The following is a 53220-nucleotide window of genomic DNA, read 5'->3' on the forward strand; positions in this document are numbered from 1 at the left end:
ATCGCTGGTGCGGGCACTGCGCGCCGGTCGTCTCGACCTCGCCGTACTGTCCTCGCGTCCACCGCATCGCTCACCCGACGCCGACAAACCGGCCCTGCATGTCGAGCCGTTGCTGGAAGATGCTCTGGCCGTGGCGGTTTCGTCGACCGGTCGGTTCGCTGATCGCACGGGCCTCACCACCGAGGACCTCCTCGACGAAACCTGGATCGCCACTCCTACCACCGCCGACGAACCGCTACTCGGCGTCTGGCCGGGTCTGCCCGGACGGCCCCGCATTCATCACACCGCCCGCGACTGGCTCACCAAATTGCACCTCGTCGCCGCCGGAGCCGGAATCACCACCGTGCCAACGACACTGGCGTCCGCCATCCCGCCCGGCATTCGCCTGCTCGGCATCGACGACCTCCCCGAGGAACGCCGGCGCATCAGCGTGGTCCGCCTCCCGGGCCCCACCACGGAGCCGGTCCGGACGCTCGTCCAAGCCCTGCATCACCACGCCGCCGAGATCGCCGGATAACCTCACTGTCGACGGCGAACTCACACCCGCATCGGGAGGTCGCGCATGACCGAGGTCAGCACCTCGAAGGAAGCCGCCGGTCAGCCCACCGCGAGGGGTGACAGGATCGCCGTCGTCATCGGCAGCACCCGGCCGACGCGGATCTGTCCGGACATCGCGTCCTGGATTCGTGAGGTCGCCCAAGCGGGCAGCCCGCTGACCTACGAACTGCTCGACCTGGCCGAGGTCGAATTGCCGCTAGACGAACCCCTCAAAGCGGCGCTACAGCAGTATCACCACGAGCACACCCGCCGCTGGAGCCGCATCATCGATTCCTACGACGGATTCATTTTCGTTTTCCCGCAATACAACTGGGGCTACCCGGCAGCCCTGAAAAACGCCCTCGACTACCTCTACTACGAATGGCGCGACAAACCGGCCACCGTCGCCACCTATGGCACCCGCGGCGGCGGCAAGGCCGCCACCCAGCTACTCACCGTCCTGCAGGGCCTGCACATGCGCGCCCTCGACAACCACCTCGAACTTGCCATCGGCGACAACGACGTCGACGACACCTGGCAGATCATCGACGTCGAAGCCACCTTGCACTCATACCGAGAACAAGTCCGCACCATCGACGAGCAATTGATCGAAGCCCTCAAAGACGACCAGCAATAACCTCTATCCGGCATCAGCGAAAGATCTTGTGGGGCTGCCACTTTCAGTACTGATCGATAGCAGCGGCGAGATACGACTTGTATGCTCGGTAGGTCATTGCTGAGGTTGCATCCTGTCCCCGGGTACAGGCTTACCGTGGATTCATGACGATGAATGTTGGCCCCGGCGGATGGGTGCCGGATTCGTGCACTCTTCCGACCGCAGCCCAGCCGATGCGGGTCGCGGAGTTCGATCAGTTCTTCATCGATGCGGTGCGGCATATCGAACGGTCCGGCCGCACCCGCCTTGATCTGCTGATCGACTCTGGCGCCGAACCACTCGGCCGGGATCTGGCGGCGCGGGAAACGAGCTGCTGCTCGTTCTTCACCTTCACCTTCGAACCGTCGGACTCCGGCATGGTGATGATGCACATCGACGTGCCCGCCACGCACGTCGAGATACTCGACGCCCTGCAAATCCGCGCCGAATCGGCCTCACGATGAATAACGGTTCGCGCACCGGTTTTCGCCGCGATCCGAGCTCATCAATCTCAGCAGACGCCGCCCCCGCGGCCCGATGCTGTCGAGAATCCGCAGGCTGGGTGAGTCCCGGGTGATGAATCCGGAATGAAAATCATCCGTGTCGGTTTACGCGGCGGCGTTCTTTCCCGGGAACTATCGAGGTAGGTCAGGACTCAACGGAGAGGGAACGGATATGTCGCTGGACTACACGGACCGAACCGACTTCGAGGACGCCGAGCGCGGATTCATTGCCGCATTGTCACCGGCCGTCATCACCAAGGCGGACGGAAAAGTCATCTGGGACGGCGACGCGTACAGCTTCCTGGACGGTGACTGCCCGCCGACTGCGAACCCGAGTCTGTGGCGCATCGGCCAGCTGGCCAATAAGCAGGGCCTTTTCGAGGTGACCGACGGTATTTACCAGGTCCGCAACCTGGATCTGTCCAATATGACGATTATCGAGGGTGATACCGGCGTCATCGTCATCGATCCGCTGATCTCGGCCGAAACGGCAGCCGCCGCGCTGGCCCTGTACCGCGAACATCGCGGGGATCGCCCGGTGACCGGTCTGATCTACACCCACTCCCACGGCGACCATTTCGGTGGTGCGCGCGGGGTCGTCCCGCACGGGCACGCCGAGGTCCCGGTGATCGCGCCGTCGGGTTTCCTCGAGCACGCGGTGAGCGAGAACGTCTACGCCGGAACCGCCATGACCCGCCGCGCCGCGTATATGTACGGCGCGAATCTGCCGAAGGGTCCCGACGCCCAGATCGGCTGTGGTCTGGGCATGACCACCTCCACCGGCACCATCACCCTGATCCCGCCGACCGTTGACATCACGCGGACCGGTCAGGAGGAGACCGTCGACGGTGTGCGGATCGTATTCCAGCTCACCCCGGGCACCGAAGCGCCCTCGGAAATGAACTTCCTGTTCCCGGACAAACGCGCAATGTGTATGGCGGAGAACGTAACTCACAACATGCACAACATTCTGACGCTGCGCGGTGCGCTGGTGCGTGATTCGCGCATCTGGGCGCGCTACCTCGACGAAGCCATCGCCATGTTCGCCGACAAGATCGACGTCTCTTTCGCCTCGCACCACTGGCCGGTGTGGGGTAAGGACCGCTTCGTCGACCTGTTGGCCGGACAGCGTGACATGTACGCGTACCTGCATGATCAGACCCTGCGCATGCTCAACAACGGGCTCAGCGGGCCCGAGATCGCCGAGAACTTCGAACTGCCCGAGGCATTGGACAGCAAGTGGGCCAACCGTGGCTACTACGGCTCGATCAGCCATAACGTCAAAGCCATCTACCAGCGCTATATGGGCTGGTTCGACGGTAACCCCGCGCACCTATGGGAGCATCCGCCAGTCGAGCAGGCCAAACGCTACGTCGTGGACTACGGCGGCGTGGACGCGCTGATCAGCAAGGCGAAGGACTACTTCGAGAAGGGTGACTTGCGTTTCGCCGCAACACTTCTCAACCATGCCATCTTCGCCGAACCCGGCAATAGCCTGGCGAAGGAAACGCTCGCCGCGATCTACGACAAGCTGGGCCACGGCGCGGAGAACGGCCCCTGGCGCAACTTCTACCTCTCCGGCGCGCTGGAACTGCGAAAGGGCGTGGTGCACACCGCACTCGACACCGCCAACCCGGAGATGGCGATGGCATTGACCGTCGAGATGCTCATCGATTCCATGGCGGTGCGAGTGAACGGCCCGAAAGCGGCCAAGACCGGATTCATCATGGACTGGAAGGTCACCGACAACGCCGAAACCGTCCGCCTGACCCTGTCCAATGGCGCGCTGACCCACCGCACCGCGACCAAGGACGCACCCCATCACGGTCCCGCGGACCTCACCCTGACCCTCACCAAAGCGCAATTGCTGGGCGTGCTGGCGGGCCAGGGCCTCGACGGTGTCGGCGTCGAGGGCGATCCGAAGGTGTTCGCCACTCTCGCGGGTCTGCTCGATACCGCCGATGTGGACTTCGCCATCGTCACCCCGTAGGGAAACAAATCCGCCGAGGGCCGACCTGATACTTCGAATATCAGGTCAGCTCCAGCAGATTCACCAACTCCACTCCGTGCGCGGCCAGGTTGACGCGCCCGCTGCGACCCCGGTCGACCACGCACAGCGCATGGGTGACGATGGCACCCAGCCCGCGGAGATCAGCTGCGGACAGGGCTATCTGGCCGCCGGTGTTCACGACGGCGTCAACGATCATGACGTGCCTGTCGGAGATGTCGGCGCCTTCGGCGAGGCGGCACGTCCCGTGCACCTTGGCCTTCTTGCGAATGAAGCTCACCGGCAGCCCCGTGCGCAGGGAGAGCGCGGTTGCGATGGGCACGCCGCCGAGCTCCAGGCCGCCCAGGATCTCGGTGTCCGGGGGGATCAGCGGGACCATCGCGAGAGAGGCGGCGTCGAGCAGCGCGGGGTCGGCCGCGAAGCGGTATTCGTCCAGGAACTGGGTGGCGGTGTCACCGGACCGCAGCAGGAATTCACCGGTCAGGTGGGCCGCCTGACGGATACGGCTCGCCAGGTCGCCATGATCGGAGGGCGGGGCGGGGGAGGTGTAGAGGTCGCGCATCCTCAGAGAGTAGGGGGCGTTGTTTGCGAGCTTGTGTCGCCGAGATTCGCGTGGGCGATCTACGGCCCGCGCGGCCGGATACCCACCGCCCGTTCGACTTTCGAAGTGCGATGACCGCCTGACCCCTCACGCGTATCGGTCGACGTACCCGACGGTGGCGAATCCGAGTCGTTCGTAGATTCGTTCGCCGTCGGGCGAGGCGGTGAGTATCACGCGTTCGGTGCGGGATTCGAGGGCCAGCTCGAGGGCTCGCCTGGTGAGGGCGGTGCCGATGCCTTGCCCGCGGTGATCGGCTCGCGTGACGATGTGCTCGATCGATGCGCCCGCGGGACTGATTACCACGGCGGCGCAGCCGAGAATCTCCCCGCGATCGCGCCACAACAGGTAGCGAGTCGATGCGGGGCCCTGGCGCAGGCCCGCCACCAACGCATCCGTATCGGTGGTGTCCGACCAGAGGGCTGCCCACTGCGCCAGGCCGATGTCGTCGGTGACTTCCTCGATTCGCGCGAGCTTATGTTGCCCGAGGTCGTGAGGTGCTGATTCGCCCGTACCCGTGAACAGCATGAGCGGCTCGGTTTCGAACAGTGCGAGACCGGATTGCGTTAGCAGCTCAGGGATTTCGGGTGAGTCGATGTCTCGCCAGAAATGCCAGGATGCGGGAATGCCGTCGAACAGGTCCCGCAATCGTTCGATCTCGGCGGGAAGGTCGCCGCTCAGTCGCAGCACCGCGTTCAGTTCGTCGCTGGGAGCGCCCGTGCGAAACCAGCTGGATCCCTGGCCGCCACCGGATTCATGTGCTCGCACCAAATGTGTTGCGATGTAAGTGGTTAAAGCATCGACATGGAGTTGCCGGTTGCCCGGTGCGGTCATCGTTGTTCCTTACTTGGCGCGCGATACAGGAAGCCCGACTGACAACCATCCCATGCTCACCGCATCGCTCGAGATCGCCGTCATCGCCTTCCCTTCCGGCGAAGATCAAGCATACGATTTTCGCAGGTGGCAGTGCATGCCGCCGCAGTCGTCGAAGAACGGAAGATCGACATGGACGTCGTCATCCTGGTGATCTGCATCGTCCTGGCCGCCCTGTCGATCCAGCTGATCTGGATCCCCATCGTGATCCACTTCCGGCGCAAGAACGCTCTGTTGGACAAGGAACTGGCCGCGTGCATGGCCGCGGAATCCATCATTCGGCCCATGGAGCGCGGTATCTATCGAGGCTCCACCATCCCGGGCGTCTCCAACGTCAGCAACAACGGTCAGATCGGCCTCACCGCCCGGCGCCTGGTCTTCCGCACCGCGACCTCGAAACTGATCGAGATCCCTGTCAACGCCATCACCGGTGCCCACGAATCCAAAGTCTTCAAGGGCGCGGTCCGCGGTGGCAGCACACATCTCGTCGTCTCCACCCAGGCCGGCGACTACGGCTTCATTCTTCCCAATCCTTCGGAATGGATAGCGACTATCGGTGGTCTGGTTCAGCGCTCACACTGAGCTAGTCATCGGGGGAAGCACGGCGATTACGTTTGGTGATCCCGCGGCGCTTCTTCTCCGCGATGCGGCGTTCCTTCGCTCCGCGTGAGGGTTTGGTGGCGCGCCGCACCGGCGGCGGTGCGGCAGCAGCCTCCCGCAGCAGGGCGGCCAAGCGTTCGCGGGCGGCCTCACGGTTCTGCAGCTGGGCACGGTGCTCCGATGCCGCGATCTTGATCACACCGTTGACCAGGCGAGTGTCCAGGCGCTCAATCATCCTGGCGCGCAACGACTCCGGCACCGAGGGGGAATTGGCGAGGTCGAACGACAACTCCACCCGGCTGTCGGTGGTATTGACGTGCTGCCCTCCCGGACCGGACGACCGCGAGAATCGCTCACGCAACTCGGACGCGGGAATCACCAGCCTCCGAGTCACGGTTAGGTCCTCCGCCACGATCCGCCGCTCTCTCCACTCCGCGAGTCGCCTAGCGCGCGGGGTTCCATGCCTTGTGCACGAACTCTATGCGGTTGCCATCGAAGTCGGCGACATTGCCGGCGTAATAGCCCGAGGCGAAATACGTCCGATCCGCCGGGACACCCTCGTCGAGACCACCGGCGTCTATAGCGGCACGGTAGGCGGCATCAACGGCATCGTTGCTATCGCACACGATCCCGACGTACAGCCCGGTCTCGCCGGGTTGCCGTTGCCGCAACCAGATACTCGATCCGACCCCGGTGCCGGAGACGTAGATGTCATCGCCGACACCGAACAGATCCGGAACATTATCCGGCCCGGAGGCCGAATCGTACTTCCCGAATTCGCGCCAGCCCAACGGCTTCAGCGCCGCGATGTAGAAGGCCAGCGACTTCTCGATATCCGTGACCGAAACGTAGACATGATCGATCATCTCGACGCGTCCTTCCCGATTACATCGTTCCTAGGGCGACTCAATCGAACCTGCGTCACGGTACCGGTTCCTATCGATAGCAAGCGCCGACGGCAAGCCATTCGGCCTCGAACTCCCGAGGAGAGAGTGTTTCCACCATGCCGGGATGTTCGGCGATAGCCGCTACGGGAGTCGCCGAGAGTTGGGTACGCAGCGTCGACATGATGCCTCCGGCGAAACCCCTTCGGCCGTCAGCGAAGTACTCGACCTTTCGAACCTCGTATCCGTTGGCGTCGATCTCGACTACGACTTGTCTCGACTCGGTCCCGGTCGCAGTGTGCGCGTTGATCTTCCAGTACCGCATGCCAGGCTCACCGGGTACAAAACCGTATGTGTACTGCGCTTGGTCCGAAGGCCGACCCTCGTCTTCGGGCGTCCACGCGGGATCGAACAGCTGCCATAGCCCGGCGTACAGGCCATCGTCGGCGTCAGGTTCGTCGTTGTACTCGTCGGGCAGGTCCGCCTCGAAAGGGGTTCGGCACCACTGTATTCCGTCCCACCAGCGGACGAAGGTGACGACATCCTCGTGCAATCTGGGGTGAACGACTGACCGGTCAACGGCCGCTGCCCATGGCGGCGCGCTTGCCCACGGATCGAAGTCGGTGTCGACCAACGCGGTTGATTCATCACCCCCGAACAGCAGTGCCCGTTCGGCGTCCACGTTGACCAGGGCGTACCAGTTTCCGGTGCCGTCCTCGCTCACCAGTCGATTGCCCACCGCCCAGGTCGGTTCATCAGCGCGGAAAACCTTGATCGCCCTTGGGTTGCCATCCGCGAGGTTCAAGAACGCATATCCGTGATCAGCGATTGTGGTCCACAGAACGTCAGGTCGCGGCAACTCGAATTCCATGCAGAGCAACGTACTTGGCACCTGTGACATTCTCGGCTGCCCGTCGGAATCCGTGCGCATGCCGCCAGGTCTAAGGAATCGAGCCGCCGACGGTGATGCGCGGGCCCGGTCGAGATGCCGGATCCGCACATCACCGATCAACGGTCAGCCGGTCTTCTTGGATGTCTTCGATACGTCGACGTTCACCTTGTAGGTGGTCGATTTGTCACCCGAGCCCTGGGTGGCGGTGATGACGTACTCGCCGTTGCCGGGTGCTGCCCATTCGATGGAGGCGGTCAACTTGCCTTTGTCGCCGTCCTTTTCGGCGGCCGGCGTTGCGGTGCCGACCTTCTGGCCGTTGACCGAGAACGTCACCGGGGAATTGGCGTCGGCCCCGGAAACTTGGGCGGTGATCTGGCAGTGGAAGGCGCAGGGATACTTGGCTACGTCTTCCGGGGCCTTGACATTGTCGACTTTGGCGAACGCCTGTGGGGCCAGGATTGCGCTGGTGGCCAAGGCGAGAAGGGTCGCGGTCGCGAAACGGCGGGCGTCTGGGTTCGTAGAGGTCATGATTTCTCCTGGCGAGCGTTGCGGAGGCAGTGGAAAGGTGTGCGGTCACAGACCATTGAGGCTCAATCGCCCGGTGGGGTCGTTGCCGTAAAGCCAGTTGTTCCACACGCTCGTCATCGTCACCGTATGTTGCAACAGCCACGTTTTGATCGTCGGCGACGAGGCATCACCAAACTTCGATTTATACAGGGCCGCGGCGGCCGCGACGTATGGCGCCGAGAATGACGTGCCCGACTGCATGGTGTTGGTTCCGTCAGCAAGTTTGGTGTCGATCCATTGCCCGGGTGCGAAAATGTCGGCGCAACCGAAACCGGACGAGGTCCAAATGTTCTGTTTCGAATGTCCCGGTCCCGACGGGGTGATTTGCTGCCATACATGCTTGTCACTGGCATCGCTGGCGGCGGCGATCATGGGACCGCCGGCGTCGGCTGGGGGGTTGAAACATGCATTGATCGAGGAGGCTTGTAGCGGTGCGGGGATACCGTCGTCGTAATTTCCGGCTGAGACTGCGACGAACACGCTGTCCGCCGCGAGCGCGTTGACAGCGTCCCGCAGTTGATTATTCGGATCGCCTCCGAATCCGAAATTTCTACTCATATTGGAGGAGATTACCGCTACCGCCGGACCCTTGCCGACATGGTCCGACTTCACCCAATTGACGCCGTCGAGCAATCTTTGGTAGTCCACGCATTCACCGCTGCAATCCGCCCGGACCTGCACGGACTTGATCGTGGCCTGCTTCGCCAACCCCCACGTGGCACCCGCGGCGGCGACTGCGACCTCGGTCGCATGATCGTCGAGGTAGGTCCCGGTTGTATTGGGCGCGAAGTAATTCTTGGCGACTGACGCGCGACCGCCGAATTCCGCCAGATTGACATTCATCGGGCCATCGATGACATAGATCGTCACACCGGCGCCCGTGGATGTCACGCTGCCCGCGCTCATCAGGCTCTGCGCCCAGCCCGAACTCGGGTGGTAAAGCGCCAGGTCCGAAGCATTATCGGCGCTGCTGTTACCGGCCCCAGAAACAACCGACATAACCGTGGTCATTGCTACCAGGGGTGCTAGCAGTAGAGCTTTTCTTATTCTCACAGGTGTTCCCATCCGGGTAATTCGTATGTGCGCATGACGAATCGAGCGTTGGCGTCGAAGCCTCGCCGAATCGACGGCATCAGAAATTCCGCAATTCGCATTGCGGTTGGCGCAGAACAGTATTCGACATGGCTGTACCGCCAGGCCGACTCTGAAATGCGATGAGATTACCGAGCAGGGGCTTTCCCGTCGACCTCCGCCGAGTCGGGCAGCCGCCTCCGGTTCATCTACAGAAGCCCTATTTCCCCATCCTTCATAGTCCCCATCCCTTCTTCGTGTTGTCCACGCAGGCAGCACTGTATCGCGGCCCGCCTGAGCCCGTAGTGGAAATGAAACATCACTACTTCACACATATTCGGGGGATGAAGCGTGGCTACGCACCAGGCGTGCCGCCGCCGTGCTTCCCCGCTCATCGAGGACCGAGTGGATCCACCGGCTCGTTCAGGAGTGGGGCTTCGTGCGTGAGAGGGCTTTGTGCACAGCTGCTTCCGGGGTGTCGGCGGTCAGCGCGGCGTCGACTGGGTTGTCATCGGCATCGAGGATCTTCCAGCCGCCGAGGGTAATGATGGGAAGGTTGCCGCGGCGATTGGCGAGGGCGAGTTCGGAGAGGGTGCCCCAGCTGCCGCCGATGACTATTACCGCGTCGGCGGAGTTGATGAGGATGGCGTTACGGGCCTCGCCCATACCGGTGTAGATGACGGCGGAGAGTCCTTCGCAGGCGGTGGCCGGGTCGGTGTCGGGGCGGATGCCGATGACGAAACCGTCTGCGGCGGTAACGCCTTCGGCGACGGCGGCCATGACGCCTGGGCCGCCGCCGCAGAGGACGCACGCGCCGCGTTCGGCGAGCAGGCGGCCTACTTCGCGGGCGTGGGTTGCCTCTTGCGCGGTGCAGTCACGGGGGCCGCAGACGGCGACCTGGATGGGCGGCATCGTTCGGCTCCGATCGTGATCGGCAGTGTTGCAGGGGTATTGGCTGTTACCTGTCGATGGTCAAGCGGTGAGATCCGCGGTATCGGGGGAGTCGGAGCGCAGTTGGTGTACTGAGCGCCAGTCGATGTCGCGCGGGGCGGCTTGCAGCACGCTGGTGAGCAATCCCAGGCGTGCGGCGCGCAGGGCGGGTTCCTCGCTCATGACCAGGATGTCGTCGAAGAACCGTCGCAGGGCCTCACTCAGTGGCGCGGCGGAGGAGGCCCAGGCCGGGAGTGACTGGTCGCGACTGCCGGAGAGGGCGGTGGAGACGGTGATGAGGTGCTGTTCGGCAGGCTCGGTCAGCACTGCGGGGTCGAAGTCGGCCGGGGTATCGGGCGGCAGGATCCGCATGATGCGCTGGAGTCCTTCGACCAGCTCGGCGAATTGATGGCCTTGTTCGGTGCGGGCCTGCTCGATCTCGCGCTGCAGGTGATCCGCACGCCACGGGCGGGACGCGGCCGCGCGCGTCGCCTCGATCAGCGCGATCGCGATGCCCTCGTCGCGCAACCGTTGCTCGTATCGAGTGCTGAGCAATTCCGTTGCGGTGTCGAGGATTTCATCGTCGACGGTAATGCCCTGCTCGCGCAGGGTGCGCGCGGCGGCATCGAGGCCGACTCGGTAGGACACCGGCTCGAGCGCGGGGTGGGCGCGCAGGATTCGGACGATACCGAGGGCCGCGCGCCGCAGGCCGTAGGGATCGGAGGTGCCGGTGAGTTTGGCTCCGACCGCGAGCATCGCGACCAGCAGGTCGAATCGGTCGGCCAGCGCGAGCAGTGCGCCGGGGATCGTCTCGGGCAGGCGGTCGTTGTGGTGGCGGGGGAGTTCGGTCTCGAACAGCGCCTCGGCGACCGACTCGGGTTCGCCTGCCTTGCGGGCGTATTCGCGCGCGATGGTGCCCGCGAGCGAGGTCATCTCGACGACCATCTGCGTGGCCAGGTCGAACTTGACCAGCTCTCCGGCCCGTGCCAGGGTCTCGGAGTCATTGCGGGACAACGTGATCGCGGTGCCGAGCTCGCGCGCGACGGCGGCGATCCGGTCCGCGCGATCGGCCACGGAGCCGAGGCGTTGTTCGAAGGTCAATCCCGAGAGCCGAGTGCGGAATTCCTCGGGTGCGGTGTGCAGGTCGGTCTTCCAGAAGAACGCCGCATCTTCGAAGCGTGCGCGCAAGACCTTCTCATTGCCCGCGCGGACCACATCGAGATCGGAAGAGCCGTTGGCGAGAGTGACGAACATCGGCAGCAATCCGCCATCGGCGGCGCGGACGGGCAAGTAGCGCTGATGTTTACGCATGACGGTGGTCAGGATCTGTTCGGGCAGTTCGAGATACCGCGCCTCGAAATGACCCAGCACGCCAACGGGGGTCTCGACCAGGTTGGTGATCTCATCGATCAGATCGGATTCACCGTCGGTGTCGATCGTGCCCCCGTGCTCGGCGGCCAGCGTCTCGGCCGCGCCGACCACGGCGAGGCGGCGTTCGCTGTAGTCGATGAGGATGCCATCGGCGCGTAGCACCGCGCTGTAGTCATCCGCTGTGCCGACGCTGACCTCGGGATGAGCGGCATTGCGATGCACGCGAGTGATCCGGTCGGCGCGCAGCGCACCCGAAATCACCGGCAGCACAGCGTCATTCAACAGCGCCAGCAGCCACCGGATTGGCCGACTGAAGCTCAGGATCGGATCGTTCCAGCGCATATTCTTATCGGCACGCAACTCCGCCACGAGCTCCGACAGCACCGCGGTGAGCACCTGTGCGGCGCTATGCCCCGAGCGCACCGTCTCGACCGCGACATGTTCGACGCCGTTGACCTCGACCCGTGTCAGATCGGCCACGGTGACCCGCTGGGAGTTCAGGAACCCTTGCAGCGCGCGGGTGGGCTCGCCGTCGCCGGTATACGCGGCGGCGACCTTGGGCCCGCGCCGGACGTGGACGCTATCGGGTTCACGATCGGCAATCGCCTCCACTCGCACGGTGATTCGGCGCGGAGTGGCGTCCACCCGGATCGCCCCGTGGTCGAGTGCGGTTTCCGCGAGCCGGCGGCTCAGTTCGTCGTGCACCGCTGCCGCGGTGGCATCGACCACATGCGGGGGCAGCTCCTCGGTTCCGATCTCGAACACCAACAGTCCACCGTGCGAAGGCAATTCGACCTCCGCGGCAGTGGCGATCGGCAGCGGCTCATACAGTCCCCGCGGATGCCCCGCCTCGGCCCGCAACTCGGTCCACAGCTCAGCCACCGCGCGTGATTGCGTGCGCATCGTCTGAAACCATTTGGCCCGCTCGGTCGTCGAGATCGCCCCGCGCGCATCGAGCACATTGAACGCGTGCGAGCTCTTGAGCACGAAACTGTGCGCCGGAATCGGCAGCCGCCGCTCGATGAGCCGCCCGGCCTCGCGCGAGTAGATATCGAGCAGCGCGCGCGTGGCGGCGATATCGGCGTCATCGAGGTAGTAGCGCGACATCTCGTACTCGGACTGCCCTAGGAATTCGCCATAGGTGACACCGGGTGCGTAGAGCAGATCCTTGAAGTGATCGACCTTCTGCACCGCCATCAAAATGCGCTCGAGCCCGTAGGTGATCTCCACCGGGATCGGATCGAGCGTATGCCCGCCCACCTGCTGGAAGTAGGTGAACTGCGTGATCTCCATCCCGTCGAGCCAGACCTCCCACCCCAAACCCCAAGCGCCGATGGCGGGTTGAGCCCAGTTGTCCTCGACGAACCGGACATCGTGCGCATGCAGATCGATGCCGAGCGCCGCCAGCGATCCGAGATACAGCTCCTGCGGGTTCCCCGGTTCGGGCTTGAGAATGACCTGGAACTGGGTGTGGGTCTGCAGCCGGTTGGGGTTCTCGCCGTAGCGGCTGTCATCGGGTCGCACGGACGGTTCGACGTACGCGACGCGCCAGGGTTCGGGACCGAGCACGCTGAGCAGCGTCGCCGGATTCATCGTTCCCGCACCGACTTCGGTATTGAACGGCTGCGCGATCAGGCAACCGTGACCGGACCAGTAGTCCTGGAGACGAAGGATCGCTTCTTGCATGGACAGGATCTGCGACCCCGTACGGAAGGATTCGTCTGTCATCGCGCGATCCTACCCAGCCGCCCTCTCCGGTTCGCGATGCGGTGGCGAACCGAATCGGGTCCGGGGGTGCGTAATCGGGCCGCGCAGGATTCCGCGCCGGTGCCACACGGCCGCGGCGTAGCGTGGTCTGCAGCGCCTGTCATCGCGGGTGGAGCCGGAGGCGACCATGACCGATTCATCGAGACAATCCGACACCCTCGCTTGTAGCGCGCACCGCGAGGGTTGAATGGCCGGAGTGGTCGACCGAGTCGACCGTGTACAGCAGCGCCACCCGGGACTCGGTTTTCCGCTGGCGGTGGTCTACAAATTCGTCGGTGATCAGGGTGGCTATCTCGCGGCCCTGATCACGTACTACGCGTTCGTATCCCTATTTCCTTTGCTGCTCATCCTGACGACCGTGCTCGGGGTGATACTCGAGGCGCAGCCGCATCTGCAACAGCGCATTCTCGATTCGGCGGTGAGCCAATTCCCGGTGATCGGTGATCAACTCGGGCAGCCGGAGCGGCTCAGCGGCGGCACCGTGGGGCTGATCGTCGGTATCGGCGGTGCGGCGTTCGGTGGGCTGGGCGTGTCGGTGGCGGTGCAGAATGCGATGAATGTCGCGTGGGGGGTGCCGCTCAATCAGCGCCCGGATCCGTTCGCGGTGCGGGTACGGGGACTGATCGGGTTGGTCGTTCTCGGTCCGCTGATTCTCGGATTGATCGTGGTGTCGCGGATTGCCGCCTCGTGGCAGATCGGTTTCGGCTTCGCGTGGCTGCTGATCGCGGCATCGGTGGTGTTGAACGCGGGTGTCTTCGCGCTGGTGTTCAAGTCGGCGACCATGCGCCCGTTGAGCGTGCGGCAGGTCGCCCCAGGCGCGATCGCCGCCGCTCTCGCCTGGCAATTGCTGCAGCGGTTCGGCTCGGTCTATGTCGGGCGGGTGGTCAACCATTCCTCGAATACCAACGGGGTGTTCGCCGTGGTCTTGGGGCTGTTGGGCTTTCTCTACTTGGCCTCGTTCGTGGTCGTGCTGTGCGCGGAGATCAACGTGGTCAGGATCGATCGGCTCTATCCGCGTGCGTTGCTGACGCTGTTCACCGAGTCCGCCGTCCTCACCCCGGGAGACCGGCGCACGTACACCGATCAGGCTCAGGCGCAACGCAATAAGGACTTCGAGGAAATCGAAGTCACCTTCGATCAGCCGCCCGAGAAGTGAGTTCGGCGGGACAGATTACAGTGGCGAATCGGGCGGCAGGGGAGCGGTGGATACCCGACCCCGGCTTCGTGCGAATCGCACCTCGACCGGATAGCCGGATGCGCGCGGGTCGAACGGTTTCGCGCTCGTGGCCAGATCATCGGTCATCGCGCGCAGTACATGCCAGCCCAGATCCGCGATATCGAAAGGCGTCGCGCTCTCCGATATCGAGCTGAGCCTGATCCGCATGTTCTGTTCGTCGAAGACGAATTGGCAGGTGATGATGCTGCCGACCGTGTGGTGACGCATCAGAATGGTGGCGGCCTCATCCAGCGCGATGCGAATATCGGTGACGGTGCCGATGTCGAAATCAGCGGTGAGGCATACCGTTTCGGCGATCGACCGCAGCATGATCAGCTGGGTGGGGTCGGTCGGAATCTGAACGGTGATCGTACGGCTGGGTGTGAGGTGAGCCGAACGGCGCCTGGACACGGGAGCTTCGGCGGAAACCAGTCGAAGATGCGCTCCGGCAGCACGATTCGGCCTCTGGCTGTTCCCGCCGCGGCGGGTTGGTGGTCGTCCGGTCATTCGATTGCCCCCAGGAATCTGATGGACAGTGATATGTACCCGAAATCGATTTCCGCTGGCTCGAACGGACGGCCGCTTGATGACGACCACCCGCTCCAACCGGTGCGGACGGGCTGAATTACTTGCCGAAGGCGTCCTTGACCTTCTCGCCCGCGCCCTTGAGATCAGCCTTGGCCCGATCGATCTTGCCCTCGGACTCCTGGCTCTTGTCGCCGGTGGCTTCGCCGGTCTTTTCCTTTGCCCGGCCGGCGAGTTCGTCGGCCTTGTTCTTCGCCTTGTCCAGTGCGCTCATGTCACAAGTCCTTTCGTCGGGTGGCCCGGCCTGCGATATCCGGCCGGTCCTTTCAGCGGGTAGCCCGCATCGGCGATGTCAAACAATGCGGTGGCCGGGAGCGGATTCGGGCATCTGATGACGCGCCGCCATGCACGGTGTGGTTCGGGCTGATGCCAACGGGTATGCGCCGTGTGCAGACCTTTCGATCAGCGCGAAGAAGGAAATATGCCGGACACCAACCCCGCCCAGGCGCCCGCTACGCGTTCGCCGTCGGCGTCGTCGGACAACTCGTCCTCCACCCTCGGGCGCATTGCGCAGAACAGCGTCTTCGAACGGTTCGCCCGTACGGGATTCATCATGAGCGGCATCGTCCACCTGCTCATCGGCTACATCGCCATCCGCATAGCGTTCGGCGGCGGGGGCGGCGCGGCCGACCAATCCGGCGCCATGGCCGAGCTCGCCGCCAAACCCGGTGGCACCGTTGCACTGTGGATAGGTGTCGTCGCGTTCGTGTTGATGGCGCTGTGGCGAGTCGCCGAAGCCGTACTCGGCAGTGCGTCCAAGCCCGATGCCGACGGCACGATGCACCAGGTGATCGATCGGATCAAGGCGTTCTCGGTCGGCGTGGTCTATTTCGCATTCGCCTTGTCCGCGTTGGGATTCGCCCGCGGCCACGGCAAGTCCAGCGGTGGTCAGAACGCCGGGCTCACCGCCCGCGTCATGCAACACACCGCGGGAACCATCGCCTTGATCATCGGCGGACTGATCATCATCGCGATCGGCGGCTACCACGTCTACAAGGGCGCCAGCCGGAATTTCCTGGACGATCTCGAAGGCGCTACCAGCGCACTCGTGCGCAGACTGGGCATGATCGGCTACATCGCCAAGGGCCTGGCCGTTGCCGCGGTCGGAGCGCTGGTGATCCTCGCCGCGATCCAATCCAAGCCCGACAAAGCCACCGGTCTCGACGGAGCGTTCAAAACCCTTGGCGCACAACCGTATGGGGTGGTCCTGCTCGTGGTCGCCGGACTGGGAATCATCACCTACGGCCTGTACAGCTTCGCCATGGCGCGCTACGTCAAGATGTAGCCGCACGCGGCGGCCGATCTGTTCGATCAGCGCCCACGGGGGCGATCACCCTCGGTGGCAGCGGAACTCACCGTAGTGTCGCGTGGTGCAGGGCCCTGACTCTGGCTCGCGCGTTCGCCCCGCCCTCGGAATCCCAACGCTGTTGCGCGCCTGCCATATCGTTGTCCGCGGGCGCGGTGATGAGTTGCAAGGTCAGGCTCGCGCCGATGCTGACCCCGAGGATCTGCAGCGTGCGGGCGGGCAGCCGCCGGTAGCCGTCCAGGCGAACCCGGCGCCCACCGAAGTCGAGTTTGCGTGGCGCGGCGTCCCATTCGCCGAGGTGATAGATCACGCGATGGATCGGGCCGAGCCGAGGTGTGAGCATCGCGAGCAGCTCGGGGAGTTCGGCGGTGAGGTCTCGGCTGTTGGGCCACCAGAACCCGTCCGCGGCTGTGGTGCCGCCGCTGTTGAGCTCGAGTCGCAGCGGCTGGGTGGGCGATGTTCGCCCAGCTGTGCCGGTTTCGCTTGTCTGTGAGGTCATGATCGACACCCTTTCGTGTGGGAGTTAGGTTTGCCCGGCGGATTGCTGGGGCGGCCGGTCGGAGCCGAGGGGCGCGTTTCGGTCGTCGGAGGCCGGTACGGTGACGTTGCGGGGCTTGTCGAAGCTCGCGCGGGCGGGCGCCTCCGGGGCGAGCGGGGGCGGAGTGCCGGGAGCGGGTGTCTGGCGGCGAAGGGCGCTGAGTTCGCGGCGAGCGTCGGCTCCACGCCGATGCGTGCGACGTGAACCGGCGAGCAGCATGATCAACCCGGCGAATCCGATTGCGCCGACGACGATTCCGTAGAGGAAAAGCAGGCCGGTCGAGCCGGTTACGTGGTAGCCGAACACTGCGAAACTGTCGGTCAGCGCGTGTGTGCCACCGCCATTGGCCAGAACTCCGGCCAAGCCGATGACCGCGGCGGCCAATAGAATAACGAGCCCGATGATGACGATCATGGCGATCCTCTCTATCTGATTTCCGCTGAATCGATCAATCGAGATGGGCGGACAGCGCCCGGGTCTCGATCTCGAGATCGCCGCTCGCGGTGAGTACGGCGCCATAGGTGATGCGCTGCTCGGCCGGGTTGTCGCGGGAGTCGGTGTTGTGCACGGTCAAGCAGGTCACCGCGCCGAAATTGACCAGCAGATAACGGTTTTCGATCTCCACCGCGTCGTTGGTCAGAGTGACGGTGAAGATCTGCCCGCGCGCGATCCAAACTCGCGCTGCGGCGGCTACGGCGGGGGATTCCGCATCGCGGAAGTGCAGGCTGAATGGTAAGCCCGGGGAGTCCAAATATGTTGCCATGGTGAATATTCCAATCCTGGGGGTGCGATGGTCACTCGAGCCGGTCGCGCCAGCTCGGGTGGGTGCGGATATGCCGGGAGCCCCCGGCGTTCTCGTCGAGATCGCGGCCCGCGGGGGTGTCTTCCGGTCGTGCCCGGCTGAGCAGGTGCGAGGTGATCGGGCGCGGCGCGCCCGATCCGAGGCGGTCCAGTGCGGCCATTGCGATTGCGCCGATCATGATTCCGGCGAGCAGGGCAATGAAGATGACCATGGGAACTCCTAGTGTTCCCCCTCCAGTAGACGCCTGCCCCGCGCCTGTGTCAACAATGTAGCGCTACGTACGTAGGTCTACGGCGTTGACATCACCGTCGGAGTGGAATGTACTGGGAGCATCATTGGAAATACGCGGCGAAAACGGACCCCCTTGTGACCCCCGATGCCCCACACGCCGCACACCCCCTTCGGCATACCGTCGCCGCGATCGCTTGGACGCTCACCTTCGCGTACCTGGCCGCCGAGCTGACGGTCGCCATCGCCTGGAAAACGGGGTACAGCTTTCGCTACGACACCATCAGCGATCTCGGCGTAACCGCCTGCACTCCGAGCATGTGCTCGCCGCTGCATCTGCTGATGAACTCCACCTTCGTTGCGCTGGGCCTGATCACCATCGTCGGAGCGATCGGATTCCGGGACTACATTCCGCACGGGCCACGCCAGTGGTCGATCATCGCGCTGGCCATCGTCATCGGACTCAGCACCGCGGCCACCGGCGTATTCCCCTCCAACGACGGCATTCTCGTGCACGGTCTCGCGGTGATGCCGGCATTCGTATCCCGGCACGTGGTGCTGGTGCTGCTGTCGATCTGGCTGTGGCGGCGCCGACGCCTCGTAGCGATGTGGTCGGCGGTCTGCGCGTCGACCGGACTTACCGGCACGGTGCTGCTGACGATCGGCATCCAGGTCGGCATCACCGAGCGGCTGGTGTTCTACCCGCTGCCGACCTGGATGGCCGTCACCGGCGCGGTGACGGTGCTGGGACCGCTGCGACGGGCTCCTGTGGTGCTGTAATGCTGTGTGCGGCAAGCAATTCGCGCCGGTCGGCGCGCATGGTGACGACCATCAGCCGACCCAGTACGGCGAGCGCCACCCAGCACACGACCATTCCCCACAAGAGGAGCAGGCTGGCGGTCCCGGTGACGTGATAGTTCAGGACCGTGAAGTCTCCGATCAGGGCGTGCGGATCGCCGCCGGTGGAGAAGATCGCCGCGAGTCCGGCGATGATGACGACGATCAGGAGGAGTACACCGACAACGGTGATCATGGGGACCTTAATGATAAGTGGCTGTCCCCAGTACACGCCCTCCGTCACGTCATGTCAACGATGTAGATCTACGTTGTTCGCGGGACAGTAGTTCGCGGACCTCGGTGTCGGTGACCTCATCGAAATTCAGATACCACGGGCGGATCGCACCGAACAGTTGTGGCATCTCCAGGCAGACGGTGTGGTCGGCGACCGCGGACAGGGCGTGGATCGGCCGATGCGATCCCACGGGGGTGGCGAACACGACTCGATGCGCACCGCGAGCGCGGGCGATGAGGCAGGCCGCGTGAGCGGTGGCCCCGGTGGCGAGACCGTCGTCGACGATCAACGCTGTCGCGCCGGTCAACCGCAACCGAGGGTGCTGGTGTCGGTAGCGAACGATACTGCGGCGCAGTAGATCTCGCTGTTCGAATTCGACCCGCTGCTGTTCGGGTCCGGTGAGCAGCGCCGTGTCCGCCAACTGGGCGTCGATGACTCGGACCCCATCTTCGCCGAGGGCGCCGAACACCAGCCACGGCCGGCGCGGCACGGCGAGTTTGCGAACCAGCGCGATATCGAGCGGGACCCGCAGTGCGGTCGCGACCTCGAAAGCCACGGGAACACCCCCGCGTGGAAGACCGAGAACCACCACATCGGGGTCGCTGGTTGTCCGAAGTCGTTCGGCGAGACGGCGTCCGGCATCGCGACGATCGAGAAAAGGCATGTCCTGCTTCCGAATCGGTGGCACGGGATGGGCGAACCGTGCTTCGGGGTCTGGAAAGCAGCACTCGAACAGTACGCCGATATCGACGGAATCGGGTGTGATCCACGGAGTTGCTCCACAGGTGGGATCTCGCCTGGCAAGGAACCGAACCGGTTGGACCGCAATGCTTTACAGCTGGTCACCATGCCTGGTGATGTTTATCCGATATGTCCGATCCGATTGGATCCGGTGACGCGGGATGATTGCCGGCGGGCTCTTCGCTCGACCCGAGTCGACGCGGGCCACGAGTATCACCGCGCGAGTGGTGAATCGCTTCGGAAGTGCGGCGAGAACGATGCGACCGTCGCTATCGCGGAGGCGGCGGCGCACAGCAGTACCGCCCACATCAGCGACTGCGTCGATGCGGTCCCTCCGAACGCGAGCAGCACGCCGGTGGTGAGTGCGATGCAGAAAGTAGCCGAAAGACGCTGTGTCAGTTGCAGAAATGACGCGCCGACACCGTGCAGTGACGGCGGGGAGAACGCCAGGGTGACCACGCGCAGCGGCGGTTCCACCACACCACCGGATAGGCCGGAGCCGATCTGGATGGCCGACAGGATGAGGAACAGCGCCCATCCGTCACTGCACAGCGCCGCCGCCGCGCTGACCGCCAGACAGATCGTCTGGATCACCAGGCCATAGGTGACCAGCGCCGGACCGTGGGTCACGAAAAGCCTTTGCCCCCAGCGTGCCGCCACCATCCGTGCGAGAGCCGTCGGGATCAGCGCCAGGGCGAGGGCGAGGGCGGGAATATCAGACATCTGCAGGAAGTAGACGGTTTTGATCGTGCCGAACGCCAATACCGCCCCGAACCACAGTGCCGCCACCACATTTCCGGTGACATAGCCGCGCGATCGCATCAGCGCGGGTGCGAACAGCGGCAGCCTGCCCCGGCGCGCGTACCGTCGCTCCCACCACACGAGACCGGTCAGCAGCAACGCACACGCGGCGATCACGGCCACGATGGTGTGCGCGGGAAGTCCGGGGTCGATGACCGGAATCGTCACCAGGACCACCAGCAAGCCCAGGGCGGCGATACCGGGCATATCGAGGTCGGTCGTGCGCCGCACGCGCGGGGAGCGGGGCAGCCCTCGGAAGCCGAACACGATGGTCGCGACAGTGAACGGTATCGGCAGTAAAAGTATTATCCGCCAAGCGAATTCAGCCGGAATGAGCCACAGCGCCAGACCGGCCGCTACGGGTCCGACGATCGCGGCGGCCGCGCCCGCAGCGGTGTACCCGGCCAGTGCGCGCAGCCGGGCGGGGCCGGTGAAGGTGTCCTGGATGACCGCGAGCACTTGGGCGCTGATGACCCCGGCGCCGAAACCTTGCACGAGCCGCCCGCCGATCACCCACCACGCGCTCATGGCCGTCGCCGACGCGATACCGCCGACCAGGAACAACGCGAGCCCCGCGATGAACAATCCGCGCCGTCCGTAGGCGTCGCCCAGCCGCCCGGCAGGTGCGAGCCCGAGTCCGAACATCAGCGAGAACGAGGCCAGAAACCATTGGATATCGGAGTCCGCCAGCGCGAGTGAGGATTGCACCGCCGGAGCGGTGAACGCGGCCACCGCGCTGTCGAGCAGTGTCGCGAAACCCGCACCGAGACACGACCATAACGCCGAACGCTCGTCCGAGCGGGAAGCGGTAGCGGGCTGGTCCGCTATATCCGCGAGCCCGACCGGGGTCGTCGCCGTTTCGGTCATCGCGGAATCGTTCCGGCCGACTGCGCACAATTCATCCGATGATGTTGTACCCGCTGCTGTATTCACGACAGGTTTACGCTCGCGGTGATCGCTGCACCGTCCACCGTGTCCGACGAATGACGGCGTGCGCCGATAGCCGTTGTGTGGCAACGGCTATCGGCTCGGGCCAATCAGTAGTAGACCGGTCCGGGAACCCCGCCGCCGGCGGCGATGGCATCACCCGTGATCGCGACACTGCGCGGCGACGCCAGGAAAGCAACCACCGCAGCGACTTCCGAGGCGTCGATCACCCGGTGCAGCGAATTGCGCGCCGCCGCCTGCTCGAGCTCGGCGATCGGGGTTCCGTTCTCCCGCGACTCCGTGGTCAGCCGCTCGGTCAGTCGTTCGGTCCGGGTCAGCCCGGGATGCACCACGGTCACATTGATTCCGTGCGGTCCGAGTTCATCGGCGAGGTTCTTCGTCAAGGCCGACACCCCGACATTGCGAATGGTCTGCGCGATCGAATTGGCTTAGCGCGCACCGAGTCCACTGATATTGATGATGCGGCCCCACCCCTGCTCGACCAGATGCGGCGCGACCGCGCGCGCGGTGCGCAGATAACCGAGCACCTTGATCTCCACCTCGCGCCGCACCACCTCATCCGAGGTCGCGGCGAGATCCGCGCTCGCCCCCGCACTCCACGGCGTCGCCGCCGAATTCACCAGAATGTCGACCCCGCCCAATTCCTCGACGGTCCGATCGACCAACCGCCGCACCTGCTCATCGTCACCGGTGTCGGTGGGCACCGCGATCACGCGCCGACCGGTCGCCTCCGACACCTCCCGCGCGGCAGCCTCGAGCCGCTCGGGATCACGTGCCGCGATCACCAGGTCGACGCCCTCGTCCGCGAGCGCCCGCGCCACGGCCAATCCGATTCCCCGGCTGCCGCCGGTGACAATCGCGCGCTTCCCATTCAGTTCCAGATCCATTCGGCGAACGCTAACAACACATTCGACTTCGGTGACCGGTCCCGCTCGGCCTGATCGGAAACCACCGCGGGCCCGGCGTCGAGCGGTCCCTTCGAATGTTGACCTTCGACTCTTTCTCGTGCGAGCGCTAGGTGGTGCCATGGAGTTCTACCCGCATCGACAGGAGGTGGTCACATAGCCGATACTCGCCGGAATACGATGTCCCCGTTCAGGGCACCCCCTATCGAGACTTCCGCTGAACGGGGCATTCGGCTTTTCGGCGTGATCTTCGGACGATGGCCGCGGTGGACAACGCGGACGTGACGGTCCGCGCCGAGCTGTCAGGGATCGATGCGGGTGATGATCTAGATGAAGGCTCCCATTTCGGCGAGCGCCCGCCGCCCCTCTGGAACGAGATCGGCGAACTCACCTGTCTCGGAAGCAGTCGAGCGGAACCACGCGCGGTCGCGGTGGCGCTCGTCGAACCCGAACGAGTGTCGAACCGTTCTGATGAATATGGCTCTTACCTTCCCCGCGCGCTTCAACGGACCGCCCGACAGCGCCAACGGCGGTTACGCCTCCGGCGCGCTGGCGCAACTCGCGCCGGGCGAGACGATGGAGGTGACGCTTCGCCGCCCGCCGCCGCTGAATGTGTTGCTGCCCATAGACTCCGCGGATAATCGGTACACGCTCACCGATCAGCAGGGCCAAACCATCGCTGTCGCTGAGCCGGTGACGGAGACCTTCGACGACCTGGAACCACCGGTGGTCGGATTCGAGTTCGATGCCCAGCCTGTTTTCGCCGACCGCGTGCATCCGTTCCGAACCTGCTTCACCTGCGGACCCGATCGCGCACCCGGTGATGGCCTGCGAATCTTCAGCCAGTGGGTACCCGGCCGCGATGTACTCGCCGATCGCTGGACACCCGACGCATCACTGACAGGTGCCGACGGCCTCGTACATCCCGAATTCGTCTGGGCCGCACTCGATTGCCCGAGCGGCTGGGCCGCCTACGATCAGCTCGCAACAGGTGAGATCGCCGTACTCGGCCGCATGACCGCCACGATCCATCGCCGGCCGACCACCTACGAGCCCTGCCAGATCGTGAGCTGGGCCCGCGAACGCGACGGCCGCAAGATCAAAGCCGGTGCCGCGCTCTACACCACCGACGGCGAACTCATGGCCGCCGCTCGCACCATCTGGATTTCGCTGTGACCACCCGCCGCCTCGGCGTCGCCCTCACGCCGATGGAGACCCGCCGCGAGATCATCGTCGCGACCGCCTTGCGTGCCGAGGAACTCGGCTATGAAGTCTTCTCGCTCGCCGAAGGATGGGCTCACGACGCCACCCTGCTGCTGACCGAGATCGCCATGCGCACCTCACGCATCTCCCTGGTCGCGGGTGTGCTGTCGGTATGGAGCCGCACTCCCGCCGCCCTCGCGATGAGCGCCGCGACCCTCAACGAAATCAGCGGCGGCAGAGCGATTCTCGGCCTCGGAGCGAGCAGCCGAGCCCTGACCGAGGGTCTGCACGACCTCGCGTTCGAGCGACCCGCGCACCAGCTGCGCGAGGTGGCGAGTGAAGTGCGAAGCATCCTCGCGGGCAACCGCGTCCACATCGATCCCGCCAGACAGGCGCGCGCCCTGCGCCTGGGGCTGGCTCCCGCACCGGAGCTTCCGATCTGGATCGCGGCCACCGGCGATCTCACCACCCGGATCGTCGCCGACCACGCCGACGGCTGGTATCCCCTATTCCTCACCCTCGAGCGCATGCGCGAACGAGCCGCCGAACTGCGCCAACTACGTTCGGGCCGCCCACCCCTCACCATCACCGCCGGAGCCTTCGCAGCAGCCGCCACCGACCGCCGCTCAGCCCGCGACATCGTCGCCAGCTGCCTCGCCTGGTACATCTGCGCAATGGGCGACGGCTACGCCGATCTCATCGCCAGCCAAGGGTACAAGGACGCGGTGGAAGCCATCCGAGCCGCCAACCCCCGCCCCACCCCAACAGGCTCGGTCGTACCGCCTGAAGCAAACGCCGCACTCGACGCCCTGACCATCTACGGAACCCCCACCGAAGTACGCGAGAAACTAGACACCTGGGCACCTGGCTCCGACATTCAGATGATCGTCCTCCCTGCCGGAATTCCTTGGGAGACAATAGAACAAACCCTGGAAGCCGTCGCTTTGCCGAACATCTAGGGGACAGACGCCGAGGCCGTGCGAGCGATTCGCACGGCCGGTCGACGCAGAGTAGTGCTTAGACGTTCGAGGTGCAGACCACCTCGGATACGTTCGCCTCCGACAGGTCAGCGGACCCGGTATTCGCTAGTAACGCGCGCGGGTAACGGCGAGCCAGACCGAGATACGCCCGACTCAGTGCGGTGTCCCGATCGTCGCCTACACCAACGCTGACACCATGGCTCGTATCGTCGCTGGCGTAAGCCAACGCTCCGCAGCCATCGGCCCAGTGCGCCAATACAACACAGTCGGTGGCGCCATCCCACGCGCAGTTGTCGAGCGCCTCGATCACCGCGGCCTCACCACTGACCGCATCGACACTGGTGCCATAACTCCACTCCGACTTGCTGAAGGCGATCGCCCCGAACAGCCCCGAATCCACCGCACCCGCAACCGCATTCGCCACCCCGGCTCCAACGGCCGACCCAGCCACAAGCCCCACCGTCGCAACCGCAACAACAGCCTTACCAAAGAAACTCATCGAACACTTCCCTGAGAAACATCAACACTCGAACTTCAAGATCATCGCTTACTGGCGACGTATGTGCGCGCTCAACCGAAAGATGTATGTGCCCAACAATTCCGGACGCCTCGATTTCGCTGATACTTTTGGAATGGTTCGGCCGAAATGGGGGGCGATATGACCGGCAAGCCTGAAGCGACGTTGCGCGACTACCAACTTTCGATGGTTCATGCGGTGTGCACCAGCGCACCTGCGCAAGCCGCGGATCTACTCGAGCGGATCGGTGCGACTCGGGCTGAGGCGGAGCAGGCCGAGAAGCGGTGGTAATTCCTCGACCCGACCTTCAAACTCCGCACACTCGCGGAGTACATCTCCGCTTGGGGCGCAACGGATTCCGAGAGTGTCCATCCCGATACCGACGGCCAAGTGCGGTACGCGCGGTGGAATCTGTCGTTCTGGCCCGGCCTGCAGATCGAGCTCACCGAAGTCCGCCGCGCCAATCTGTTCCGCGAGTTCGTTCGTCGCCCAGATGCCCCACAACCCAGCCTGAGGAGCCTGTCCGACCTCACGCCCTGGTCGTGCACGCTCCGCGAACTCGACGACAGTGAGTTCGGTCCCCTCGATCACCTCGACGGTGTGGGCGCGATCGGGGACCTCTCGGCTTTCCTGGTGATCGACCCCGACTCCGGCCGGGAACGCGCGTACTGGGCCAACTTCGACTGGAGCCTGCTCCAATATGTCGAACCGGCCCCCACCCACTACGTATGGCCGCTCGGCGAGCGTTGAGAGACTGCGTCGAGATCAGGGCTGTTGAGCTGCCGCGCCTGGGGCCTCGGCTAAACGATCTTCAGTTGGTAGTGGGCGTGGACCCAGAAGCCGCCGGGCTCGTATTCGCCGCCGAAGGATAGGACGTGGTCGCCGGGTGGAAGATCGTCGATGCTGCACCATAGGCCCCAGGCTTTGGCCTTGACGCGGCCTGTGATGCCGAAGGGGCCGCCCGCTGCTGCTGTTACGCGGAAGGATTTGGTGTTGACAACTTCCCGTACAGGGAGGGGAGTGCCGTTCAATTCCGCGTGACCGCTTGCCGCCGGGGCTGTGGGGAGTTCGGGGCGGCCGAACAGCGAGTACGGAACGGCTTGGAAGAGGTTGAATGTCGGGAAGAAGATCGGGCGGCCGTGTGGGATTGTGCACTGTCGCTTGACTTCGCCGCCGAAGGTGCCGGCCAAGAACCACACGTCCGCGGGCTGATCGATGCCCGCGAGCTCGCCCGTCTCGTCAACCACCGGATTCTTGGCGTTGGGCATCGCCATAGCCCACTGCCACCACCGAGCGGCGAGCTCGACATCCCTACCCTGCATTACCGACCACTCCGAACCTAGGAATATCAACGGATCCGTGATCACGGTAGGTAGTGCTGGTCGCAGTGCGGTATCCGACATATGTCCTATTTCCGGCACCGGTTCGCCGAACAGTCGAAGACACCTGCTCGAAGATCATCGACACTGGAGAGGTGCGCTACTTTTCCCGGGTTCCCGGCCCGCCGCTCGATGAGTACATCGACGATATCTACTGCCTGTCGGGGGTGCCGCGCCATCCTCGTGTGCTGGTGCCGCCGATGCCTTCGGCGCATTTGTTGATCAATCTCGGCGGTCCCGTCCGGATGTGGGACGGCGATGGTTCGGCGGAGCCGGTGACGCTGGTCGACGGGTGGTTCATGGGTTTGTGGACCAAACGCTTCCTGCTGGAGTATCCGGCTCGGGTGCGGCTGGTCGGCGTGCATTTCAAGCCCTGGGGGCTCTCGGCGTTCACCGACATTCCGGCGTCGGAGCTACGAGATCGATGCGTACCCGTCGACGCGGTCTGGCAGCGCGCGCTGGACCGTATCCGTAATCAGCTCGGTGAGGTCACCGCCTCGAATGACGCGCTCGGATTCGTGGAGCGCGAGCTGCGAGCTCGGCTCGCCAAAACGCCTTCGCGCACACTTGATTTGGTGATCTTCGCCGGTACGCGGTTGGAAAGGTCGTATGGCGCGGTTCCGGTCACCGCGCTTGCCGATGACGCCGGTGTGGGAGGCAATCACCTTGCCTCGCAGTTCAAATCGCATGTCGGCCTCACACCCAAGCGTGTGGCGCGAATCTACCGCTTCGCCCGCCTGATCCTGTCCGTCGATGCGCGACGCCCCGTCGACTGGTCCGAATTCGCGCTCTCCGCGGGCTATTTCGACCAGGCGCACGCCAGCCGGGAATTCAAGGACTTCACCGGCTACACCCCCACCGAATACCTCCGATTGCGGCGCAAATTTCCCGCCGCGGCCGGATTCCCGCCGGACGCCGGACCGATGCCCGCCGAGTGATTTTTTACAAGCCAGGGCACCCCGCGGTGGAACAGAATCTGCACAGGCCATTGCAGAGCGACCCGAGGAGAATCAATGAGCACGGTGATCATGCACAACGTGATGTCGGTGGACGGCTTCATCGCCGATAAGAACGACGATGTCGGCCCACTCCACGAGTGGTACTTCAGCGGTGACACCCCGATCGCCGAGCCCGCGCGCGAGGAAGGCTTCGACCATTCCAGCACCGGATCCGGATTCCGGGTCTCACGCGCCTCCGCGGCCTATGTCCGGGACACGTGGGCGTCGATCGGGACGATCGTCATGGGTCGCACGCTGTTCGACCTGGTGAACGGCTGGGAGGGCGAGCCGCCCGCCGGTGACCACGTGGTCGTGGTCTCCCATCGCCCCAAACCGGAGGGCTGGCATCCCGAGGCGTCCTATCACTTCGTCAGCGACATCACGGCCGCGATAGCCAAGGCGCGCGAGCTCGCCGGTGATCGCAACGTCGCGGTGAACGCCGGACAGGTCGGCGGCCAGATCCTCGCGGCCGGTCTGATCGATGAGGTCGCGATAGACGTGGTCCCCGTGGTCTTCGGATCGGGCAAACGCTACTTCGGCGATATCGATGGCCAGCACCTGCTCGAGGATCCCCACGTCGTCATCCAGGGCGAGCGGGTACTGCACCTGAAATACAAGGTCAGGCGCTGAGAGCGTGTCGGTGGGGCGGCCTACGCTCGCAGAGTGCATCTGGAGCTCACCGCGATCATCGTCGAGGAGTATGACCCTGCCATTGAATTCTTCGTCGGCGCTCTAGGTTTCGATCTCATCGAAGACTCGCCGTCGCGGACCAACGACGGTCGTCCCAAACGATGGGTCGTGGTTCGCCCACCCGGCGCGACCACCGGAATCTTGCTTGCGCGGGCGGATGGGGACAGGCAGCACCATGCTATCGGGGAACAGGCCGCGGGGAGAGTCGGCTTCTTTCTTCGGGTCGCCGACTTCGCCGAGGCATATCGCAGCATGCGCGAGGCTGGTGTGTCGTTCGTGACCGAACCACGGACCGAGCCCTATGGACAGGTGGCGGTATTCCTCGACTTCTCAGGGAACCGGTGGGATCTACTCGGGCCACCGGACCCTGAAATGGTCTAGCCCGCAACCGCTTTCACGTTGATCAGTCGCAGCGCATAATACCCACCGACCCGTCGAGGCTGGTGTGGAAAAGTACGCACACGAGATGGTTCAGCGTCTGATACGCCGATCCACTGCGCGGACCGAGAATCCCCGACTGCGACGAGGCCGACCCCGAGAGCAGCCCCCCATCGATCGATTGCACCCCGTCAACGGGTGCGGCCTGCGCGGTCCCCGCCAAGGGCGCGCACAGCGCGGCCGCCACGGCAAACGCTCCGACCATCTTCTTCGAATTCATGACTACCCCACAATGTCTCGAACCTGGCGCGAGCCAGTATTCAACCCCCACCGCACCCCGGACAGCCCCGACACTCGATGCCCCTGATCTTCGGGGGCCTCTTGCACCCGACCTGTCGTAGTGAGCGAGTAGATTTCTCGCGGCACGGATGCGAAGGGGTGCAGTGGAATTCGACGATGGCAGACAAGCGTGGGTGGCGGTAGCTCGGTGTATCGCACCGACCCGCACCGTTGTGGCGCAGGCGATCCTGAGCGCCGAGGACGATCCGTACGACGACCTGCGATCAGGTTTCGACGACGCCGGTATGAGCGTCTATGCCTCGAAATCGGCTTCGCCCTAATATCGTTGGAGCTCGACGCCGATGGTTACGACCTGACCATGATCGACTGCGCACGGCTCGAGGAACTGCTGGATCTGACAGCGCAAGCGGGCAGACCGTTCCGCGTGCTCCGCAGACAGGCTTCGGCGAAGAGCGCGCCGAAGCCAACCCGGCAGGCAAGGGCGACCGGCGCTGCACGACTGATGGACCTGCTGCGCGACAGCTTGACCGAAGCGATGTCGCAGGCGGGCTATTCGGTGTCAACGCCATTGGACGGGCAGCCCGCCGAATCGTTCAAGGGCCGACAGCTCCGATCCCGCAGATTGTGGTTCGCGGCCCCGGAAGGTGAGGTCGTCGGAATGACCCCGGCCATCGTGGCTTGGATCCATCGCGGAAGCGGACAGCTGGCTATCCGAGGGACGGCGTGGCTGGCGTCGTCCGCGGCGGGTGACATGGCGCGATCGGTTTCCCAGCAAAGCCTGCTGGGCGATGACGACGTCGAGTCGGTCCCGTTCGGATATTTCGACAATCGGAGCTATCCCAGCCGAGCACTCTACCTCAGCACTGAGACCGACTTGGACTGGTGTGTCGGCAATTTCATGGACTACGTTCGCGGCCCGGTAGACCTATGGCAGTCAGCGGGGAATTCGATGGACAAACTCTTCGCCCTGGCACGAACCGGCAATCCGAGGGATGCCCGCGATCCGGTCAATCCGGATTGGACGCGCCTGCGCGCTGTCGCGGTCCTGGGCATCGAGAACGGCCGCTCGCAAGCCAGCGCTGAACTGCTGCAATGGTATTCGCAGCGCCCCAGGTTCGCGCCGCCGGATTCGGCCGAACGTGTGGCCGCGTTCGATGCCGCATTGGCGCAACGCTATCCGGACTACGCCCGGCACCGGTGAGTTCGCGAAGTTCTCACGAGGAGCGAGCCTGGCGGAACCAATACTTCGCCTCGCCTCGCTCGCCCCGCTCCTTGCGCAGGCGTCCGAGGTCATTCATGGCCCCGGTGTTCCCGCGTGCCGCGGCCTCGCGGAACCATGACTCGGCCTCGCTCAGCTCGCCCCGCTTGTACAGCAGGACACCGAGATTGTGCATTGCTCCGGGGTTGTCATTGGCCGCGGCCTTGCGAGTCCAGGACTCCGCCTTGTCGAGCTCATCTCGCCGAAATAACAGGCCCGCAAGGGCATTCATCGCTTCGGGATGCGCGAGTTCGGCTGCCCGGCGGAGCCATGATTCCGCTTCATCCGCCTCGCCGCGGTCGAATAGCAGACCCCCGAGGCTGCGCATCGCGTCGGCGCTGCCGCGTGCCGCGGCCTTGTCGAGCCACGACTTCCCTTCGCTCACTTCACCGTTTTCGTAGAGCAGGCACCCGAGGTTGTGCATCGCGCCGGTGTGGTCACGCCCTGCGGCTTTGCGGAACCAGGACTCGGCCGCGCGCAACTGGCCACGTCGAGCCAGCGCATCCCCGAGCTCGTTCATCGCTTCGGCATCACCATGCGCCGCCGCGCGGTCTTGCTCCCCAGCCTCTTTCGGCTCCTCGGACAGGCGTTCGAGATTGCGTTTCGAGCCGGGGTTGCCGCGTTCGGCCGCAGCGCGGAACCACGACATCGCCTCGCCGGCATCGCCCTGCTGCAGTAGCAGCATCCCAAGATTGTGCATGGCGTACATGTCATTTCGGGCCGCGGCCTCGCGATACCACGATTCTGCCTCGCTCACCGCGCCGCGTCCGTTCAACAGGTTCGCGAGGCTGGTCATCGCATCCCTGTTGTCGAGGCCAGCGGCCCGACGAAGCCACGACTCCGCCTCATCGGCCGCACCTTGCGCTTGCAGCACGCCCGCGAGCCGGGTCATCGCATCGGTGTCACCGCGTGCCGCGGCCCTCTTGATCCGCCAAATCTGGCCGATACCAACGATATACGGCAACTGGACCCGCCTCCTCCGAGGGTATGCGCCCCGCCCGAAGCCGCCACACGCGGGTTCGAACTCGCGCCGCACTCGGAATATGCGCGCTGCCAGCATATTTCACGGCGCGGCTATGTGTGCTGGGCTTTGTCCACCTGGGTGAGGTAAAAGGCGTTTCCGTCATGATCGCGGAATACGAACATCGGGGGAGCGGTTTCCCATTCGAGCAGCGCTCCAACGATGCATCCCAGCTCGGCCAAGGCGGCATGGGCCGCCCGCGCGTCGGGGGTGCCCAATCGTATGCCGGTGTCGATTCCGGCGGGCAGGTTCTCGGAGGCGCGGACCAGGGACAGCGTCGTCTCGGACCCGGGCGCGCGCATTTCCAGCCAGCGAAATCCCGGCTGCAACTCGGCGTCCAGGTGGGTCTCGAAGCCGAGTTGCCCGAACAGGGCCTTGCTGCGGTCTTGGTCGGTTACGGGCACGGCCACGGTGAGGATTCCGGTACACGTTGTGGTGATCATGAGTGTGCAGACGATCCACGGGGCGCGGATTCATCGGTGCGCGCCAGCGGACCGCTTGGCAACGATCGCAGGGTCGAGCGTTCGGCCTCCGGGTTCAGGCCGTTTGATTGAACAGCGCCAGGCGTTCCGGGGGCATGCCGGGGCCGGGGCGGGCCTGGATCTGTTGCGGATCGTCCACGCGCCCGCAGTGTTCGCAGACCGTCTGCTGGGAGATCGAGGAGCCGCACACCGAGTGGGTGTAGAGAATCGGCGGCGGATCATCGGTGGCCCACTGATCACCCCATTCGGTCAGTGCGACCAGTGCCGGGGCCAGGGCGTGGCCCTTGTCGGTGAGCAGGTACTCGAATAGCTCGGGCTGGTCACTGTACTTGTGCCGCACCATGATTCCGGCGTCGACGAATCCGTTGAGGCGAGCCTTGAGGATGTTGGGGGCCACGCCGAGATCGCGCTGGAAGTCGTTGAACCGCGTCATGCCCGCGAACACGGCATCGCGGATGATCAGCAAACTCCAGCGCTCGCCGATCAGTTCCAGCGACCGCGCGATCGAGCACACCTGTGTGTCATACGCCTTTCCCAGCATGCTGTGAGTCTACCAGTGCGCTTGCATGATGCTAGTTTGCTGTCTATGGTCACTAGCGTGATGCAAGTTCGCAGCTTGTATCCACTCATCTGGCACTACGGTCCGGACTCGTCGCGTCCGGGCCGCACGGAAGTTCCCCAACATGGCAAGGAGACAGTTATGTCCACGTTCACAGTTGGCAGCATCCTGCTGGGCACCACCCGGCCGCAGGAGATGCGGGAGTGGTACAGCCGAGTGCTGGCGCCCGGTCACACCGGAGAGGGCCCGATCGATCTCGGCGGGATGTTGCTGGTGATCGATCACCGCGACGATGTCGCCCCGGTCAACCTCGAGCCCGGCCGGATGATCCTCAATTTCCACGTCGAGGACATCGATGAAGTCGCCGCGCAGACGCAGGCGGCCGGCGTGAATTGGACTGTCCCGCTGGAGTATCGGGCCATGGGCAGGTTCGGTACCTTCGCGGACCCGGATGGCAATCTGCTCCAGATCATCGAATTCGCCCCGAACGCGCATGCGACGACAACGGCCTGATCGCCAGCTCCTCGATTCCCGCCTCGTGCGGGAATCGAGGCCCGGCGTTCGGAGTCGGAGGTATGCGATGCGCGAAAAGTATGGCCTGTCGGCAGGCATGCGCCTGCCCGAATTGCTTGTCACGGTCGACAACTCGATGGTGAACGTCGCATTGCCGACCCTGGCGCGCGATCCGGACGCGATCGGGTCCGGATAAGCAGTGGGTGGTCGACGCCTACCGATCAAAAATGTTGTATCCATGCGGAATTCAGCGGCTACGCGTCTGTTGGTCGAATCTCATCGTGAACAAGGGAGTAGTCATGTCTGTCAACACCGTGATCAGGACCCTGGCGCCGAGCGAGGAGTCGTTCACCTTCAGCACCGGTCTCTACGTCGGCTACGGCGTCGAAGTCGTTGGTGAGCTGGACCTGGCGGCGCTACGCCGAGCGTTGGATGTCGCGAGCGAGCGGTATCCGGTGCTGCGAGCGCGCCTGGACGGCGACGGAAATGGGCACGCTCTCATCGAAGGCGACGCTCCCACCATGGCCGTACATGAGGCTCGCGAGGGCGAGGACGTTCTCGACGGTCTGGTCATTGCGCAGGCCGACGCGGTCATCAGCGTCTATGTTCAGCGGTATCCGAACGAGCGTCACGTGGTGAGTGTGGTGGCACACCACGGCATCGCCGATGCCCACCACGCTTTGGCCCTGCTCGGCCAACTGTGGTCGGACTACACCGACCTCGTCGATGGCACACCATTGCCGCCACACCCTACGCAGCACTACCCCGAGCCGGTCGAACAGTTCCTGACCGTCCGGGGAATCAGCCCCGGTGAGAACGACGCGACGAACTCTTCGCGCGTGGGGTCCCCGGCGGGCGGCTCCGCCCCCGACGCACCCGCCCCGCCGGCGACCATTCCGATGCGGCGAGTGCAGTTGACACGTGCGCAGACCGCAGCGCTGATGGCACGGGGCCGTCGGCACGGCTTGACGGTCAACGAGCAGATCTCGGCGGCATTCGTCGAGGCGGCGGCGAGGGCGAACGGGGTGTCCGTATCGCAGATCGGCTACGTCTACATGGTCGACCTACGGCATCGCGTCCCACCGCACGCCGGGTATACCGACATCACGAATGCGTTGGGATTCGCCCGCTTCCAGAGTGTCGATCAGTCACCGGCCGCGGGGGACCTCGCCGCGCAGATCGGCGCGTCGCTCCGCGCCGACCTCGCCGCAGGCACATTGCAGCGCAGCCCTTTTCGAGCCCAATCGGTGTTCGACGATCTCGGTCCGGTCCCGACCCTGCTCACCAATTGGGGCAGAATCCCCGCGCTGCGGACCCCGAATACGTTGACGGTCACAGGCTTTCACCCGCGCTTCCATGTCGAGTTCTCCGCCGAAGGTATGCAGAGCCCGCCGAACGCCAGCTTCGCCATGTTCGAGTTGCTGCGGACCATGCAGGCAGGAGTGATCTTCTGGTTCGACGACCGGCTGTCTATCGACCTGATCGCGGCGGGTCCCATGATCGAGCCCCTGGCCGTGCGGCTGGCTGCGGTGCTGGACGAAACGCTGTCCTGAACAGTCTGTGAGGCCGCGGGAAGCGGTGATCGCAGGCCGAATATATGGTGCTCGCGCGGTGTCGGTGAGTAGTTTGTTCGGGTATGGAGCATGAGGGACCCAGTCGTACGGCGCTCACGACCGCCTACGCCCGTGCCTATCATCAAATCGCCGACCGGCCAACGATTCTCACCGATCCGCTCGCGGCACGTCTGCTGGGCATCACCGTCGATGAGTTGATCGAAGTGGGTAAGCCCGGACCCGATCGGCCCGGCGGTGATGCGGGTCTGGGAGTCCTGCGCATGGGGGTCAGTGATCGGTCACGCCGCCTGTTTTTCGCCGCGCGTGGCCGATTCGCCGAGGATCGGGTCGCCGATGCCGTCGCCGCCGGTGTGCGGCAGGCCGTGATCCTGGGTGCGGGTCTGGATACCTTCGCCTATCGAAACCCGCATCCCGGCCTGCGAGTATTCGAGGTCGATCATCCCGCCACCCAAACGTGGAAGCGGCAACGCCTCGCCAGAGCGAGTATCGACGTGCCCGAGCGATTACAATTCGTGCCGGTCGATTTCGAAACCGACTCGCTGGCAACACAATTGGAATCCAAGGGATTCAGCCGATCGGATCCGGCGGTATTCGTGTGGCTCGGCGTCGTGTTCTATCTGACCCCGGAGGCCGCCCGCTCCACCCTCGAATACATCGCCGGTCAAACCGCACCGGCCGAGGTCGTTTTCGATTACCTGCGGTCGCCGGACACCGATGAGGAACGCGCGCGGCTACAGGAGCGCTCGGATCGGGCGAAGGCTGTCGGGGAACCCTGGTTCAGCTATTTCACTCCCGACGGCATCGCCGCGGAACTGCGCGCGCTCGGCTTCACCGATATCGACGACCGCGCCGCGACGGAGCTCATCGCGGGATATCTCGATGGCTCCACCGAATTCAGCGGCAAACCACCCCGGGCCCTGCGCCCGGTTCGCATACTGCGCGCGAGCCGCTGAAGACGGCTCTGTGGCTCTACGGGGCCTTCTTCAACTCGACGGTCTTATTCGCATACTCCGGGGGATAAGTCCCGCGCATGTCTTGCAGTTGCACCTCGAGGTCGAGACTCTGACCTGCTGTGAAGAACGCCGGATCGGACTGGTTCTTCGAATCCCCTCCGAGGAACCGGATGTCATTGCTGGGCACCACCGCGGCAATCGTATGGGGTTGCGAATCGCACTCGGTATCGCTCTCGAATGAGCCCCCGACATTGCCCCGCTGATACACCCAGATCCGAGTGAATTCGTGGTCCCGGTCGCACGAGTAGGTAATCGATACCGTTGCCTCGGAGTTGTGGTCATCCGCCGCGACGGTGGCATCACCGATGCTGATCGAAGCCGCAGCATGGCCGATGCCGGTGACCGGCAGCATCGCCAGGATGATTCCGATGGCGAAGAGAGCGACGCGGCGGGCGAACGCGGTGCGATGCAATGCAAACCTCCGTGTTCCATCCGATACGACGGGCACACTCCGGAATCGTGAAACCACCGTATCCGCACTACCCATCGGTCAGCCGGTATCCGCTATGACGACACGCGCCAATGTCCGCTGGTCATGAGGTCGGCAGGTTGTCATCGGGGCCGGGTTGCACCAGTCGGAAGTGTGAGTTCGCGCGTTCCATGCCGCGGCTGCGGTAGCGCCCCTCGATGTGGTGGTTATCGATGATGCCGGATAGGACCAGGATGTCGCCGTCCAATCGGTATCGGATGTTGGTCGGCGGGTCGGAGAGTCGCTGACGGAGGGCCAGCGTTTCGTCGGTGATGTCCAGTGCCCACAAGGTGGTCGCGCCCTGGGGAGTCTGGCTGACGAAACTCGTGTACTCGGTGCGGTCGGTGATCGCAACGTTCGCCCACGGGCTCGGCTCCTGGCCCGTCATCGCCGCGGGCACGCCGTCGACGGTGAACGATATCGCCTCCCATTGCCCGTCCAGGGCCGAGCGAGGGGAGTGGATATTGATGAGGGCCAGGATGGCGATGATGGCGATGAGCACCGAATGCGCCACCACGACAAAGAATCCCAGCGATGCCGCCCCGATGCGAACCCGTCGGGTCCCCGGTGCCGCCCACAGTCGCCGCGGCGGGAGCGGTGTGGCGTTCGTGAGAACTCTGGTCACGTTCGCCCAGTAGGGGAGTGTCAGGGCGATCGCCGTGGCCAGCAGTGTTCCGGACACGATTTTGACCGGCACGTCGTAGCAAAGATTGAGCAGAAAGACCTGGGCCATGGCCACAATGGCCAATAGGCCGCCCGCGAGCCAGGTGCGTCGCCACAGCAGCAGCACTCCCGCCGTAATCTCCGCCAGACCGGTGGCGATCGAGTAGGCGTTCGATGCGCCCATGAAGGTCCACAGCGTGTCCTTCAAGCCCACATCGCCGACCGACGGCAGCTGATGCGAGGGCTGGGTCATGTAGCCCATCTGAATGGGTACCGCTTTCGCCATCCCATAGGCGATCAACTCGACCACGAGACCTATGCGGGCGACCTCGAATAGCGTTCGCGCCGAATGCCGATAGTTATCGCGCCGACGATCGAGTGCGCTCCAGAGGATCGTCGCCGCTATCCCGACGAGGAGACATCCGACCAGAGCGCACCAATCACCAAGCGTGTCACCGCTGTTGGAGGTATCCAGGGTGACGCTGTCCCCGCGCAAGAGCAGACTTCCGGCCTGAGCCAGCACCGTTTTGAGCGGCACGATCAGAAGATTCAGCCCGATGATGTTGCCGTACGCGAATAGGACGAGCGCGGATCCGCCGACGGTGAACAGCAATCGGAATGCGATTCTCCCCAGTGGTGTCCAGGGGAGCTCGTTCGGAATATCCGGTCGCACAGTGGAATTCGAGTCCAGCACCGAAGAGGGCATAGGTCGAACGCTAACAGCACTCGATGTGCTCCCGATATCGCTCGCAGTGCTCATTCCGCGTCATTCCCGCGGCGTATTGCGGGGGAGTCCGGCACTCGCGATACCGCGCCGGCGCGGCAGGGACTAGGGGTTGTCCCGGATGCCGGTCCTGTCATGCGGACTGTTAGATGCCAATACTGAAATATGCGCATCTAACTATGAGTTCTCGATGTGGCGTAGTCCGCTCACTGCGACAAAAAGACAGCAAGGACGGGGGAGCCACTGCGGCCCAGCGTGACCATTGCCCGAATGCGGAACCGCATAGGGTCGATTCGGGCGACACTATGACGTGTTCACCGCACACTCGAATCCTGTACCTGCGCACTTCTGTCAGAGGAACCCCGATGCAGTTTCCGCTCACCGTCAATGACTTCCTCGATCGCGCGTACACCGTGTATCCCGATCGGGTGGCGATCGTCGACGAACCCGATCAACCGGCGACCTCATGGGGCGAGATCACCTACGCCCAGCTGCGGGATCGCGCACGGTCGCAGGCCGCCGCACTGGACAGTCTCGGGGTCGCGACCGGTGCGCGCGTCGCGGTGGTATCGCAGAACTCGGCCCGGCTGCTCAGCAGCTTTTTCGGGGTGAGCGGGTGGGGGAGGGTGTTGGTGCCGATCAACTTCCGGCTGACCACCGACGAAATCGCCTATATAGTCGAGCATTCCGGGGCTGAGGTGCTCATGGTCGACCCGGCGTTGAAGTCGGTGGTCGACCAGGTCGATTGCCGGGTGAAGTTCATTTTCGGGCAGGACGACGACAAGATCTGGTCGCAGTCGCGTGAACCCGCTGCCTGGCAGGAGATTTCGGAGTCCGCGACCGCGACGATCAACTACACGTCGGGTACGACCGCGCGCCCGAAAGGCGTGCAGCTGACGCACCGGAATCTGTGGCTGAACGCGACCGTGTTCGGTTGGCATACCGGCGTCAGTGATCGCGATGTGTATCTGCACACCCTGCCGATGTTCCACGCGAACGGCTGGGGACAGCCGTTCGCCGCCACCGCGATGGGCGTCAAGCAGGTCGTGATCCGCCAGATCGACGGCGCGGAGATCCTGCGCCGAATCGACGAGCACGGGGTCACCTATCTGTGCGCGGCGCCCGCGGTGATCAGCGCGGTCCTCGACGCCGCCCGCACCTGGGAGGGCCCCATCCCCGGCCGCGATCGAGTCCGCGCGATTGTCGCGGGTGCACCGCCGCCGACCCGGGTGATCGAGCAGGTGCGCGCCGAGTTGGGCTGGGAGTTCATTCAGATCTACGGCCTCACCGAAACCTCACCGCTGCTGACGATCTCGCGCATGCGCGCCGAATGGGACGAGCTGCCCGCCCCGCAACAGGCCCGTCTGCTCGGTCGCGCGGGTGCCCCCGCATTGGGCGTGCGGATCGATGTCGATTCCACCGGTGAGGTGCTGGCCCAGTCCAATCACAATCTGCTGGGGTATTGGAACAATCCCGCGGCTACCGAGGAAGCGTTGGCGGGCAATTGGTTTCACACCGGTGACGGCGGCACGATCGCGGACGGATATCTCACGATCACCGACCGAAAGAAGGATGTGATCATCACCGGCGGTGAGAATGTGTCCTCGATCGAAGTCGAGGACGTGCTGCTGTTGCATGATGCGGTTCGCGAAGCGGCGGTCATCGGTGTCGCCGACGAGAAATGGGGCGAACTCGTCACCGCCCTGGTGGTGGTCGCGGGCGAGGTCACCGCCGAGGAGCTGATCGCGCACTGCCGCACCCATCTGGCCGGCTACAAAACCCCGAAACGCATCGAGTTCCGTACCGAACTGGCGCGCACAGCCACCGGCAAATTGCAGAAGTTCAAACTGCGCCAACAGTTCTCGACCGATGGCCCCGTGTAGTGAGGTCGTAGCGGCCAAGGTGGGCGAGCGACCTGCGGCGATGGGGGCCGCGGCCGGGCGTATCCGGACCTGGGCAGTGTAACTGTGGCCCAACGGATTCCGCGCGGTGGACTCAGATCGGCTGCATGTCCGGGTCCACCCGCCGCAGGGCGGACGCGAGCCACTCGGTGCGGCGGTGCTCCACCGGCATCGCGGCCAGGCCGTCGGTTGCTTCCTCGATCGCCTGATCGGTGTCACCCAGTAGGGCTAGCACGCCGCCGCGCTGTACACACCCGAATCCGGGGGTCCACCAGTACATCGCTTCGGGCGGGGTGCATTCGGCCGCCGCGTCGGTTGCGGCGTCGGCGGCGGACAGTGCGCTCTGCGCCTCGCGCCGCTCTCCTCGTGCGGCCAGCAGTTCGGCTCGCCGCATGCGGGCATAGGCGATCAGGACCGGATGTGCACCACGCACCGCCAGCGCGGCGTCCGATAGCGCGATGACTGCGGCGTAATCGCCTGTCGCACCCCAGGCCACGTACCCGGCGAATCCCAGACTGTGCACCAGCCGATCGGGGTCTCCGGATTCCTGCGCCAGTTCCACCGCTGTGCCCAGGCTGCGCCGGGCGGCGGTGTCCGCTCCTACCGCGTGCTCGAGCCAGCCCCGGTATTGCGTGATCTCCGAGGCCAGTGATGCCGCTTCGGCGCGTGCGGTGCGCGCTTCCCGGGCGAATTGCTCTGTCATGGCGGACATTCCGCGTGTTGCGGGCAGGACCGCCAGTGCTCCGGTCGCATCCTCGACGCGGCGGGTGGCGGCCAGCATCGCGGCCACATCGGCCAATGCGTTGGGGTCCACGTGGGCGGGTGATCTCGCGGCGGAGGTGAGCCGACCCAGGTCCGTCGTGCCGAGCACCCGTTCGTAGGCGGCGCTCACTCCGGCGGGTACGGGACGTTGACCGGTCTCGATCAGCCCCAGGTACGCCTTGCTGTAGAACGTCCGCTCGGCCATCTTGCGCAGCGATATTCCGGCTGCTTCGCGAGCGGCACGTAAGAGCGCGCCGGAGTCCACACAGCCCACTGTATCGATGGGTCGTGGTCCTTGTAGACGGTTGTGGACAGCAATCCGGTTACCGGCCCAAACATCCACGCATAGCGTTCTTTTCAGCCTTCCGCCGGCGTCCACCCCTTCGGCGGCGGAAGGCCAAGGGGCTGGAATCACAAGGGAAGGGCGGCGTAATGGCGCGGCCGATACCGGGGGCCGACCATGTGCGGCAGATCGATGCGGAGGTGGTCACCCACGTCACGGAGATGGATCTCTGGGCGATCAGAGCGGCCGACCTGGCGGCCGATCTCGCAGAGTTGGAACACCTCGGATTCGTGGAATCGGAGGACTGGTGATTACCTCTATCGCGCACCACAATTGGGCGCTGATCATTGCCTGGGTGCTGGTCTTCGCCGTTCCCGCAAGTGTGCTGATCGGTCTGGTGATCTGGCCGTCCCCTCACGACCACGCGCGAAGTGTGGAGGGAATCCGGCTGAGACTGGAGCGAGAGCGTGCTGCCGCCTTCACGGTGAGGTCACGCCAGGTCGGAGGCGCTGGCACGGGACGTTCGCGACATGGAGGGTAGGTGGTGCACGAAGCCGAGTTCGGGCGGTGTGTTCGTGGCTACCGTTTGCCAGTGACTTGCTCATCGGAACGGTGGTCCTGAACGCCTGAGGGGCGTGTGTTCGGGTGATGGCAGAATTCGGTTCGGCCATGGACCAGCATCGAAGGGATTTGCCGATATGTCGAGCGAGCCGGTCATCGAACGCTCCGCCACGTCGGCGATCACGAGGTTCGGGCTGGGTACGGCCGCGGTCGGGCGGCCCGGGTACATCACGCTCGGGCGGGATCTGGATTTGCCCGCCGATCGCAGTGTCGAGGCGCTGCGCGCGCGGACGCACGCGCTGCTGGATGCGGCGTGGGCGGCGGGGGTTCGGTATTTCGATACCGCGCGCTCGTATGGGCGGGCGGAGGAGTTCGTGGGCGCATGGCTGGCTTCGCGGCCCGAGGTCGCCGGGGATGTGGTCGTGGGCAGCAAATGGGGGTACACCTACACCGCGGACTGGCAGGCGTCCGGGGTGCCGGTGCATGAGGTCAAAAAGCATGCGGTCGAGGTGTTCGATCGGCAGATCGGTGAGACGCGGGCGGCGTTGGGCGGCAATCCCGATGTGTACCTGGTGCATTCGGTTACCCCGGATAGTCCGGCGCTGAGCGATCCAGCGCTGCTGGCTCGGTTGGCGGCGCTGGCGGGGGAGGGGGTGCGGGTCGGGTTGTCGACCAGTGGACCGGCGCAGGCGCAGGTGGTTCGTGCGGCGCTGGAGGTGAGCGTGGAGGGTCGGCCGCTGTTCGCGGCGGTGCAGTCCACTTGGAATCTGCTCGAGCCGTCGGTGGGTCCGGCGCTGGCCGAGGCGCATTCGGCCGGATGGCTGGTGGTGGTGAAGGAAGCGATGGCCAATGGGCGGCTCGCGGGCCGCAATGCGGTTGGTCCCGCTCTGGCCGTGTTGCGCGAGCAGAGCGGCGCGGCCGGTGTGCCCGAGGACGCCCTCGCGCTGGCCGCGGCCGCCGCCCAGCCGTGGGCCGATATCGTGCTCTCGGGTGCGGCGACCCTGGATCAGTTGGCCTCCAACCTGATTGCCGCCGAGGTGACCCTGACTCCCGGCGTGTTGGCGGAGTTGGCGGGGCTTGCCGAACCGGCCGAGTCCTACTGGCAGGCCCGTGCCGTATTGCCTTGGGAGTGAGTGGATTTCGCGCCGAACGGTGATCCGGCGACAGCCTCCGGCTAGTTGTGGATGTGGACCGCGATCACGCCGTCCGCGCGTTCCTCGATCCGGATATGGGTCAGGTCGTGCACGTGAGCGGTGGGGCTGAATGCCCCCGCGCGCGGCCCGACGCCGATAACCCGCATCCCTGCGGCTTTTCCGGCGGCGATGCCCGCTTCGGAGTCTTCGAAGACCAGGCAGTCCTCGGCGGACAGTCCGAGTTCGGCTGCGGCTTTGAGGAATCCCTCGGGGTCGGGTTTGCTGACGCTCACCGATTCGGCGGTGATCCGGATCGCAGGCAGCGGCAGTCCGGCGGCATCCATGCGCACGGTGGTGAGCGCGCTATTGGCCGAGGTGACCAGTGCGTGGGGGAGATGGGTCAGGGCGGCCATGAACGCCGGCGCCCCCGCGATCGGCACCACGCCTTCGACGATCCTGGTCTCCTCGGCGAGCATGCGGGCGTTGTCGGCCAGGTTCAACGCCACATCCCGATCGGGAAGCAACTGGGCCATGGTCGCCCAGCCTTGTCGTCCGTGCGCGACGGCGAGCACCGCCTCGACCGGCAGTCCGTGCGTGGCGGCCCAGCCCCGCCACAGGTGTTCCACCACGGCTTCGGAGTTCACCAGGGTGCTGTCCATGTCCAGTAGCAGGCCGCGAGCAGTGAGCGTGGTGTCAACTGTCATGTACTGGTTATAACCGGCTTGCCGACGGGGTGCAATGGCCGTCACACGCGGTGCGGGATCAGTGAGTCGTCGGGCGATGGCGCGGGTGCCGCCTCCGCGGCGCGCACCTCGACCTCGATCTGCGTTCGGCGCGCGCCCGGATCCCACATCTCCTGAAAGGGACCCACCACCGACCCGCCACCCAGGCGTAATCGTCGCGCCCGCATCACCACCAATCCGAATGCCCCGGCGAACAGCGCAATCGGCGATATCGCCACGGCCATGGCCACGAGGGTCTCCATGTCAGGATGCTACGGCCTCACGCCCGCGAAGCTTTTCACACGATCCTGGCAAGGTCATCGGTGTTCCCTGCGGTATGGACCAAATATTCTCCACTGCAACGGAATTGGCGCCGCGCACGGGTGCGGCCGAGGGCGGCGCCGGTACGGGCTCGTACGCTGCCCGCACTGCGGTCGCGCTCGCCGCGTTCGCCGGGCTCGTGTTCGCGGCCGCACCGGCCCAGGCGAGCGGGCCGGTGCGCAACGCGTGTCTGGTGATCGAGAACCAGACCTCGGACGGGGTGACGGTCGTGGTGAACAATCTGCTGTTCCAAGGAGATTCGTGGAAGATCCGCCCGAATACCACCTCTCTGCTGACCCTTCAGGATGGCAGCGCGATCGCCACCGCCGACGGTGACTGGAGTATTCGGGCTCCCTCGGGGAGCTGGCGTTATGAATCGGGCTGGGATCGGGGCAAGGGCTGCAACGGCTCTTGGGTGTACACGGTGTCGTGATCGGGTGAGAGTGCGGCGGTGGTGTCGGCCGGGCGTGACATCGACAAGGGCATGCGGGCGATCGTCCGCATCACCGGCGAAGTCATCGTGCGGGCACTGGACCCGAGAAGCGGTCCATCCGAGGCGATGAACGTTGCGCTGTCGGCGGGCACGGGTGCCCGCGCGGGATCCGCCCCTGCGCGCGGGGGCGCGCTCGCTCGCCGAACTGTCCGACGTGACAGGACTGTCCGAGTGGTGGGTTCAACTCCTCGTCGCGGCCAGGGCGGTGTCGAGACTGTCGCACAGCACGAACAGCGTGTCCGCGCCGGTGATCTCGAGCGGTCGCCGCACCGGGTAGGAGGCGACCACGCGTGGCAGTTCCCGGCATTGCTGTGCCGCGGCGGCCAGGACGGTGATCCCAGCCGAGCCCAGGAAACTGACCCCCGTCATATCCACCACCACGGTGCGCGGGTTGGGTGCCAGCGCTTGGCGCAATACGCGTTCGAGCATCGGTGCGGACGTCACGTCGATTTCCCCGCTCACGGTTACCACCGGGTTCGCGGGGTCTTCGTCGAGCCGTATCCGCAGAAGCTGGTCCGGAGCGTTCATCAGCGAACTTCCCTCCACGTTGGTCCGATTCACACCATTCGGTGAAGGGTTTACCACCCCGGCACCGGTTTCGATACTGGCATCGGAACTGACCATTCATGCCAATCCGACCGACCAGTCACTTTCGCCCCGCGTACCCGGTCCGGGGCGTCGCCGAGATCGGGAAATGGTCGACTCGTCGTGTCGGCGGGCGTGTCGCGGGTGCGGGGTTTGGGGTCGAGGAGACCGGGGTATCGATCGGTGCGAGTCATCGCGCCCAGGCGCGCTGACCGCTCAGGGGCGTCCGCGCCCACATTCGTCGAATCCGAAGGAGAACCCGAGGTGGCACAGATGCGAGAATCCGCCACGGCGAACACCATTGGCACACCCGCGATACCGGCGGACCAGCCGATGCCGCTGGAGGAGGCCGTCGCGGACCGGCACAGCCGGGCGATGCATCTGATGGTTCGGCTCGCCCCGGGACTCTCGGACTCCGCGCTCGCGGATCTGGCCATCGCCGCGGAGCGGCTGCGCGGACAGGAAGGACTGCCCCCGATCGAACTCACGGCGCAATGGTGAACCCGAATCTGTTCGCCTGAAGCGGTCGCCGCGGCTACAGGGCCCAGGGTCGCCGCGGCCCGGTTGGCCGGCAACTGTCCTTCGGGTATCAGCGGGATCCCACGACCATCCGCTGAATGAGGGTGACGCCGGTGGCCGCCTCCAGGCGGTCCGGGTGGTGGCTCACCGACGGTGGGGAGTACCCGGCAAAACTGGCAGTGGAGGTCATGCGGTCTCGCGTCGATGCCGGCACGTGATGGGCCATCGCCACGAAAGCGGCGGCAGGTCGCCACAAGCAGGACAGCGCACATGACCACACGGCCGGGCAGGGTGACCTGCGATCTGACGATCTCGGATGTCGACGAGAACCGGATCGAGCTCGCCCGTGGGACCGCGGCCCAAGCGTTCATCATGGGGCGCAACATGTTCGGTCCGGTGCGTGGCGAGTGGGACCGGCAGTGGAACGGCTGGTGGTGCGACAATCCGCCGTACCATGGCCCGGTCTTCGTGCTCACTCATCACCCGCGCGATCCGCAGCCGATGCGAGGATGTCCGCGCATGCCGTGTGGCGCGCGGTTCAGAGGAACCGCGGGGTGGGCCGAAGATCTACGCGCCGAGGCGATCTCGGCCGGGCCGAACGCACTGAACTGCCGAACCCGCACGACGGGTTGAGGAATCAGTCGGATGTCAGGCTGCTGGGTTGTTGGCCGCGCCACGGTATCCATCGGTATCCCGGTCGGAAGACCGCATAGTTCTCGCCCAAACCGAATTCGGCATGGAGAGCATCAGACAGGACGAGACCATCCAATGCTCCGTCACGCAACTCGTCCAGATACTCGTTCGCGAGTTCGGCAGGGTCGACGAAATCGTCGGGGTTCCAGCCGACCTGTGCAGCGATGTAGCCGTCGAACGTGGCGAGCAGTGAGTACAGGCTGTTACCGAGGTCGGTCAACTCCGCCGCGGTGAGAGCGATTCTGGGGCCATCCGATACGACGCCGTACCCAACCCCGACAGGTACCACCGACAACTCGCAGTGCGTACCGACCATGCGCGGTACCGGTGTATGGAAGGGAATGCGTTGATCGCCCGCAGTCAGTGTTTGTGATCCGTGGCGGGTACACGCAAGTACAGCCGATCGTGCCGCGTCCACGTCGTCGCCGAAGTTGATCAATAGTTCGAAGCAGATCGCCACGCTCACCCCATCTTTCGGGTCGATCAACTACAGCACTGCCGCGCGGTTCCTGCACGATAGTGGCCACTCACAGCACACCGGTCGGATGCACTGATCTGCCCCATGCCGCGCTGATCGAATCGGCCAGCGCGGTACGGCGGAAGATCAACTAGCAGTAGGTAACCGACCTGGCGACTGAACATCGTCAGCGTTCGGTACGTACGACGTCAGACATCGGGAAGGTCACCAAGCTGGTCGAGCGCAACCTCGAAAAGGCCGATACCGATGCAGAGATCGATCGTGGCGACCCGACGGATCCGGTCGATGTTCACAAGATCGCACGTGATTTCCAAGGGGATTGGATACGCGGCGTCGCGAGTCAGTTGGTCGTGCTCCTGGAATTCGGGCACCTTCGCAACGAAACTGGCGGTACTTCCGTCAGCGTTTGGGAACTGAGCCTCGACCCAGCCCGGGAAATGATCGTCTTCGTACCGAACCGCAACTGCCCTGATGTATGTCATTGTGTGAGTGATCCTCCCACCACCTCGACCCGCCCGCAGGTCAGATCGGCATTACGTCGGCGCAAGGACGCGCTCACATACCGCATACCGCGCCGATTGAACGTACAGAGCAGTGCAATGAAAGATCCAGCGGCTCAGCCGATCTGAGTGAAAGACTGCCGGTGCCCCCGGCAGGATTCGAACCTGCGGCCCACGCTTTAGAAGAGCGTCGCTCTGTCCCCTGAGCTACGAGGGCAGCCCGATCAGAAACATACCTGCTTCCCTGAGGAGAGGGTAGGGGGGAGGATGTCCGCTCATCCCGCGCGGCGCGGTGATCGAACCGGCCAGTCCGGCACCTCGAAAGATCAATGGGCTGAACGTCGCTCGGACCTCTGCATTGCGCCATACATGTCGAGCAGGCTGTATCGGCGGTCTCGGATCAGACCGATGAGCGTGGATGATGACTGTGGCCGATACTGTGCGCACACGAGCGGGCTCGAAGGAAGCGGTGGCAGTGGTGAAGCGGGCATCCGGCGCTGAAGAGGTTTCACGATCGGTACAGGACATCGAGGGCACGGTGTGGCCCGCTCTCGCCGCGGATACAACCTACCTGGTTCGCACGGTGCACCAGCTGCGGCAGGTTCCGATCGGTGAGCTGGGTACCGAAGACCTGCGAATCATGCTGTCGCAGCACGTCGGAACCGCCACAGTCCTGCCGCGGGCGCTGGACCGGTTACAAGCGGATCCGCTCGTTGCCGGTGATTACTATCCGGGCGATCTGTTACTGGCTGTGCTTCGGTGTGCGCCCGACGCATGGACTGGCGAGGCCGAGCTCCTCGACAAAGCGCGTGGCATTGCCCACCACGCGGATGCGATGATTTACAACCTGGACGGCGCACATGTTCCTGAGCTACGCCGCTTGATCACCGAGTTCCTCTCGGGCAGACCAGAGTTCGATCCAGGTCAAACGCACTAAATTGCCGTGTGGCGCGCGGTTCGAATCGGTCACGCGGCGGGGGCCGAAGATCAACGCACCGAGGCGATCTCGGCCGGGCCGAACGCACTGAACTGCCGATTTTCGTTCGGCTGCTCGCAGCACAGGTTCAAGACCGAACTCCACGAGGTCTGAGCTGCTCCGCTATTTGATCGAGGCTGGCCACCGTGATGTTCCAGCGACCCTCGTCCTTGTAGTCGAAGTCAGCACGAAGAACCAGATCGGATCGATTGATCTGGAGTAGACAAGACTTCCAGCTGGCATCGCCCTGCGCCGACATCGCAGCCCGTAACTCCGCGACGCGTTCCAGAACATCCCAGGAGTCGGGCATGTTGCTCTCCCAGCCACCGTCGGCGGTATACACCCAGCCCCACAAGGACGAAGTACCGCGACCGAACGCCGCTACCACGGTGATCCCGCTCCAGTCGACTTGTTCGTACGCCGAGTCACCGACGATCAGCTCACAAATTTCGATCCGCAGCTTATCGACACCACCGTTGCCGAGCGACTTCGTCATTGCCGCCCCCTCCCTGTCACCACATGCACATCGATCGATACCGATTGGGAGACTACAGATCGGAGGACTTCGAACGCCCTGTCATGCCGCATAGTGCGCTATCGGTACCGGCTGCTGTGTGGAGTTGGAAGGCCAACGGGCACAGTGCCGTACGCCTACTGTTGCCCGTTGGACCGGAAGACCACAGCCAGAGCTCATCTCGGACCACTGGTGTGCAGGTTCGCACCGAATGGCGAATTTGCTTCGATCCGCCGGTGGCGTAATTGACCGATATGGTGCTGCGGTGGAACCGATCTTGGGTACGGGTGATGGCTGCGAACTGCCTGCCATCGCGGTTTGTTTGCTGACGGACGATCCTCAACCGGGCATCGTTCTGGTCGAACTCGTCGACGCACACGGCCGACCCCATCAAATGGTCGGCAAGACCGCGTACTTCGGCGGCCTGCACACAGCACCCAAATTTCCCTGCCCGACCAGCGTCGAGTGCACGATCGAGGACATCAACGGCGATATCGCGACAGTAAGTACCTGGTGGCTGTCCGGCGGGCCGGACCATACGCGTTTGGTCTTCGATGTGCGGCTGGACATCCTTGGCCCGACTGACCGCCTTCCGCCGAGCAGTCGATCAGTGTCATAACGTCCGATGCCGCCTACATGCGCGGCGACGCAACCCAGTAGGAGTCCGCAGTCAAATGTCAGGAAGGTTAATGGATCCTGTCGAAGAGTCGCTGCTCGCGCGCCTGGTCGGGCTCGAGGTCGCCTCGGTGGCGTTCGTCCGTGATTATCTCGAACTTGAATTCGGCAGCGGTGCCCGCTTGTTCTGCTATGCGTGGCCGACTGTCGAGGTCGGCGGCACCACTCGGTTCTTCGGGGATGTCGGATATCGAGATGCGTTGTGTGCCTTGATCGCTCAAGTGGTTCTATCGACCGAGGAAGCGGTGGGCATCGGGCTGCTCGTGCGGTTCGGTGTCGGTGCTCTGTCGATCCATCCGACGCTCGACGAGCTCGAGGGACCTGAAATTGCGATGCTCTCGGGGTTCGCCGACCAGGCGTTGGAGGTATGGCGTCCCGGTGAGCACACGTTCGCTGACCTCGAATGAAAAGTGCCACAACGGTTCGAACTCCCAGAAACGTCCGCACATGCCGCGACCCGCGCGATGGTCCGCTGTCCAAACCGGTTGACCGACAGCGCTTCCTGGTACGCGGTAATGCCGATGATCGGTACGGACACATTCGCGTGTTCAGGCCCGCGTCGATGCCCAGGCACGAAACAGCGTGAGCGCCTCGGTCAGATTGCCTGGACCACAGGCCAGGTGGAACCTCTGCCCGGCGGTCCAGCCATGCACCCAGTCGTGCTCGCTCCGATCGATCTTCTGTCGGGGATGTTCCTGGTCTGCCAGTGCCGTTTCCCTGAGATCGATTTCGACCAGCCAGCCGGGGTTGTCGAGCGTTTCGATCCGCACACCCCATCCGTGTTCCCAGCCGCCGTCACACTGCGCGGCGTACCAGCTCTGCAGCCAGTCGAGGACATGTTTCGTGCTCGGACATGGACGCCGATGCTAGTCGAGTTCGGCCGCGGCAACGATGATTCCGCCAGACGGCGAACCGGCGACCATCACAGGCTTGGGGGCTTGCCCTCGGGCCGGTCGGCGGCGGTCCGCCACCGGCGGAAATTCTCATACCGATCAACGAGACAAGGCTCGCTTTCGGTACCGAACGCAACGCAAAGGCACACGGCGAGCCAATGATTTTCGACATCTGCTCATGTCGCAACCCGGGCGTTGGTCGGCCGTTTAAACGGGCTGGCAGACAGCGCTTCCGGGTGCGCGGTAACGCCGAGTTCAGGCTGCGGTAATTTGTTGCCGGACTTATCATTTGCCGATGGAATCAGCGGCCGGGCCGTCGTTTGGCGTCGGCGAGCCTCACGTTCGGATCGGTTGTTCACCCAGCGGGTTGCTGCTGCCGATCGGAAACGCAGTGGGCATCGTGGCCGCCGTCGGATTGCTCGATAACGCCTGGCTCGTCATGCCAGTCGGCTGGGGAGGGTGGGGGGCCACCGTGACTTTCGGGCTCGCCGGTCTGGTGTACGCGTTGTTCGGGCTGGCACAGGTAGTCGTGTTCATGATGTCCCCGATCCGGCTCTACGTCGGCGGGCTCAGCGAGATTGCGTCGAACACAGTGAAATGCTGGGCGTTGAGCGTGGCCAGTGAGTCGGTAGGCTTCGGGGTGCGCATCACCGGATGGTGGACCATCGTCCTGGCCGGAATCATCGTCGCAGCCGTTCGTTTCATATTTGGTGCGCGCACTAGTTTCGACGAGTAATGGTCGAAGACGAGTCCCGGTGGGGCGCTCGTCTTCGGGACCGAACGCACTGATCTGCCGCCGGGCGCGCTGACCGAACCGGCCGGCGATGCGGTGGAAGACCAACCGACTGTTGCGGTCCGAGGGCCGAACGCACTGGAGATGCCGATTCCGGGATCTTCGCTCGACCCGGTCATGATGAGTCTCATGAACGAATGGCAATTGCACATATCCCTGACTGAGCTGCGCCGGTCGTTCGAGGTGTTGCTGGACCATGCCGAAGCCTCCGCAGGCGGTGACATCGTTCGCTTGGACCAGGATTACTTCTGGTCGATACCGCGAGAAGAGTTGTACGACCCCACCAGTGTGCCGACGAACCTGACGCTGGGGCAGCTCTCGTGGTCGTGGCAACACATGACCGATCTGCTCGCCGATCCGGATCAGGCGATCGGATACCACCTGGTATGGCTCTCGGAGGTGCTACGGGCGATCGGTCAGAACACGCACTGATATGCCGCAACCCTCGCGTTGGTCAGCCGTCTCCGATGGCATGAGTACCCGTCATGCGGGTGGCAGGACCAGATCGCGACCGTCGAGCACCTCAACCCCGATCACCCGATGGAATGGACGGGATGGTCCTGCGGGATGAATATGCACAAAAATGACGGCTTCCCCGCCGGATTCCAATACCAATATCCCGCCGTTCGGTGAGCCGAGCGGCGCGGTCAACAGCATCGGACAGGTGGGCGTGCAGGTGCACCGACCGTAGAACCTCAGGTCGGGGACTGTGCGAGCGAGATGGGGGTCCTCGGGTTCCAGTAGATCGACGATCTCGGTCACAAGATCGGGGAATACCTCCGCCAGGCGCGGGAACTGCTCCGCCGTCATTGCCCGAACCCTACCGCCGACATCTGCCGCACACCCCTGGCCGAACCCCTGCCAGGCATCATGAAAGATCAACGGGCTGAACGCCGCTGGGCCTTCGGCAGTGCATTCTTCAGGCGCTGATCGATTGGTTGCAAGGACTCCAAGAGCGTCACAGGGTCCTGACGCATTGCGTAGATGCTGACCTCGTGGTGAACGAGATCCCGGACCGCGCGCCTGCGCCCGCTGCAGGTCTAGATTCGGTCGGCCAGCAGCACCACACGGTCGGCGGCGGGGTCGAACCCCAGTACCGGGGATCGAGAGTCGAAGGAGTCGAACTCTGAGCACATCAGCACAGGTTTACCCAGCCGCCGCCCGATCGCGCACAGAACATCGCACAGAACGTCCACCCCGGCCTGGCCCTGCAATTGGCGAAGGTCGACATCGAAATCGATCTCGCCGAGCCACGGACGAAAGATCATCTGCACGTTCGAGATCGGCCACACCCGCAGCGTGACGCAGTCGGCATCGGCCGGGCGGGACAGCACGTCCACCGCAGCGGGCAACTCTCGCTTGCGATCACCCTCGTAGTACTCCCACGCCCACCCCTGTGTCCGAATCAGATCGAACACCGCCTGCCAGTCCTCGACCGATGCCTCCTGCACGTACACATCCGGCAGGGAACCTATCCTGTTGGGGTCGAGCAACTCCTCGACGTCATCCCACTGCAAGTCCGGCATCCCGACATGCTGCCAGCCAGCGCATCGAAGCGCAGCCCGAATTCGGGGTCATGCGAGGGTATCTCGTGCTCCGCCACTCTCGGAAAGGCAGTGACGAAGCACCGGCTCCATGCCTGTACTTCGAACATCCTGTATTGCCGCGACCCGGGCATTGGCCGGTCATCCGAACAGGTGGACAGCACTTCCGATGCGCGGTATTGCCGAATTGAGTGCACTGCAGTACCCAAATGCAGCCGATACGCTGAGTCTGTGTACTGGGATCCGCTGCCGACCGTCGCTGTCTCGCACATGCTTCCGATCGCCAGTTCCGCAAACGGCAGCCCCCTGGGCCCGCCGAGTGACTACTTGCGAGGCGAGTGGAGCCAACGGGATTGGCGCAATGTTCCCGGTCCGTTCTACGGAGCTGGGACTGATTCGTGCGGGACGGGCCGACTCGAGGCCCCTAACCATGTTGTCTACGAGGACGACTTCGGCAGTGAAGTGGTATTCCGCCAACCCCGTGACGTGCGAGAGACGCAGCTAGTACTGACAGCGGCGTGGTCCGACCCCTTCTGTGCGTACGCGTGCGACGGTGACGACCACTGGACCCTGGAGCAGATCCGCTGCTGGTGGGCCGAGCGTGCACATCTGGCTGAATGGATAGACCGTGTTGATCGCGCATGGTCAGCTAGCGCACGTGAGGACGAGCGTGAGGATGCACAGGGACTGCGCGACTACCGTCAGTATTTGAACAGCGGACTCGGAACGTATCTACAGGAATATGGGTTCTGGCTTGAATATCGACGCGCATCGACGCCTGCTGATACCTTGCCCGACCTAGGTCCTTAACCGGGCGGTTCAACAGCCTGAAATGCCTCACAGTGCAACGCGATGAGAGTTAACGCCCAAACGTACTGTTCCGCCGCGTGGCGGGCTATTCGAACCGGCCACGCGGTCCGGCCGAAGGTCAACGCGCCGAGATCATCTCAGGCTCGGCGACACGCCATATTGCCGAATGTCGCGCATTCACACGGCTGGTGACGAGCGGCCAACCTCCAAGATCAGGCAACAGCTCATGCCGCAGGAAGGCGTTCCAATCACGTGGTGCCCCCCACTGATCGGGGCACAGGAACATGTGGCTGGCTCCGGGACAACGATCTTGGAAGGGTCGATAGCGCTTTCTATTTCAGCAGAAGGGGTTTCATACAATGACGACTGTTCGCACTGCCCTGGGCACCAGCCTGGTGGTCGCCGCCGCAACCGCCGCGATCGTGGCAGGATCCGCCGTCGCCGCAGCGTCGGCCGACGGGGCTCCCCTGGAGCTGACCTCGCCCGCGAGCCAGCCGACTGCCGCCCAGCCGATTTACACTCCGGATAGCGGCAGTGCCGTGATCAACATCCTCAACCTCCTCACCGGCAGTGCTGATCGGCCGTGCAACAGCCCCATCACCTGCGGCTGATCCGATCTCGCCACTTGCCGCGCCGACCGACACCGGCCACCGGTAGGAATCGAAAGATCAACGTGTAGCGAACGCACGCTACTGCCGCGACCCGCGCGTCCTGAAGCGGCCGTGCCGCCTGCCGGGTCTGTCCAGATAACGGTGTAGCTCGGGTTGATTGTGTTATCTCCGTCCGGCGGTGAGTCGGCCGTCGAAGGTGATGTCGAAGGCGTTCAATGCCGCTTTCCAGCGGGTGATCCATCGTTTCTGGCCTTCGCCGGTGGGGTCGAGGGCCATGACCGCGAGGTAGACGCATTTCAGGGCGGCGTGCTCGTTGGGGAAATGGCCGCGGGCG

General features: G+C 64.4%; 68 protein-coding genes, 1 tRNA gene and 2 pseudogenes (2 of these 71 only partly in view). 32 read left to right on the forward strand and 39 right to left on the reverse strand.

Annotated elements, in window-relative coordinates; all coding sequences use genetic code 11:
• From AB0L82_RS33810 to AB0L82_RS33825, 4 genes are all read left to right on the forward strand, one after another.
• A protein-coding gene (locus tag AB0L82_RS33810) for a LysR family transcriptional regulator (protein ID WP_364645753.1) crosses the window boundary here: on the forward strand, positions 1-517 show its 3' portion. 392 nt of this gene lie to the left of the window's left edge; the window shows 517 of its 909 coding nt (coding positions 393-909); its start codon lies off the left edge, out of view; its stop codon occupies positions 515-517.
• Positions 518-562: 45 nt separating this feature from the next.
• Positions 563-1174, forward strand: a complete 612-nt coding sequence (locus tag AB0L82_RS33815) for an NADPH-dependent FMN reductase (protein ID WP_364645756.1) — start codon at positions 563-565, stop codon at positions 1172-1174.
• 143 nt (positions 1175-1317) lie between these two features.
• Positions 1318-1656: a hypothetical protein gene (locus AB0L82_RS33820; protein WP_364645758.1), complete on the forward strand. Its 339-nt coding sequence runs from the start codon at positions 1318-1320 to the stop codon at positions 1654-1656.
• Between the two features lie 211 nt (positions 1657-1867).
• On the forward strand, positions 1868-3685 hold the full coding sequence (locus AB0L82_RS33825) for an alkyl sulfatase dimerization domain-containing protein (protein ID WP_364645761.1): 1818 nt from the start codon (positions 1868-1870) through the stop codon (positions 3683-3685).
• A 40-nt stretch (positions 3686-3725) separates the two neighbouring features.
• Here the strand turns inward: AB0L82_RS33825 and AB0L82_RS33830 are convergent, their stop codons facing one another.
• On the reverse strand, positions 3726-4265 hold the full coding sequence (locus AB0L82_RS33830; protein ID WP_364645765.1) for an orotate phosphoribosyltransferase: 540 nt from the start codon (positions 4263-4265) through the stop codon (positions 3726-3728).
• Between the two features lie 126 nt (positions 4266-4391).
• Complete coding sequence (locus AB0L82_RS33835) at positions 4392-5135, reverse strand: GNAT family N-acetyltransferase (RefSeq protein WP_364645768.1); 744 nt, start codon at positions 5133-5135, stop codon at positions 4392-4394.
• A gap of 126 nt (positions 5136-5261) precedes the next feature.
• Here AB0L82_RS33835 and AB0L82_RS33840 point away from each other — a divergent pair, with 126 nt between their 5' ends.
• Complete coding sequence (locus AB0L82_RS33840; RefSeq protein ID WP_364645771.1) at positions 5262-5756, forward strand: hypothetical protein; 495 nt, start codon at positions 5262-5264, stop codon at positions 5754-5756.
• Position 5757: 1 nt separating this feature from the next.
• Here the strand turns inward: AB0L82_RS33840 and arfB are convergent, their stop codons facing one another.
• The 7 genes from arfB to AB0L82_RS33875 form a co-directional block, all read right to left on the reverse strand.
• Positions 5758-6189: an alternative ribosome rescue aminoacyl-tRNA hydrolase ArfB gene (arfB, locus tag AB0L82_RS33845; RefSeq protein WP_364645973.1), complete on the reverse strand. Its 432-nt coding sequence runs from the start codon at positions 6187-6189 to the stop codon at positions 5758-5760.
• A 28-nt stretch (positions 6190-6217) separates the two neighbouring features.
• A complete protein-coding gene (locus tag AB0L82_RS33850; RefSeq protein WP_364645774.1) occupies positions 6218-6640 on the reverse strand; it encodes a VOC family protein in 423 nt (140 codons plus the stop codon).
• A 70-nt stretch (positions 6641-6710) separates the two neighbouring features.
• A complete protein-coding gene (locus AB0L82_RS33855; protein ID WP_364645777.1) occupies positions 6711-7529 on the reverse strand; it encodes a hypothetical protein in 819 nt (272 codons plus the stop codon).
• 144 nt (positions 7530-7673) lie between these two features.
• Complete coding sequence (locus AB0L82_RS33860) at positions 7674-8078, reverse strand: hypothetical protein (protein WP_364645780.1); 405 nt, start codon at positions 8076-8078, stop codon at positions 7674-7676.
• A 45-nt stretch (positions 8079-8123) separates the two neighbouring features.
• Complete coding sequence (locus AB0L82_RS33865; protein ID WP_364645783.1) at positions 8124-9128, reverse strand: S8 family serine peptidase; 1005 nt, start codon at positions 9126-9128, stop codon at positions 8124-8126.
• 483 nt (positions 9129-9611) lie between these two features.
• Entirely contained in the window at positions 9612-10100 is a 489-nt protein-coding gene (locus AB0L82_RS33870; RefSeq protein WP_364645786.1) for an LOG family protein, read from the reverse strand.
• A 60-nt stretch (positions 10101-10160) separates the two neighbouring features.
• Entirely contained in the window at positions 10161-13217 is a 3057-nt protein-coding gene (locus AB0L82_RS33875) for a glycine--tRNA ligase (RefSeq protein WP_364645789.1), read from the reverse strand.
• Positions 13218-13452: 235 nt separating this feature from the next.
• Here AB0L82_RS33875 and AB0L82_RS33880 point away from each other — a divergent pair, with 235 nt between their 5' ends.
• Positions 13453-14412, forward strand: a complete 960-nt coding sequence (locus tag AB0L82_RS33880) for a YihY/virulence factor BrkB family protein (protein WP_364645792.1) — start codon at positions 13453-13455, stop codon at positions 14410-14412.
• 15 nt (positions 14413-14427) lie between these two features.
• On the opposite strand, the gene AB0L82_RS33885 is transcribed toward AB0L82_RS33880, so the two are convergent.
• The gene (locus tag AB0L82_RS33885; RefSeq protein ID WP_364645795.1) at positions 14428-14883 is read right to left on the reverse strand and encodes an anti-sigma factor; all 456 of its coding nucleotides are present in this window, start codon (positions 14881-14883) and stop codon (positions 14428-14430) included.
• Positions 14884-15097: 214 nt separating this feature from the next.
• A complete protein-coding gene (locus AB0L82_RS33890) occupies positions 15098-15271 on the reverse strand; it encodes a CsbD family protein (RefSeq protein WP_364645798.1) in 174 nt (57 codons plus the stop codon).
• Positions 15272-15478: 207 nt separating this feature from the next.
• Here AB0L82_RS33890 and AB0L82_RS33895 point away from each other — a divergent pair, with 207 nt between their 5' ends.
• A complete protein-coding gene (locus tag AB0L82_RS33895) occupies positions 15479-16342 on the forward strand; it encodes a DUF1206 domain-containing protein (RefSeq protein WP_364645801.1) in 864 nt (287 codons plus the stop codon).
• A 67-nt stretch (positions 16343-16409) separates the two neighbouring features.
• Here AB0L82_RS33895 and AB0L82_RS33900 read toward each other — a convergent pair whose 3' ends face one another.
• From AB0L82_RS33900 to AB0L82_RS33915, 4 genes are read right to left on the reverse strand one after another with little or no spacing between them, the layout of a single operon-like run.
• Positions 16410-16862, reverse strand: a complete 453-nt coding sequence (locus AB0L82_RS33900; RefSeq protein WP_364645804.1) for a DUF5994 family protein — start codon at positions 16860-16862, stop codon at positions 16410-16412.
• 24 nt (positions 16863-16886) lie between these two features.
• Positions 16887-17315 carry a hypothetical protein gene (locus AB0L82_RS33905; protein ID WP_364645807.1) on the reverse strand — a complete coding sequence of 143 codons (429 nt, stop codon included), beginning with the start codon at positions 17313-17315 and terminating at the stop codon, positions 16887-16889.
• A gap of 34 nt (positions 17316-17349) precedes the next feature.
• Positions 17350-17664, reverse strand: coding sequence for a hypothetical protein (locus AB0L82_RS33910; RefSeq protein WP_364645810.1), 315 nt, complete (start codon positions 17662-17664; stop codon positions 17350-17352).
• Positions 17665-17695: 31 nt separating this feature from the next.
• The gene (locus AB0L82_RS33915; protein ID WP_364645813.1) at positions 17696-17914 is read right to left on the reverse strand and encodes a hypothetical protein; all 219 of its coding nucleotides are present in this window, start codon (positions 17912-17914) and stop codon (positions 17696-17698) included.
• A gap of 155 nt (positions 17915-18069) precedes the next feature.
• Here AB0L82_RS33915 and AB0L82_RS33920 point away from each other — a divergent pair, with 155 nt between their 5' ends.
• On the forward strand, positions 18070-18711 hold the full coding sequence (locus tag AB0L82_RS33920) for a DUF998 domain-containing protein (RefSeq protein ID WP_364645816.1): 642 nt from the start codon (positions 18070-18072) through the stop codon (positions 18709-18711).
• Here AB0L82_RS33920 and AB0L82_RS33925 read toward each other — a convergent pair.
• The 4 genes and pseudogenes from AB0L82_RS33925 to AB0L82_RS33940 all read right to left on the reverse strand — a co-directional run bounded on the left by AB0L82_RS33925 (position 18656) and on the right by AB0L82_RS33940 (position 22380).
• Complete coding sequence (locus AB0L82_RS33925) at positions 18656-18964, reverse strand: hypothetical protein (protein ID WP_364645819.1); 309 nt, start codon at positions 18962-18964, stop codon at positions 18656-18658. The genes AB0L82_RS33920 and AB0L82_RS33925 overlap by 56 nt on opposite strands.
• 49 nt (positions 18965-19013) lie before the next feature.
• Complete coding sequence (locus AB0L82_RS33930; RefSeq protein ID WP_364645822.1) at positions 19014-19667, reverse strand: phosphoribosyltransferase family protein; 654 nt, start codon at positions 19665-19667, stop codon at positions 19014-19016.
• Between the two features lie 290 nt (positions 19668-19957).
• Complete coding sequence (locus AB0L82_RS33935) at positions 19958-21412, reverse strand: MFS transporter (protein ID WP_364645825.1); 1455 nt, start codon at positions 21410-21412, stop codon at positions 19958-19960.
• 170 nt (positions 21413-21582) lie between these two features.
• Positions 21583-22380: pseudogene (locus tag AB0L82_RS33940) on the reverse strand (SDR family oxidoreductase).
• A 495-nt stretch (positions 22381-22875) separates the two neighbouring features.
• On the opposite strand from AB0L82_RS33940, the gene AB0L82_RS33945 reads away from it, so the two are divergent.
• Entirely contained in the window at positions 22876-23574 is a 699-nt protein-coding gene (locus tag AB0L82_RS33945; protein WP_364645828.1) for a hypothetical protein, read from the forward strand.
• Entirely contained in the window at positions 23571-24560 is a 990-nt protein-coding gene (locus tag AB0L82_RS33950) for an LLM class flavin-dependent oxidoreductase (protein WP_364645831.1), read from the forward strand. The genes AB0L82_RS33945 and AB0L82_RS33950 overlap by 4 nt, the downstream gene beginning before the upstream one ends.
• Positions 24561-24618: 58 nt before the next feature.
• Here the strand turns inward: AB0L82_RS33950 and AB0L82_RS33955 are convergent, their stop codons facing one another.
• Complete coding sequence (locus AB0L82_RS33955; RefSeq protein ID WP_364645834.1) at positions 24619-25080, reverse strand: DUF4189 domain-containing protein; 462 nt, start codon at positions 25078-25080, stop codon at positions 24619-24621.
• 408 nt (positions 25081-25488) lie between these two features.
• Here AB0L82_RS33955 and AB0L82_RS33960 point away from each other — a divergent pair, with 408 nt between their 5' ends.
• Positions 25489-25848, forward strand: coding sequence for a hypothetical protein (locus AB0L82_RS33960; protein ID WP_364645837.1), 360 nt, complete (start codon positions 25489-25491; stop codon positions 25846-25848).
• 50 nt (positions 25849-25898) lie between these two features.
• Here the strand turns inward: AB0L82_RS33960 and AB0L82_RS33965 are convergent, their stop codons facing one another.
• Positions 25899-26372 (reverse strand): hypothetical protein, encoded by a 474-nt coding sequence (locus tag AB0L82_RS33965; RefSeq protein ID WP_364645840.1) that lies wholly within the window; start codon positions 26370-26372, stop codon positions 25899-25901.
• 200 nt (positions 26373-26572) lie between these two features.
• On the opposite strand from AB0L82_RS33965, the gene AB0L82_RS33970 reads away from it, so the two are divergent.
• The 3 genes from AB0L82_RS33970 (at position 26573) to AB0L82_RS33980 (ending at position 28546) form a co-directional block, all read left to right on the forward strand.
• Positions 26573-27415, forward strand: a complete 843-nt coding sequence (locus AB0L82_RS33970) for a helix-turn-helix domain-containing protein (protein ID WP_364645843.1) — start codon at positions 26573-26575, stop codon at positions 27413-27415.
• A gap of 75 nt (positions 27416-27490) precedes the next feature.
• Positions 27491-28105 carry a dihydrofolate reductase family protein gene (locus AB0L82_RS33975; RefSeq protein ID WP_364645846.1) on the forward strand — a complete coding sequence of 205 codons (615 nt, stop codon included), beginning with the start codon at positions 27491-27493 and terminating at the stop codon, positions 28103-28105.
• 33 nt (positions 28106-28138) lie between these two features.
• Positions 28139-28546, forward strand: a complete 408-nt coding sequence (locus tag AB0L82_RS33980; RefSeq protein WP_364645849.1) for a VOC family protein — start codon at positions 28139-28141, stop codon at positions 28544-28546.
• Between the two features lie 22 nt (positions 28547-28568).
• Here AB0L82_RS33980 and AB0L82_RS33985 read toward each other — a convergent pair whose 3' ends face one another.
• The gene (locus AB0L82_RS33985) at positions 28569-28823 is read right to left on the reverse strand and encodes a hypothetical protein (protein WP_364645853.1); all 255 of its coding nucleotides are present in this window, start codon (positions 28821-28823) and stop codon (positions 28569-28571) included.
• Positions 28824-28986: 163 nt separating this feature from the next.
• Here AB0L82_RS33985 and AB0L82_RS33990 point away from each other — a divergent pair, with 163 nt between their 5' ends.
• Together AB0L82_RS33990 and AB0L82_RS33995 are read left to right on the forward strand one after the other, a co-directional pair.
• Positions 28987-29163 (forward strand): hypothetical protein, encoded by a 177-nt coding sequence (locus AB0L82_RS33990; RefSeq protein ID WP_364645856.1) that lies wholly within the window; start codon positions 28987-28989, stop codon positions 29161-29163.
• A gap of 5 nt (positions 29164-29168) precedes the next feature.
• A complete protein-coding gene (locus tag AB0L82_RS33995; protein WP_364645859.1) occupies positions 29169-30044 on the forward strand; it encodes a hypothetical protein in 876 nt (291 codons plus the stop codon).
• A gap of 13 nt (positions 30045-30057) precedes the next feature.
• Here the strand turns inward: AB0L82_RS33995 and AB0L82_RS34000 are convergent, their stop codons facing one another.
• The 3 genes from AB0L82_RS34000 to AB0L82_RS34010 all read right to left on the reverse strand — a co-directional run bounded on the left by AB0L82_RS34000 (position 30058) and on the right by AB0L82_RS34010 (position 32145).
• Positions 30058-31065 (reverse strand): tetratricopeptide repeat protein, encoded by a 1008-nt coding sequence (locus tag AB0L82_RS34000; RefSeq protein ID WP_364645862.1) that lies wholly within the window; start codon positions 31063-31065, stop codon positions 30058-30060.
• Between the two features lie 110 nt (positions 31066-31175).
• A complete protein-coding gene (locus AB0L82_RS34005) occupies positions 31176-31565 on the reverse strand; it encodes a VOC family protein (RefSeq protein ID WP_364645865.1) in 390 nt (129 codons plus the stop codon).
• Between the two features lie 94 nt (positions 31566-31659).
• On the reverse strand, positions 31660-32145 hold the full coding sequence (locus tag AB0L82_RS34010) for a helix-turn-helix domain-containing protein (protein ID WP_364645868.1): 486 nt from the start codon (positions 32143-32145) through the stop codon (positions 31660-31662).
• A 159-nt stretch (positions 32146-32304) separates the two neighbouring features.
• Between AB0L82_RS34010 and AB0L82_RS34015 the strand changes: the two genes are divergently transcribed.
• The 4 genes from AB0L82_RS34015 to AB0L82_RS34030 all read left to right on the forward strand — a co-directional run bounded on the left by AB0L82_RS34015 (position 32305) and on the right by AB0L82_RS34030 (position 35203).
• Complete coding sequence (locus tag AB0L82_RS34015; protein ID WP_364645871.1) at positions 32305-32676, forward strand: VOC family protein; 372 nt, start codon at positions 32305-32307, stop codon at positions 32674-32676.
• A 67-nt stretch (positions 32677-32743) separates the two neighbouring features.
• Complete coding sequence (locus tag AB0L82_RS34020; protein ID WP_364645874.1) at positions 32744-32872, forward strand: hypothetical protein; 129 nt, start codon at positions 32744-32746, stop codon at positions 32870-32872.
• 103 nt (positions 32873-32975) lie between these two features.
• Entirely contained in the window at positions 32976-34229 is a 1254-nt protein-coding gene (locus tag AB0L82_RS34025) for a hypothetical protein (RefSeq protein ID WP_364645877.1), read from the forward strand.
• Between the two features lie 83 nt (positions 34230-34312).
• Positions 34313-35203, forward strand: coding sequence for a class I SAM-dependent methyltransferase (locus AB0L82_RS34030; RefSeq protein ID WP_364645880.1), 891 nt, complete (start codon positions 34313-34315; stop codon positions 35201-35203).
• Between the two features lie 16 nt (positions 35204-35219).
• Here AB0L82_RS34030 and AB0L82_RS34035 read toward each other — a convergent pair whose 3' ends face one another.
• Both AB0L82_RS34035 and AB0L82_RS34040 read right to left on the reverse strand, forming a co-directional pair.
• Complete coding sequence (locus AB0L82_RS34035) at positions 35220-35675, reverse strand: hypothetical protein (protein WP_364645883.1); 456 nt, start codon at positions 35673-35675, stop codon at positions 35220-35222.
• 121 nt (positions 35676-35796) lie between these two features.
• Entirely contained in the window at positions 35797-37101 is a 1305-nt protein-coding gene (locus AB0L82_RS34040; RefSeq protein ID WP_364645885.1) for a hypothetical protein, read from the reverse strand.
• A 383-nt stretch (positions 37102-37484) separates the two neighbouring features.
• Here AB0L82_RS34040 and AB0L82_RS34045 point away from each other — a divergent pair, with 383 nt between their 5' ends.
• Complete coding sequence (locus tag AB0L82_RS34045) at positions 37485-39002, forward strand: AMP-binding protein (protein WP_364645888.1); 1518 nt, start codon at positions 37485-37487, stop codon at positions 39000-39002.
• 112 nt (positions 39003-39114) lie between these two features.
• Here AB0L82_RS34045 and AB0L82_RS34050 read toward each other — a convergent pair whose 3' ends face one another.
• The gene (locus AB0L82_RS34050; protein ID WP_364645891.1) at positions 39115-40047 is read right to left on the reverse strand and encodes a helix-turn-helix transcriptional regulator; all 933 of its coding nucleotides are present in this window, start codon (positions 40045-40047) and stop codon (positions 39115-39117) included.
• Between the two features lie 167 nt (positions 40048-40214).
• Between AB0L82_RS34050 and AB0L82_RS34055 the strand changes: the two genes are divergently transcribed.
• Positions 40215-40376: a hypothetical protein gene (locus tag AB0L82_RS34055; RefSeq protein ID WP_364645894.1), complete on the forward strand. Its 162-nt coding sequence runs from the start codon at positions 40215-40217 to the stop codon at positions 40374-40376.
• Between the two features lie 387 nt (positions 40377-40763).
• Positions 40764-41759 carry an aldo/keto reductase gene (locus AB0L82_RS34060; RefSeq protein WP_364645897.1) on the forward strand — a complete coding sequence of 332 codons (996 nt, stop codon included), beginning with the start codon at positions 40764-40766 and terminating at the stop codon, positions 41757-41759.
• Between the two features lie 41 nt (positions 41760-41800).
• Here AB0L82_RS34060 and AB0L82_RS34065 read toward each other — a convergent pair whose 3' ends face one another.
• Together AB0L82_RS34065 and AB0L82_RS34070 are read right to left on the reverse strand one after the other, a co-directional pair.
• A complete protein-coding gene (locus tag AB0L82_RS34065) occupies positions 41801-42463 on the reverse strand; it encodes an HAD-IA family hydrolase (RefSeq protein ID WP_364645900.1) in 663 nt (220 codons plus the stop codon).
• Positions 42464-42504: 41 nt separating this feature from the next.
• Positions 42505-42744 (reverse strand): hypothetical protein, encoded by a 240-nt coding sequence (locus tag AB0L82_RS34070; protein WP_364645903.1) that lies wholly within the window; start codon positions 42742-42744, stop codon positions 42505-42507.
• 74 nt (positions 42745-42818) lie between these two features.
• Between AB0L82_RS34070 and AB0L82_RS34075 the strand changes: the two genes are divergently transcribed.
• Positions 42819-43235, forward strand: coding sequence for a hypothetical protein (locus AB0L82_RS34075; RefSeq protein WP_364645906.1), 417 nt, complete (start codon positions 42819-42821; stop codon positions 43233-43235).
• A gap of 240 nt (positions 43236-43475) precedes the next feature.
• Here AB0L82_RS34075 and AB0L82_RS34080 read toward each other — a convergent pair whose 3' ends face one another.
• Positions 43476-43919 carry an STAS domain-containing protein gene (locus AB0L82_RS34080; RefSeq protein ID WP_364645908.1) on the reverse strand — a complete coding sequence of 148 codons (444 nt, stop codon included), beginning with the start codon at positions 43917-43919 and terminating at the stop codon, positions 43476-43478.
• Between the two features lie 225 nt (positions 43920-44144).
• On the opposite strand from AB0L82_RS34080, the gene AB0L82_RS34085 reads away from it, so the two are divergent.
• Entirely contained in the window at positions 44145-44381 is a 237-nt protein-coding gene (locus AB0L82_RS34085; protein WP_364645911.1) for a hypothetical protein, read from the forward strand.
• Between the two features lie 88 nt (positions 44382-44469).
• On the opposite strand, the gene AB0L82_RS34090 is transcribed toward AB0L82_RS34085, so the two are convergent.
• Positions 44470-44589: a LysR family transcriptional regulator gene (locus AB0L82_RS34090; protein ID WP_364645914.1), complete on the reverse strand. Its 120-nt coding sequence runs from the start codon at positions 44587-44589 to the stop codon at positions 44470-44472.
• A 182-nt stretch (positions 44590-44771) separates the two neighbouring features.
• On the opposite strand from AB0L82_RS34090, the pseudogene AB0L82_RS34095 reads away from it, so the two are divergent.
• A pseudogene (locus tag AB0L82_RS34095) lies at positions 44772-44894 on the forward strand (dihydrofolate reductase); the annotation flags it as partial.
• A 142-nt stretch (positions 44895-45036) separates the two neighbouring features.
• Here AB0L82_RS34095 and AB0L82_RS34100 read toward each other — a convergent pair.
• The 3 genes from AB0L82_RS34100 to AB0L82_RS34110 all read right to left on the reverse strand — a co-directional run bounded on the left by AB0L82_RS34100 (position 45037) and on the right by AB0L82_RS34110 (position 46287).
• The gene (locus tag AB0L82_RS34100; RefSeq protein ID WP_364645917.1) at positions 45037-45579 is read right to left on the reverse strand and encodes a hypothetical protein; all 543 of its coding nucleotides are present in this window, start codon (positions 45577-45579) and stop codon (positions 45037-45039) included.
• Between the two features lie 179 nt (positions 45580-45758).
• Positions 45759-46052 carry a hypothetical protein gene (locus tag AB0L82_RS34105; RefSeq protein ID WP_364645920.1) on the reverse strand — a complete coding sequence of 98 codons (294 nt, stop codon included), beginning with the start codon at positions 46050-46052 and terminating at the stop codon, positions 45759-45761.
• A 162-nt stretch (positions 46053-46214) separates the two neighbouring features.
• Positions 46215-46287 (reverse strand) — tRNA-Arg (locus AB0L82_RS34110).
• A 201-nt stretch (positions 46288-46488) separates the two neighbouring features.
• On the opposite strand from AB0L82_RS34110, the gene AB0L82_RS34115 reads away from it, so the two are divergent.
• Complete coding sequence (locus AB0L82_RS34115) at positions 46489-47007, forward strand: contact-dependent growth inhibition system immunity protein (RefSeq protein ID WP_364645923.1); 519 nt, start codon at positions 46489-46491, stop codon at positions 47005-47007.
• Positions 47008-47134: 127 nt separating this feature from the next.
• On the opposite strand, the gene AB0L82_RS34120 is transcribed toward AB0L82_RS34115, so the two are convergent.
• Positions 47135-47542, reverse strand: a complete 408-nt coding sequence (locus AB0L82_RS34120) for a hypothetical protein (RefSeq protein ID WP_364645926.1) — start codon at positions 47540-47542, stop codon at positions 47135-47137.
• A 283-nt stretch (positions 47543-47825) separates the two neighbouring features.
• Here AB0L82_RS34120 and AB0L82_RS34125 point away from each other — a divergent pair, with 283 nt between their 5' ends.
• Complete coding sequence (locus AB0L82_RS34125; protein WP_364645929.1) at positions 47826-48179, forward strand: hypothetical protein; 354 nt, start codon at positions 47826-47828, stop codon at positions 48177-48179.
• Positions 48180-48249: 70 nt separating this feature from the next.
• Positions 48250-48642, forward strand: coding sequence for a hypothetical protein (locus tag AB0L82_RS34130; RefSeq protein ID WP_364645932.1), 393 nt, complete (start codon positions 48250-48252; stop codon positions 48640-48642).
• A gap of 141 nt (positions 48643-48783) precedes the next feature.
• Here the strand turns inward: AB0L82_RS34130 and AB0L82_RS34135 are convergent, their stop codons facing one another.
• On the reverse strand, positions 48784-49059 hold the full coding sequence (locus AB0L82_RS34135; protein ID WP_364645976.1) for an immunity 53 family protein: 276 nt from the start codon (positions 49057-49059) through the stop codon (positions 48784-48786).
• A gap of 364 nt (positions 49060-49423) precedes the next feature.
• Here AB0L82_RS34135 and AB0L82_RS34140 point away from each other — a divergent pair, with 364 nt between their 5' ends.
• Positions 49424-49864 (forward strand): hypothetical protein, encoded by a 441-nt coding sequence (locus tag AB0L82_RS34140; RefSeq protein WP_364645935.1) that lies wholly within the window; start codon positions 49424-49426, stop codon positions 49862-49864.
• Between the two features lie 186 nt (positions 49865-50050).
• The gene (locus tag AB0L82_RS34145) at positions 50051-50353 is read left to right on the forward strand and encodes a hypothetical protein (RefSeq protein ID WP_364645937.1); all 303 of its coding nucleotides are present in this window, start codon (positions 50051-50053) and stop codon (positions 50351-50353) included.
• Positions 50354-50961: 608 nt separating this feature from the next.
• Here AB0L82_RS34145 and AB0L82_RS34150 read toward each other — a convergent pair.
• Positions 50962-51447, reverse strand: coding sequence for a hypothetical protein (locus AB0L82_RS34150; protein ID WP_364645940.1), 486 nt, complete (start codon positions 51445-51447; stop codon positions 50962-50964).
• A 1187-nt stretch (positions 51448-52634) separates the two neighbouring features.
• Between AB0L82_RS34150 and AB0L82_RS34155 the strand changes: the two genes are divergently transcribed.
• Entirely contained in the window at positions 52635-52886 is a 252-nt protein-coding gene (locus AB0L82_RS34155; protein WP_364645943.1) for a hypothetical protein, read from the forward strand.
• Positions 52887-53048: 162 nt separating this feature from the next.
• On the opposite strand, the gene AB0L82_RS34160 is transcribed toward AB0L82_RS34155, so the two are convergent.
• Positions 53049-53220: the 3' portion of an IS256 family transposase gene (locus tag AB0L82_RS34160; RefSeq protein ID WP_364645978.1), read on the reverse strand. Its footprint extends 1088 nt past the window's final position; only the last 172 of its 1260 coding nucleotides appear in the window; its start codon lies off the right edge, out of view — the gene reads right to left on this strand; the stop codon is at positions 53049-53051.

Origin of the sequence: Nocardia sp. NPDC052001, from assembly GCF_040680615.1 — a bacterium.
Lineage (GTDB): Bacteria > Actinomycetota > Actinomycetes > Mycobacteriales > Mycobacteriaceae > Nocardia.

Excerpts from the sequence above, each read along its gene's own strand:
- AB0L82_RS34155 (WP_364645943.1), top strand. The coding sequence starts at position 52,635 with ATGACGACTGTTCGCACTGCCCTGGGCACCAGCCTGGTGGTCGCCGCC.
- AB0L82_RS33985 (WP_364645853.1), bottom strand. The coding sequence starts at position 28,823 with ATGAATTCGAAGAAGATGGTCGGAGCGTTTGCCGTGGCGGCCGCGCTG.
- AB0L82_RS34040 (WP_364645885.1), bottom strand. The coding sequence starts at position 37,101 with ATGCCCTCTTCGGTGCTGGACTCGAATTCCACTGTGCGACCGGATATT.
- AB0L82_RS33935 (WP_364645825.1), bottom strand. The coding sequence starts at position 21,412 with ATGACCGAAACGGCGACGACCCCGGTCGGGCTCGCGGATATAGCGGAC.
- AB0L82_RS33965 (WP_364645840.1), bottom strand. The coding sequence starts at position 26,372 with ATGGCGATGCCCAACGCCAAGAATCCGGTGGTTGACGAGACGGGCGAG.
- AB0L82_RS33905 (WP_364645807.1), bottom strand. The coding sequence starts at position 17,315 with ATGATCGTCATCATCGGGCTCGTTATTCTATTGGCCGCCGCGGTCATC.
- AB0L82_RS33855 (WP_364645777.1), bottom strand. The coding sequence starts at position 7,529 with ATGGAATTCGAGTTGCCGCGACCTGACGTTCTGTGGACCACAATCGCT.
- AB0L82_RS34120 (WP_364645926.1), bottom strand. The coding sequence starts at position 47,542 with ATGACGAAGTCGCTCGGCAACGGTGGTGTCGATAAGCTGCGGATCGAA.
- AB0L82_RS34145 (WP_364645937.1), top strand. The coding sequence starts at position 50,051 with ATGAACGAATGGCAATTGCACATATCCCTGACTGAGCTGCGCCGGTCG.
- AB0L82_RS33850 (WP_364645774.1), bottom strand. The coding sequence starts at position 6,640 with ATGATCGATCATGTCTACGTTTCGGTCACGGATATCGAGAAGTCGCTG.
- AB0L82_RS33930 (WP_364645822.1), bottom strand. The coding sequence starts at position 19,667 with ATGCCTTTTCTCGATCGTCGCGATGCCGGACGCCGTCTCGCCGAACGA.
- AB0L82_RS34075 (WP_364645906.1), top strand. The coding sequence starts at position 42,819 with ATGGACCAAATATTCTCCACTGCAACGGAATTGGCGCCGCGCACGGGT.
- AB0L82_RS34070 (WP_364645903.1), bottom strand. The coding sequence starts at position 42,744 with ATGGAGACCCTCGTGGCCATGGCCGTGGCGATATCGCCGATTGCGCTG.
- AB0L82_RS34030 (WP_364645880.1), top strand. The coding sequence starts at position 34,313 with ATGGAGCATGAGGGACCCAGTCGTACGGCGCTCACGACCGCCTACGCC.
- AB0L82_RS33900 (WP_364645804.1), bottom strand. The coding sequence starts at position 16,862 with ATGACCTCACAGACAAGCGAAACCGGCACAGCTGGGCGAACATCGCCC.
- AB0L82_RS34060 (WP_364645897.1), top strand. The coding sequence starts at position 40,764 with ATGTCGAGCGAGCCGGTCATCGAACGCTCCGCCACGTCGGCGATCACG.
- AB0L82_RS33815 (WP_364645756.1), top strand. The coding sequence starts at position 563 with ATGACCGAGGTCAGCACCTCGAAGGAAGCCGCCGGTCAGCCCACCGCG.
- AB0L82_RS33870 (WP_364645786.1), bottom strand. The coding sequence starts at position 10,100 with ATGCCGCCCATCCAGGTCGCCGTCTGCGGCCCCCGTGACTGCACCGCG.
- AB0L82_RS34105 (WP_364645920.1), bottom strand. The coding sequence starts at position 46,052 with ATGACATACATCAGGGCAGTTGCGGTTCGGTACGAAGACGATCATTTC.
- AB0L82_RS34150 (WP_364645940.1), bottom strand. The coding sequence starts at position 51,447 with ATGCCGGACTTGCAGTGGGATGACGTCGAGGAGTTGCTCGACCCCAAC.
- AB0L82_RS34115 (WP_364645923.1), top strand. The coding sequence starts at position 46,489 with ATGATGACTGTGGCCGATACTGTGCGCACACGAGCGGGCTCGAAGGAA.
- AB0L82_RS34080 (WP_364645908.1), bottom strand. The coding sequence starts at position 43,919 with ATGGTCAGTTCCGATGCCAGTATCGAAACCGGTGCCGGGGTGGTAAAC.
- AB0L82_RS33895 (WP_364645801.1), top strand. The coding sequence starts at position 15,479 with ATGCCGGACACCAACCCCGCCCAGGCGCCCGCTACGCGTTCGCCGTCG.
- AB0L82_RS33945 (WP_364645828.1), top strand. The coding sequence starts at position 22,876 with ATGGCTCTTACCTTCCCCGCGCGCTTCAACGGACCGCCCGACAGCGCC.
- AB0L82_RS33860 (WP_364645780.1), bottom strand. The coding sequence starts at position 8,078 with ATGACCTCTACGAACCCAGACGCCCGCCGTTTCGCGACCGCGACCCTT.
- AB0L82_RS33925 (WP_364645819.1), bottom strand. The coding sequence starts at position 18,964 with ATGATCACCGTTGTCGGTGTACTCCTCCTGATCGTCGTCATCATCGCC.
- AB0L82_RS34130 (WP_364645932.1), top strand. The coding sequence starts at position 48,250 with ATGGATCCTGTCGAAGAGTCGCTGCTCGCGCGCCTGGTCGGGCTCGAG.
- AB0L82_RS33975 (WP_364645846.1), top strand. The coding sequence starts at position 27,491 with ATGAGCACGGTGATCATGCACAACGTGATGTCGGTGGACGGCTTCATC.
- AB0L82_RS34015 (WP_364645871.1), top strand. The coding sequence starts at position 32,305 with ATGTCCACGTTCACAGTTGGCAGCATCCTGCTGGGCACCACCCGGCCG.
- AB0L82_RS34090 (WP_364645914.1), bottom strand. The coding sequence starts at position 44,589 with ATGACCTCCACTGCCAGTTTTGCCGGGTACTCCCCACCGTCGGTGAGC.
- AB0L82_RS33865 (WP_364645783.1), bottom strand. The coding sequence starts at position 9,128 with ATGACCACGGTTATGTCGGTTGTTTCTGGGGCCGGTAACAGCAGCGCC.
- AB0L82_RS34140 (WP_364645935.1), top strand. The coding sequence starts at position 49,424 with ATGGAATCAGCGGCCGGGCCGTCGTTTGGCGTCGGCGAGCCTCACGTT.
- AB0L82_RS33910 (WP_364645810.1), bottom strand. The coding sequence starts at position 17,664 with ATGGCAACATATTTGGACTCCCCGGGCTTACCATTCAGCCTGCACTTC.
- AB0L82_RS33830 (WP_364645765.1), bottom strand. The coding sequence starts at position 4,265 with ATGCGCGACCTCTACACCTCCCCCGCCCCGCCCTCCGATCATGGCGAC.
- AB0L82_RS34010 (WP_364645868.1), bottom strand. The coding sequence starts at position 32,145 with ATGCTGGGAAAGGCGTATGACACACAGGTGTGCTCGATCGCGCGGTCG.
- AB0L82_RS33915 (WP_364645813.1), bottom strand. The coding sequence starts at position 17,914 with ATGGTCATCTTCATTGCCCTGCTCGCCGGAATCATGATCGGCGCAATC.
- AB0L82_RS33835 (WP_364645768.1), bottom strand. The coding sequence starts at position 5,135 with ATGACCGCACCGGGCAACCGGCAACTCCATGTCGATGCTTTAACCACT.
- AB0L82_RS34025 (WP_364645877.1), top strand. The coding sequence starts at position 32,976 with ATGTCTGTCAACACCGTGATCAGGACCCTGGCGCCGAGCGAGGAGTCG.
- AB0L82_RS34055 (WP_364645894.1), top strand. The coding sequence starts at position 40,215 with ATGGCGCGGCCGATACCGGGGGCCGACCATGTGCGGCAGATCGATGCG.
- AB0L82_RS33820 (WP_364645758.1), top strand. The coding sequence starts at position 1,318 with ATGACGATGAATGTTGGCCCCGGCGGATGGGTGCCGGATTCGTGCACT.
- AB0L82_RS33825 (WP_364645761.1), top strand. The coding sequence starts at position 1,868 with ATGTCGCTGGACTACACGGACCGAACCGACTTCGAGGACGCCGAGCGC.
- AB0L82_RS33875 (WP_364645789.1), bottom strand. The coding sequence starts at position 13,217 with ATGACAGACGAATCCTTCCGTACGGGGTCGCAGATCCTGTCCATGCAA.
- AB0L82_RS33955 (WP_364645834.1), bottom strand. The coding sequence starts at position 25,080 with ATGAGTTTCTTTGGTAAGGCTGTTGTTGCGGTTGCGACGGTGGGGCTT.
- AB0L82_RS34020 (WP_364645874.1), top strand. The coding sequence starts at position 32,744 with ATGCGCGAAAAGTATGGCCTGTCGGCAGGCATGCGCCTGCCCGAATTG.
- AB0L82_RS33890 (WP_364645798.1), bottom strand. The coding sequence starts at position 15,271 with ATGAGCGCACTGGACAAGGCGAAGAACAAGGCCGACGAACTCGCCGGC.
- AB0L82_RS34065 (WP_364645900.1), bottom strand. The coding sequence starts at position 42,463 with ATGACAGTTGACACCACGCTCACTGCTCGCGGCCTGCTACTGGACATG.
- AB0L82_RS34045 (WP_364645888.1), top strand. The coding sequence starts at position 37,485 with ATGCAGTTTCCGCTCACCGTCAATGACTTCCTCGATCGCGCGTACACC.
- AB0L82_RS34005 (WP_364645865.1), bottom strand. The coding sequence starts at position 31,565 with ATGATCACCACAACGTGTACCGGAATCCTCACCGTGGCCGTGCCCGTA.